This is a genomic window from Mycobacterium sp. E3298, assembly GCF_001666895.1.
Classification (GTDB): Bacteria; Actinomycetota; Actinomycetes; order Mycobacteriales; family Mycobacteriaceae; genus Mycobacterium.
This window is the reverse complement of the sequence record NZ_LZJB01000616.1, coordinates 1-50,002: the sequence shown is the minus strand read 5'-3', so window position 1 is coordinate 50,002 and position 50,002 is coordinate 1. Positions and strand designations below refer to the sequence as shown.

Here is a 50,002-nt window from a genome sequence, read left to right as displayed (position 1 = left end):
CGCCGCCGCGGTGCTGGCCGTGCTGCGCCGGCTGGAGGGCCGATTCACGCTGGTGTTCAGCGACGCCCCCAAGCCCGCGCCCCGGCGGCGTCATCGCGAGCCGATCGCCAGTGGCGACCCGATGGTCGACACGGCCGCGAAGTTACTGAGCTTCCCGCTGCGCCACATGTATGCGGCGCTGTGGCGGGTGGGCGTCATCGAGGTCATGGCCTGACCGGGATGCGCTAACGTCGACGCGTGGCCCGCACCCGCAAGCTGTTCGCAGCGCTCAACCGCCGTGGTCCGCATCGGGTTTTGCGGGGTGACCTGGCGTTCGCCGGGCTCCCCGGGGTGGTCTACACCCCGGAGGCGGGGCTGGGTCTGCCCGGCGTCGCGTTCGGGCACGACTGGCTGACCAAGGCCGGCCGCTATGCGGGTCTGCTCGAACACCTGGCGTCCTGGGGCATCGTGGCCGGCGCTCCCGACACCGAGCGCGGCCTGGCCCCTTCCGTCCTGAACTTCGCCTTCGACCTCGGCACCGCGCTGGACATCGTCTCTGGGGTGCGGCTCGGGCCGGGCAAGATCAGCGTGAATCCGGCCAAGCTCGGCGTGGTCGGACACGGTTTCGGCGGCTCGGCGGCGGTGTTCGCCGCGGCCGGGATGCCGAACAAGCCGGCCGCCGCGGCGGCGTTGTTTCCCGCGGTCACCAGCCCCCCGGCCGAGGCACCGGCGGCGACGCTCAAGCTGCCGGGGTTGATCCTGACCGCGCCGGGCGATCCGAAGTCGCTGACGTCGAACGCGCTGTCGCTGTCCCGGGCGTGGGACGCGGCCACGCTGCGGGTCGTCAGCAAGGCCCAGCCCGGCGGCCTGGTGGAGGGCCGACGGCTGACGAAGGTGTTCGGCCTGGCCAGCCCGCACCGGCGCACGCAGCGGACGGTGCGCGCGCTGCTCACCGGCTACCTGCTCTACACGCTGGGCGGCGACAAGACCTACCGCGATTTCGCCGATCCCGACGTGGCGCTGCCCAAGACCGAACCGCTGGATCCCGAGGCCGCCCCCGTCGCGCTCGAGGAGAAGATCGTCGCGCTGTTGAAGTGACGCGGCAACGGGGTAATTGCTCACTGTGTCGACCGTGCGCGCCCTATACGAACGCTGGATCACCGAGCTCTGGGCGGGCCGGCCCGTCGACGAGACCCGAAACACGATGGCCGACTTGACCTTTGCCATCGAACTGGGACCCTTCGCCGCGGGCGACCTGGTGGCGGGCCGCTGGGTCGGCACGGGCCGCGGGCCCGACGGACCGGTGTCCTTCACCGGCAACGACATCCTGCGGCTGTCGGCAGACGGTCGACGGTTCGCGGAGTACTGGACGGGCACCTCGGCCGGCTGAACTCCGAGCGGCCGCGGCGCCGGGGTGCCGTCGTGGTATCTGTCGTTGATGCGAATCGGGATCGCCCTGGATTATTCGGGCGGCTTTCACCAGGCCGTGGACCGCGTGGTGGAGCTCGAGAAGGCCGGCATCGACATCGCCGTGGTGGCCGAGGCGTACGCCTTCGACGCCGTCAGCCAGCTCGGGTACCTGGCGGCCAAGACGAACACCGTCGAGTTGGCCTCGGGGGTGTTCCCCATCTACATCCGCACCCCCTCGCTGCTGGCGATGACGGCCGCGGGGCTGGATTTCGTGTCCGACGGGCGCTTCCGGCTGGGGATCGGCACGTCGGGGCCGCAGGTGATCGAGGGCTTTCACGGCGTCGAGTTCGACGCGCCGCTGGGCCGCACCCGCGAGATTGTGGAGATCTGCCGCAAGGTGTGGCGGCGGGAACGCCTGCAGCACAACGGCAAGCACTACCAGATCCCGCTGCCGCCCGACCGCGGGACGGGGCTGGGCAAATCGCTGCAGCTCATCAATCATCCCGTGCGCGAACGCATTCCGATCACGATCGCCGCGCTGGGCCCGAAGAACGTCGAGCTGACCGCCGAGATCGCCGAAGGCTGGCAGCCGGTCTTTTACCTGCCGGACAAGGCCGCGTCGGTGTGGGGGGACGCGCTGGCAGCCGGGGCCGCCAAGCGCGATCCCGCGCTGGGGCCGCTGGACGTCATGGTGCACGCGTCGGTGGCGATCGGCGAGGACGTGGACGAGCGGCTGGCGTGGGTCAAGCCGCAGCTGGGCCTCTACCTCGGCGGGATGGGCGCCAAGGGCCGCAATTTCTATCACGCCCTGGCGACGCGCTACGGGTTCGGCGAGGTCGCCGACCGCATCCAGGAGCTGTACCTGTCCGGTCGCAAAAAGGAGGCCATCGACGCGGTGCCGGACGAGCTGGTGCGCGGCATGTCGCTGGTCGGCCCGCGCGGTTACGTCGCCGAGCGCCTGGCCGCCTTCGCCGAGGCCGGTGTGACGACGCTGCTGCTCAGCCCGCTGGCCACCGACCGCGCCGAATCCGTGCGCTTCGTCGAGGACGTGCTGCAAATCCGCCCGGCCTGAGCCATCACTGCCCCGCCTGCGGCAGCTGGTCCGCGGCGACCTCGCAGGGCGTCTTCCCATCGGTCGCCGGCGGCACGGGCCCGCCCGCCGCGGGAGGGGCAACCGGTGGCGGTGGGTTGGCCGGCGCTTCGACGGGTGGCGCCGGCCCATCCGCCGGCTGCGGCGCCGCCCGCGGCTGAGCCGCCGCGTCGGGCTCGGATCCTCCGGTGTCCGCGGCGTTTTCGCTGTCCTCGGTCCTGATGGGCTCGTCGTCCGCGTCGTCGGGCTTGAAGGGGTCCTCGTCGAGGGCGTCGCCCTCGTCGAAGGGATCGCCAGCGCCCGCCTCGTCGCCGGCCGAGCCGATCAGCCCACCGACCGCGTCGACGATCCTGCCGGCCAACCCCAGCAGACCCGCACCACCACCACCGCCGAGCCCACCGCCCAGATCGCCCGCCGGCATGACGCCCGCGTCGCCGAGCGCGGATCCCCAATCAGGTTGCGGCGCGGCGGGAACCGGAGCCGGCGAGAGCGTGGCCGCCGTCGGCGCCGGATCCGGCGGCGGGCTCGGGATCGCGGCCGCGGGCACCACCGCGACGGGCGCGACGGCGGGCGGCGCCGCCCGCACCGGCTGGTAGCCGGGTCCCAGATCCCCGGGGGTCTCGAAGCGCACCATCGGCGCGGCGGCCATCCGTTCGGTGACCATGTCGTAGGCGGTGTCGATACCGTCGCGCGTCGACCGCATCGTCGTCAGCCAGTCGTCGCGAATCTCGTTGTCCACGTAGGGCATCACCTGCCCGCGCACCATCTCCTCGGCGGCGTGCCGGTCCCCCGCCCCGGCCGTGACCGTGGCGGCGGCGGCCAGCCACGCCGGCCGCTGCGACCGGGTGCCGTCGTCGACCGAGATGGCCGTCGCGACCTTCGAATCGACCAGGTACCACAGGTTGTCGCGCAGCGACTCGCACCGCTGGGCGGCCGCGCGCAGTTCGGTGGCGACCGCCCCGGCGGCGTCGCAGTGGCGTTCGACAAACCGCACCGCGGCGTCGCCGGCGGGCCCGACCCACGCCGCGGCCAACTCGGCCATCTGGGCGCGCTGCACCCGCAACGCCTCGGCGACCGTGTCGCCCGCCGCCCGCAGCTCCGCGCAGTCGCGGTCGAGGGCGCGCAGATCGAGGCCGTCTTCGGTGGCATACCAGTCGCGGATCTGCGCGGGATGCGCCGTCAGGTCGGGATGTTGGTAGCCAAGGGCATGGCAGGCCCGCACGTACAGCTCGGTGTGCTCGACAGCGGGCAGACCCTCGGCGAGGCGCCCGGCGACATCCAACCGCTCGGCCACGCTCAGGCGATCCGTTCCGCGGCGTACGCCTCGGCGTCGGCGTAGCGGTCGGCGCTGACGCGCAGGGCGCTGGCGATCTCACCGGACGCGCGCGACCACTGTGCCACTTCGGCGGTCAGCCGCTCCAACTCGACGCGCAGCGCGTCGCCGCGCGCGGCGTGCGCCCGGCCGGCGGCGGCCCCGCCGAAAGCCAGCCTGCCCAGCTGATCGCTGAGGGCGCGGTCGAGAAGGTCGGCGGCGGCGCGGAACTGGTCTGCCACGCGGTGCGTCGCCGCGACGTCGACCTCGGTGCGGGCCACGGTGACGGGTCGTGTTCCCCTGTCGAATCTCATGCCTAATCTGACGCCCGGGCACGCGCCCCGGTTCCGGGGAGATTCAGTGCGCGGAGCTGACCGCCTCGGCGACCCGGTTCGCCACGCGCTGGGCGACGTCGGCCTCGGGCGCTTCCACCATGACGCGGATGACGGGCTCGGTTCCGGAGGGGCGCAACAGGATCCGGCCGGTGTCGCCGAGTTCGGCCTCGGCGTCGCCGACGGCGGTGCGCACGGCGGGCGCGGCGGCGGCGGTGTCCTTGTCGGCCACCCGGACGTTGATCAGCACCTGCGGCAGCGTCTGCATCGGCGCGGCGAGCTCGGTCAGCGACGAGCCGGTCTGCACCATGCGCGTCATCAGCCGCAGCCCGGTGACGATGCCGTCCCCGGTGGAGCCCAGGGCGGGCATCACGATGTGCCCGGACTGCTCGCCGCCGAGGCTGTAGTCGCCGGCCCGCAGCTCCTCGAGGACGTAGCGGTCGCCGACCCCGGTGGTGCGCACGGTGATCCCGGCGGCGCGCATGGCCAGGTGCAGGCCGAGGTTGCTCATCACGGTGGCCACCAGCGTGTCGGAGGCCAGCTCGCCGGCCTCGCGCATGGCGAGCGCGAGCACGACCATGATCGCGTCGCCGTCGACGAGCTCGCCGTTGGCGTCGATGGCCAGGCAGCGGTCGGCGTCCCCGTCGTGGGCCAGCCCCAGGTCCGCGCGGTGGTCGATGACCGCGGCGCGCAGCGATTCCAGGTGGGTGGAGCCGCAGTTGTCGTTGATGTTCAGGCCGTTGGGGTCGGCGTTGATCGCGATGACCCGGGCCCCGGCCGCGCGGTAGGCGCGCGGCGCCACCGACGAGGCCGCGCCGTGCGCGCAGTCGACCACCACGGTCAGGCCGTCGAGCCGCAGCGTGCTGGCCTTGCTCAGGTGGCGCAGGTAGCGGTCGTCGGCGTCCTCGGCGTCGATGACGCGGCCGATCCCGGCGCCGACGGGGCGCATCCCGATTTCCGCGGTGACCAGCGCCTCGATCCGATCTTCGGTTTCGTCGTCGAGCTTGCGGCCGCCGGGGCCGAAGATCTTGATGCCGTTGTCGGGCATCGGGTTGTGCGACGCCGAGATCATCACGCCGAAGTCGGCGTCGTACGCGCCGGTCAGGTAGGCCACCGCGGGCGTGGGCAGGACCCCGACCCGCAGCGCGTCGACGCCCTGGCTGGTCAGCCCGGCGATCACCGCGGCTTCCAGCATCTCGCCGCTGGCCCGGGGGTCGCGCCCGATCACGGCGACGCGCCGCCCGGGTCCGCCCGCGCTGGCCAGGTGCCGCGCGGCCGCGGCGCCCAGCTCCAGCGCCAGCTCCGCGGTCAACTCGCGATTGGCGACCCCGCGGACACCGTCGGTGCCGAATAGTCGACCCATGCGGAAAAACCTCTCACAGTTGGCGGTCGTTCACCTAACGTGCCCGTTCTTTTCTGACCGAAACGGGGCGCGTTTGGGCGCAGACACGCCGATACAAGCGCGGAACGCCCCGGTTTGAGGCCCCGTTGCGGCCAGAAAGTGATGGTCGATCAGCGCTTGCTGTACTGAGGCGCCTTGCGGGCCTTCTTCAGCCCGTACTTCTTGCGCTCGGTGGCGCGCGGGTCACGGGTGAGGAAGCCGGCCTTCTTCAGGGCGGGCCGGTCCTCGGGTTGCGCCAGGATCAGCGCCCGGGCGATGCCCAGCCGAAGCGCCCCGGCCTGGCCTGACGGGCCGCCGCCGTGCAGCAGGGCGAAGATGTCGAAGTTCTCCACCCGGTCGACCGTGACCAGCGGGGCCTTGATCAGCTGCTGGTGCACCTTGTTGGGGAAGTAATCCTCCAGGCTGCGGCCGTTCAGGTCGAACTTGCCGGTGCCGGGCACCAGGCGCACCCGCACCACGGCCTCCTTGCGGCGGCCGACGGTCTGGATGGGCCGGTCGAAGACGAAGGACTCGGCGGCCGCGGGGGCGGGCGCCTCGGCCGGGACGTCCGGGGTTTCCGGGGTGGCCGTGGTGTCGTCCAGGGCCTCGGTCGTTTCGGTCACTGGGCCACCTGCTTGATCTCGTACGGAACCGGCTTCTGAGCGGCGTGCGGGTGCTCCGGACCGGCGTAGACGTGGAGTTTGCGCTGGATCTGACGGCTGAGCTTGTTCTTGGGCAGCATGCCGACGATCGCCTTCTCGACGACGCGGTCGGGGTGCTTTTCCATCAGCTCGCCGGTGGTGCGCGAGTGCAGGCCGCCGGGATACCCCGAGTGGCGGTAAGCCAGCTTGCTCTGCAGTTTGTCGCCGGAGAGGGCGACCTTGTCGGCGTTGATGACGATGACGAAGTCACCGCCGTCGACGTTGGGGGCGAACGTCGGCTTGTGCTTGCCGCGCAGCAGGGTGGCTGCCGCGACGGCAAGGCGGCCAAGCACCACGTCCGTGGCGTCGATGACGTACCACGACCGCGTGGTGTCACCCGCCTTTGGCGCGTAGGTGGGCACAGCGCTTACCTTTTCTTTCTCGAGGTGGATCCCGGGTCGAGCCGGGTGCCGGTCAGGCGTTTGCGGTGAGGTGTTTCTCGGCGACCGACGTTGACCCGAGACCCCGGCGTACCGCACGCCAACCGAGCAGCTTACCGATGAGCGTCCCCGCAGGTCAAAACGACTGCGTGGTCCCAGCGGCTCTCCTCCGCCGGGACCACACAGACGACTGTGGGCGCGGCTAGCGTCCCCAGGCGCTCGCCGCCCGCCGGTCGGCGTTCGCCACCTCGTCCGCGCCGTCGCGCACCGCGTTGCCGAGATCGACCAGAATCTCGTTGAGTGCGCTCGCCGCCTGGTGCCACTTCTGCTGCTCAACCTGGTAGGCGGCGGCGGCCTCGCGCGTCCAGAGCTGCTGCAGCGGGGCGATCTGCGCCCGGAGTTCATCCAGCGCGGCGTTCAGGCGGGCCGATGTGGTGTGGATTTCCTGCCGCACCGAATACTCGATCTCGCCGAAGTTGTAGGACAACGCTGATTCCACTGATCATCCGCCTATCACAGGTTTCCGCCGGCGGCGGCGATGTCGGCCGCGTGGTCACGAGCGGCCTCCTGCAGGGTGGCCGCGTTCTGCCGAATGGTCTCGCCGATCGCGTGCAGGACGTGATAGAGCCGCAACGACTCGGCATTCCAGCGATCCACCACATCCCTGAACCGCGCGGCCGCCGCCCCGCCCCACACCGACGCGGGCACCGCACCCATGCGGCCGATGAACGCCTGCAGCATGGCCCGGATCTCCTCATTGCGGGCGTCCGTGCTGCCCGCGACCGACCGCATCAAGTCGAAGTCGGTGCTCAGTGTGTTGGGTGCACTCATACCAAGTTCGACCCGGACAACGCTCATTTGGTTCCACCGAATTTTCGGGGTTCATCCGACCGCGTGGGCCGACCGCACGGCCTGCTCGCAGGCGCCGCGTACGGCCTCTTCGCCGCCGGGCCGGCTCTGGCATCCGAGGCTGATCCGCACCGGGCCGTCCAGCAGCACCGTCCACCGCACGTGATGGGCGGCGCGCACTTCGCGATAGGTCACCGCTGGCCTGCCTGCGCTGATGCCGGAGGGGTTGAAGTCGACGAACACCCCCGCGGGCTCGGCGTCGATCGCCTGCTGCAACCGCTCGGCGGTGCCACTCAGCGTCTCGCCCACCACCGGTGACTGCGTGACGTGCAACGCCACTTCGGGGTCGGACGGGGAGGTGACCTGGATTCGCGCCGACCCGGGCCCGGCGACCACCCGTTGGGTGGGCCAATCCGCCGGCACCGCCACCGCCACCCGGCCTTCCACCAGAAACGTGGTCGGCACGGCCTGGACCGTCGGCGCGGTCACCGTACGAGGCCGGTCGGCGCTGATCCCGGCCGGGGCCGCGGCGGCCAGCACGATGCCGGCCGCGCCGATGCCGGCGAGCGTCCGCGCACGGGGTCGGCCACGATCGTCGCCCGGCTTGGCTGGCCGATCGAGATCGGACACCGCCAGCCGGGCGAGCCGGGCCAGCCGGGCGGCACCGATTCGCACCACCGTCCGCCCGTTGCCGCCCGCCACGGCGGCGATCGCCGCAGCCAGCGTCGACGACCCGGCGATGGTGCTCGGCTCGTCGATCAGCAGGACGCCCGCGGGGCGGCCCGCTACCGCGGCGATCACCTCGTCGGCGACGGCGCACGGTTGCGCCCCGCGCCGGATGGCGACGGCGGCGTCACCCACCACCACCATCCGCTCGGCGATCTCCACCACGGTCGCCGCGTCCGCATCGGGGCCGCCGGCCCGCTTCAGCAACCACGACCGGGGCCGCGCCAGCACGTCGTCGGACACGCTGGCGGCCGCGCGGCTCACGACCCCGACGCGCGAGGACGACCACCAGGACGGGTGTAGCACGACCATGCCCTTGCCGCCCGTACAGGCGACGGAGCGCAGCGCGTCCGCCCACAGCGACGCAACGGCTATCGGTCGCCCGCCCACCAACGCGACCCGATCGTCGATCGCACTCAGCGCGGCCGCGATGATCTCGGAGGTCTGCTCGTCGGCGACGGCGCTTGTCCGGCAACATAATCGGCGGATCGCGCCGGGACCCACTTCGATGATGGCGCGGTGTGTGTTCACGGAGCGCTCCAGGCCACCTGGACGAGTTGTTCGTCGCCCGGGCGGGTGAGCAGGACGCCGCGGCCGGGCGGCAACGGCGCGGGCCGACCCGAGCCGAAGGGCGCACCGTCGGCGGCGAATCCGTTCATCATCAGGGTCATGCAGCCGAGGTCACGCACGCCCGCCAGCAGGGGCTCGAAAAATGCGCGCTCGGCGCCGCCGCTTCGGCGCGCGATGGCCATGTGCAAGCCCAGATCCGTTGCAAAGGGCAGGTATTCGGTGAGCGGAGCCAGCGGGTTGGCGGACGGGGCGGCGACCAGGTCGTAATCGTCGACGACGACGTAGATCTCAGGCCCGCACCACCAGGACCCCGCTCGCAGCTGCGCCTGGCTCGCGTCGGCCGGGGGCATTCGCCGCTCCAGCAGGTCGAGCAGATCCGGCAGCGTGCCGGCCAGCGAGCCCGGCGACACGGCATACCCGCCGAGGTGCTCCGACTCGACCACGCCGAGCAGGGAGCGCCGAAAGTCGACGATGACGAGGCGCGCTTGCGCCGGCGTCTTCGTTCGGACGATCTCGCGGCATAGCGTTCGCAGGGTCGACGTCTTGCCGCATCCCTTGTCGCCGAGCACGAGAAGATGGGCCCACCGGTCGAACTCGCACGGCACGGGGTGCAGTCGGCGCTCCTCGAGGCCGAGCAGGATACGTTGGCCGAGGCCGGGACCCGCCGCCTCCACGACCGTGTGACGCTCGATCAGCGCGGGCAGCAACGGTATCGGCGGCGCGACCGATTCAGCGCTGCCGATCTCGGCCGTCGGCAGGGCGATCATCATGTGCGAGCCGTCGCCGGAAAGACCGCGACCCGGTTTGCCACGCGGAACGTGTTGGGCCGCTTTCCGGTCCAGCTCGGAATCGGCGGGATCACCCAGCCTCAGCTCGATGCGTGTGCCGATCTGGTCGCGTAGCGCCGGCCTGATCTCGGCCCACCGCGATGCGGACAACACCACGTGTACGCCGAAGGAAAGCCCCTGGGAGGCAACTGCGGTCACCGAAGGCTCCAGCGCACCGAATTCCTGGCACAGGCTCGCCCAGCCGTCGACGACGAGGAAGACATCCCCGAACGGATCGGCGTCCGGCGCCGCGCCCTGCGCGCGCACCCGGCGGTACTCGGTGATCGATCCGACACCACGGTCGCCGAAAAAGGTCTCGCGTGAACGAATGACCGACTCGCATTCGGCGACGATCCGGGCGACGAGGCGCGGTTCGGCCCTCCCGGCGACCGCACCGACATGGGGAATTGTCCGTGTCGACGTCAGCGCCCCGCCGCCGAAGTCGAGGCAGTAGATCTGCACCTGCCGCGGGGAGTGGGTGGCCGCAAGCGCGGTGATCACCGTGCGGATCGCCGTCGACTTGCCCGACTGTGGCGCCCCGACGACCGCGACATTGCCTGCGGCGCCGCGCAAGTCGGCCAGCAACGGCGTCCGCCGCTGTTCGAAGGGCCGGTCGACGACGCCGAGCGGAATCGTCAGGACGCCTCGTTCGGGCGCACCGGCATCGAGCAGGGTTTGCAGAGCGGGCGCCGGGCCCAGCGGTGGCAGCCAGACCTGGTGCGCGGCCGGGCCATGCCCGCACAGCCGGTCCAGGACGGCGTGCAGCGTCGTCCGCGGCGACGACGCACCGGCGTCGACCCTTCGGGTGATGGCGCCGACGCTTCGGGTTCCGAACGTGCGCACGGACGGATTCGCCACGGATGCCGTGGTCGGCACGCCGGACGCCGCCGAGCCCGAAACGTAAGCGGCGCAGAAGCGGATGAGCTCTCCCCCGCTCGTACGCAGGTAGCCCAAGCCGGGTTTGTTGGGCAATTCGTACGCGTCCGAGGTCCCCAGCACGGCACGTGATTCGGCGGCCGACAGGGTCTTCAAGCAGATCCGATAGGACAGGTGGGCGTCGAGCCCGCGCAGTCGGCCCTCGTCGAGCCGTTGGCTCGCCAGTAGCAGGTGCATGCCCAACGATCGGCCGAGCCGCCCGATCGCCACGAACATGTCGGTGAAATCCGGATGCTGAGTGAGCAACTCGGAGAACTCGTCGACGATGATGAACAGGCTGGGCAGGGCGGCCGACCTGGCGCCCGCCCGGCGGGCTTGCTCGTACGCCGCTGCGCTGATATGGCCGGACGCCCGCAGCAGCCGTTGCCGGCGATTCATCTCACCGGCCAGGGCGTCGCGCATCCTGGCGACCAACGGCGCCTCGTCGGCGAGGTTCGTGATGACCGCGGCCACGTGTGGGGCCCGCGCATAGTCGAGAAATGTTGCGCCGCCTTTGAAGTCGATGAGCAGCAGATTGAGCACTTCGGGAGAGTTGCGCACCATCATGCCCAGTGCGATCGTGCGCAACAGCTCCGACTTGCCGGAGCCGGTGGCCCCGACGCACAGCCCGTGTGGGCCCACGCCGGCGTCCGCGGCCTCCTTGATGTCCAGCTCCACCCGTGCGCCGCCGGCTCGGCTTCCGATCGGGGTGCGGAGCCGATCGCGGTGATCTCGGGCGTGCCACACCGTGATCGGGTCGAAACCGTCCATATCGTCGATTCCCGCCAGGACCGGCCACCCCGCCCCGTCGCCGCCGCGGCGGCCCGTGCCCACCCGGTGTATCGCCAGCCGGCGGGCGCATACCAGCGCCTCCAGGGGGCCCAACCGGTCGGGGCGCGCCGGGCTCTGGGTTTCGCCGGCACCGGTGATCGTCACCGGCGCGTCATCGCGGCCCCGGCCGAGTTGAAGGACGGTCGCGCCCGCGAGCCCTTCGACGTCGCGGTCCAAGTCAGCGACCACCACCGTGTGCGCCGGACGCACGCAGGTCAGCGCGGCCCGCGCCTCGTCCATGTCGCGGTACACCATCCGCGCCGGCCCCGCCCCGTCGGCCGCCGTCGGATGCTGGTTGTGCGGAAGCCATTTCAGCCATTCCCATTGCCAACGGTCTCGGTCGCCGATCACGCCGACGATCAGCAACTGATCCGGAGGGTGCAAGACGGCGAGTTGGCAGATGATCGCGCGCAACGTTCCGCGGGCGCCGGTCGGGTCGCCGTCGATGGTGACGCACGGACTTTCGCGCAGGGGGACGGCGATCGGCCCGACGATCGTCGCATGCGTACGCAGGAAGCGATCCAATGCGGTGGCGGTGACGGGGTCGGTGACGTCCGCGGGCTGGGGCGCGACCAACCTAGTGGCGAGCGGCCGGGGCCCGGCACCGACGCGGACAAGGCAGAAGTCGGGGTCGGTCGCCCGCCGCTCCCACATCCGCCGACCCCCGATCAGTGTCCACAACGTGTCCGGGTCGGGGTGGTCCCACGTCAGTGAGTAACCCTGTGCGGCAGCCGTTTCGAGGACGGTATTGCGCAGCCGGCTGAGGTATGCGAGGTAGCCGAGACGATCGGCGTCGACCCCGCCGCCCCGGCGGCGGCCGCGTCCGGAAAGTGCTGTCACCAGCGTCGAGGCCAGCAGCATGACGGGGAAGGTCACGAACATGGGTGTGCGGGCGCCGCCCGACCCCGACGCGAACGCCGTAGCCATGACGCCCATTCCGGCGACCGCCAACACGGCGGGCAGCAACCGGGACAGCAGGCCAGGCGCCGCCGGTGACGGCGGTTCAGGCGGTGCATCGACGACGAGGTCGGCGGTCGGACCCCCCGGCGGCCGCCGGCGCCCTTCGGGCACGAAGTCCTGGGCCATCTCGTCCCTCCCGTTCGACGACCGTAGGCAGCACCCCATTCGACGACAAGTCACCTGTGGACAGCGGCACACCCGGCTGCCGGATGGTCGCTATGTTCTCAGCATTACGACTGAAGGGGTCACGTTTGCCTGCAACCGATTTGGGGCTGTGCCGGGTGTCAATCCATGCCGGCTCCGCCGTCGCGGACCTGGCCCTCCCGGCCGAGGTCCCCGTCGGCGTCCTGACGCCGTCGATCGTCGACATCCTGGAGGCCCGGGACGGCGACGACGGTCTGACCGCGAAGCGCTACCACCTTTCACCCCCCGGCTCGTCCGCTCTGGACCCGTCGAAAACGCTGGCGCAGAACGGCATCGGAGACGGCGCGGTTCTGTTGCTGAGCCAGGGTTCTCCACCACCGCCGCCCTTCCTGCACCACGATCCGGCGGAGGCCGTGTCCGAGGCGCTGGCGGGTTCCGGCGCTTCGACGAATACCGGGCACCGGTTCGCGGTACGGCTCGCCGGCGCGGTGGCGGCGAACGCCCTGACCGTCGTCGGCATGTTCGCCCTGACCCGAAACACGCTCAGCGGCGGCGCCGACCGTGATCGCCATGCGACGGTGGGCGTGTTGGTGATCTTGGCCGCGATCGCCCTCGTGTCGGCCGCCTTGACGCACCGGTTCCGCCGCGATGCGGTCGCCGGGCTGGCGCTCAACGCGATGGCAACGACATTCGCGGCGGTTGGCGGCTTTTTGGCGGTGCCCGGCGGGCCGGGGGTATGCAACGTGTTGCTGGCCGCGACGGCGGCGGCGGCCACCTGCGTGCTGGCGATCCGGGCCTCGCGTTGCGCCGTCGTCGTGCTGACCGCCGTGTCGTGCGCCGCGACGATCGTCGCGATCGCCGCTTTGGTGGGGGCGATCACCGGCGCACCGCCGTACGCGGTCGGCGCGGCATCGGCGCTGACATCGCTTGGCCTGCTTGGAGTAGCGGCGCGGCTGTCGATCGTGCTGGCGGGGCTATCGCCCCGGGTGCGGCCGATGGCTGGATCCGACGAGACCGAAACAATCGGGACGCACCTGGTGGCGCGCGCACTCCGCGCCGACGCCTGGGCGTCGAGCCTGCTTGCCGCGTTCGCGTCGTCGGCGGCCGTCGGCGCCGTCGTCACAGTCCTGGCCGGCGCACCGCGCTTGTCTTGCATCGCGTTTGGCAGCATCACCGGCGCGTTGCTACTGCTGCGTGCGCGTACTAGTGATAACGCCAGAATGCTGACGCTGGTGATCGCCGGAATCGCCGTCGTAGGAACGACGTTCGGTGTAGCCGTCTCGAGTGCGCCGGGGCGCGGGCCTGGGGTGGCCGCGGCGACGGCAACGCTGGCAGCCGGGGCCGTCTATTTCGGCTTCGTCGCGCCCGCTATCTCGACTCCACGCGTGTTGCGCCGAGCCGCCGACGCCCTGGAGTGGCTCGCGCTGGTTGCCACCGCCCCGCTGACCTGCTGGATCTGCGGACTGTACGGGGCCGTCCGGGGATTGCATTTCCGGTGAGGGCGTCTCCCATCGCGTGCCTCCCGTTGGTCTGGGCGCTGGTGTCGCCGCTTGCAGCACCGACCGCGCAGGCGGTTTCGCCGCCGCAGATCGACGACAAATGGTTACCGAAGCCGGCGCGACCCGCGGCCGCGTTTCCGACGGTGCAACGCGAGGTGTGCGCGGCCGTGACGACGGGACCGGCACCCAACCGGCCGCCCGACATCCTCGACCTGTCGCGGGTCTGGCCGCTGACCCGCGGCGCCGGGCAACGGGTCGCGGTCATCGACACCGGCGTTTCGCCGCAGCGAGCGCTGCCGAACGTGGTGCCGGGCGGTGACTACGTCTCCAACGGCGACGGCACCCAGGATTGCGACGCGCACGGCACCCTGGTCGCCGGAATCGTTGCAGCGGAACGGGATTCGAGCGTGTCCGGATTCAGCGGCGTTGCGCCCGAAGCCACCCTGATCAGCATTCGCCAGTCCAGCGCGAAGTTCTCCCCCGCCAGCGATCGGTCCCGCACCGGCGTCGGCGACGTCGAGACCATGGCCAAGGCCGTCCGCACCGCCGCGGATCTGGGTGCCTCGGTGATCAACATCTCCTCGGTCGCCTGCGTTCCGGCTGCCGCGACGCTCGATGACCGCGCGCTCGGCGCCGCGCTGGCCTACGCAGTGGACATCAAGAACGTGGTCGTCGTCGCCGCGGCCGGCAACACGGGCAGCGCCGCGCAGTGCCCTCCGCAGCGCTTGGACGCCACTTGGGAAACCGTCACGGTCGCGGTCAGTCCGGCGTGGTACGACGACTACGTGCTCACCGTCGGTTCGGTGAACGACGAGGGGGCGCCGTCGGCATTCACCCTCGCCGGGCCCTGGGTCGACGTCGCCGCCCCCGGCGAGGCGGTCACGCCGCTGGGCTCGGCGCCGGTGTCCGGCACCAGTTATTCCGCGCCGGTCGTCAGTGGGCTGGCCGCCCTGATCCGGGCCCGGTTTCCGGTGCTGACCGCCCGGCAGGTGATGCAGCGCATCGAGTCGACGGCGCATCACCCGCCGGCCGGGTGGGATCCGCTCGTCGGTCACGGCACGATCGACGCCCTGGCGGCGGTGAGCACCGATGTCGTTGCGCCGGAGTCCACGCCGACGCCGGACCCGGCGCCTATGGCCGCGCCCCCGGCGGCCGCGCCGCCGAACGCGCGCGCCCGGCACACCGCACTGCGCGGCGTCGTCGCCTGCCTCGCGGGATTGGGCATCGCGCTGGCCGTCGGTGTGGCGAGGGGCCGACTAAGGGGCCGGGACGAAGTCGCGGGCGGTTGACGCCTGTTGTCTGCTGAGCTCGGGGCCGGCGGGAAGGGTCTGCAGGATCGGCCACGGCGCCGGGATCGCCGCCGGCAGCCCAAGGTCCCGCGCGGCGTCGTCGTCGTGGATCGGGAACCGCGCTCCGGTGTCGGTGACCAGGTACCGCGTGCCGACTCGCACGTAGGCGCTCCGGCCTGGCGGCACGTACACGGCGTCCAGCGCGGGGCCGGGCCCGTCGGCCCGTGACAAGGTCACCGGCGCCTGACCGGGCGGCAACGGCAGTCGGTTGCCGGTGAGAAGCGCGGCACCGGCCTGGCCGGATGGCGCCGCCTGCCATGAGACGCACAACGTGCCGTTGCCGTCCGGCAGTGTCGGCGCCCGGTCGGGGAAGCTACCCACCGGCAGCGCGTCGACGATCGGAGCGGCGCGGATCGCGTCGGGTGCGACCGTCACGGCGTTGCTGGTGCGCTGCGGGTTGCTGAAGCGCAGGAGATCGGCAGCCAGTTGTCCGATGCGCTGAATCCCGGCGGCGAGCACTGCGTAATACTCGTCACCGCCGGCCCGCGTGATGCGCACCACGGTGCCGATCGTGAACCCCGGCAATCCCGCCGCCTTCTCGCCCGCGCCCCGGATCCGGGGCGCGCTGATCGGTGGCGCCTCGGGGATGGCGCCCAGCAACGCCGGCGAAACGGGTCGCGGCGCGCGGCGCTCAAGCCGGAAAGCGCGCGTCACCGCGGAGTCGGCGAGGTCCAGCACGGCCCGCTGCCCGTTATAGAGCAGGTAGGCGGGCGAACCCGGGCCGGACGCGACCAGGACGGCCTCGCCGGCGCTCAAGCGGCGGGCCGCCGCGTCGTCCGTGCGGCCCACGAGGACGGTCGTGGTGCCGGCGTGGTCCGTATCGCAGATCGCCCAGGCCGACTCGTCCGCCTTCAACGGCTCCCCGATCAGCTGCGGCGCGCCCGGGATACCCAGCGGCGGTCCGCGTTTGGCGCGGGCCAGGTCCGCTTCCGGCACAGGCTGGGGTTTGGCCGCCGTCGCCGCGATCAACCGCGCCGACGCTAGGTTCAGCACCGGATGCCAGGTGTCGCCCACCCGCACGTAGAGAGCCCCGGACTCTTGTCCCATCACCAGTTGCGCGCCGTCCAGCGCCACCCGGGGCCGCAGCAAAGCAAGGGCCGCGGCCGCCGCGACGGCGATCGCGGCCAGGATGCACCCGATCGTCAGCGCCGGCGTTCGCGCCCGCGTGCGATCGCTGAGGGTGTGGACATCCCCGCCCAGCAACGCGCATTCGAGGCGACGCAGCAGGAATAGGTAGCCGCTGACCTGCAGCCCGGTGGTCGGCTGACGCGGCACTGGTCCCCCTACCCTGCGCAGTTGTTGCACACACGCTAAAGCGGGCATAGGTCGGGCCGCTTAATTGATCCACAGGCCAGCGAACTTTCGAACCGTGCTTAGGGTAGGTAAAGTTACGGCGTGTTTTCTCACCGGATAGGTCGCTGCGTGGGTCTGGGGGCCTCCGCGCTGGTCACCGCGTCTGGCCTGCTGCTGTCCCCCGCCGCGGCGCCGACAGCCTCCGCTTTCGACTGCCCGGACGTCGAGGTCATCTTCGCCCGCGGCACCAACGAGCCCCCGGGCCTGGGCCGGGTCGGCGACGCCCTGGTGGACTCGCTGCGCCAGCAGACCGGGCTGAACATCCTGCCGTACGGGGTGAACTACGCGGCCAGCAAGCTGCAGCTGCACGGCGGTGACGGCGCCAACGACACCATCGACCGCGTCAAGAAGAGCGTGGAGACCTGCCCCAACACCAAGATCGTGCTGGGCGGCTACTCCCAAGGCGCGTCGGTGATGGACATCGTGGCCGGCGTCCCGATCGGCGGCATCAGCTGGGGCAACAAGCTGCCCGAGCAGTACGCCAACAACATCGCGGCCGTCGTCACGTTCGGTGACGTGGCCGACCGCGCCGGCGGCACGCTGCCGACTCAGAGCGCGCTGCTGGGGTCGAAGGCCGCCGACTACTGCAACCCCAACGACCCGATCTGCCACGCCGGTCCCGGTAACGAGTGGAGCGGGCACACAGAGGGCTACGTCCCCGTGTACACCACCCAGGCCGCGGCGTTCGTCGCCCAGAAGCTGGCCGGCTCGAGCCCGTCCAGCCCCGCGTTCGGTCCGCCGTTGGGCCCCGTTCCCGGTGGAACGCCGTCGCCGGTCAACGGGCAGACCCCGCCCGGCTCGCCGCCCTCGATCCACGGCGACACCGGTCCCGCGCCCACGCCGGCGACGCCGACCACGGTGACTCCGCAAGCACCTCTCGTCTGAATCGTTACCGGCCCGCGACCAACGCGCCCCTAACATCGTGGGGTGCGGCTCATTCCACTGACACTGGGCGCCGGGCTGCTCGCGGGCGCCGCGATAGTGGTTGCTCCCCAACTGCTTCCGCAGGCCTTCGCCTCGTGCCCCGGCGTTGAGGTGGTGTTTGCCCGCGGCACCGACGAGCCGCCCGGCGTCGGCAAGGTCGGCGCCGCCTTCGTCAACGCGCTGCGCCAGCAGACTTCCAAAAGCGTTGGCTCCTATGGGGTGAACTACCCGGCCAACAAGGACTTCCTCGCCGCGGCCGACGGCGCCAACGACGCCAGCAATCACATCCAGCAGATGGCCGGTAACTGCCCCAACACCAAGCTGGTGCTCGGCGGATACTCGCAAGGCGCGGCCGTCATCGACATCGTCACGGCCGCACCGCTACCCGGCCTCGGCTTCCGTCAGCCGCTGCCGGCCGCGGCCGCCGACCATGTGGCCGCCGTCGCCCTGTTCGGCAACCCGTCCGCCCGGGCGGGTCAGCTGATGAGCGCCCTCACCCCGGAATTCGACGGCAAGACCATCGACCTGTGCAACCCGGGCGACCCGATCTGCTCGCCCGGAACCCGCTGGGCGTCCCATCTGAGCTATGTGCCCGGATTGACCAACCAGGCCGCGAATTTCGTCGCGAAGAAGGTTTAGCGCGTGCGCAGGTCCCGGGTGATCAGGTTGCGCGCTTCGAGCTGATCGTCGGGCGGATAGTCGACGCTCACCAGCGTCAGACCGTGCGGCGGCGCGGCCGCGAAGTCACTGGATCGGCTTGTGGCGCTGAGCAATTCGCGGCACCAGGACACCGGCCGCCGGTGCTCGCCCACGGCCAGCAGCGCCCCGACCAGCGAGCGCACCATCGACCAGCAGAACGCGTCGGCGGTCACCTGCGCGGTGATCAGGTCGCCGTCGCGTGACCACTGAAGGCGCTGCAGGTCGCGAATGGTGGTGGCGTTGGGCCGGTGCCGGCAGAACCCGGCGAAGTCGTGCAGGCCCACCAGCTCTCGGGAGGCGGCGGCCATCGCGTCGACGTCCAGCGGCCGCGGCCAGGCGGTGACGTAGCGGGCCAGCTGCGGCTGCACCCCGTAGGGCGCGGTCGACAGCTGATACGCATAATGGCGCCGCAGCGCCGAGAACCGGGCGTCGAAACCCGCGGGGGCGCGCCTGATGTCGAGCACCCGCACGTCCGTGGGCAAGAACCGGCCGAGCCGGCGCACCAGCGGCCGGAACTCCGGCTCGCCGACGTGCGGCGAGCGCGGGTAGGCGTTGGGCAGCGCGTCCAGCGGCACGTCGAGGTGGGCCACCTGCCCGGTGGCGTGCACGCCGGTGTCGGTGCGGCCGGCGGCGCGCAGCCGTACCGGGGTGCGGAACAGGGTGGTCAGCGCCTCGTCGAGCACTCCCGCCACGGTGCGCTGGCCGGCCTGAGCCGCCCAGCCCGCGAATTCCGTTCCGTCATAGGCGATGTCGAACCGCAGACGGACCTGAGAATCCGAGTCGTTAACTCTCGTCAGCCTCGTCGGCCTCTTCGGCCTTCTCGGCCTCGGCCCGCGCCTCGATGGCCTCGTCGTGCTTTTCCTCGGCCTTGGCCTGGGCCTCCGTGGATTCCCCGGTTTCCGAAGACTCCGAAGCTCCCGAAGTCTCGGCCGGCTCGGTCACCTCTTCGGCCGTCGGCCCGACGGCCTCCTCAGGCTCGACCGCCGCCTGAGGCGCCGCCGCTGCCGCCACGGGCGCATCAGCCTTCTTGGGCGTCTTCGCACGGCGCGCCCGCTCGGCCTCCGACGTCACCGTCTTCTCCAGCACCAGCTGGATCACCGCCATCGGGGCGTTGTCGCCCTTGCGCGGCTCGACCTTGATGATGCGGGTGTAGCCGCCGTTGCGGTCGGCGAAGAACGGCCCGATCTCGTCGAACAGCTTGTGCACCACGTCCTTATCGCGGATCTTCTTCATCACCTCGCGACGGTTGTGCAGCGTGCCCTTCTTCGCGTGCGTGATCAGCTTCTCCGCGTACGGACGCAGCGCGCGCGCCTTCGGCTCGGTCGTCTTGATCTGGTTGTGCTCGAACAGCGACGTGGCCAGGTTGGCCAGCAGCGCCTTCTGGTGCGAAGACGACCCGCCGAGGCGAGGACCCTTGGTGGGCTTGGGCATTGCACTATCTCCTAAGTGGGGCCGGCCCCCGTATCAGGTAGGGCCGGGACGGACTTCTCTAGTTGTGTCCGGTTCCTCGGCGGCCGCTGCACGGCCGCATCGTCACCGGACGGCCATTACAGCTGTTCGGTTTCCGCGTAGTCCTGGTCGTCGTAGGCGCCCTCGGTGGACCAGGTGCCCGTGGCCACGTCGTAGCCGGCGACCTGCGACGGGTCGAAGCTCGGCGGGCTGTCCTTGAGCGACAGGCCCAGCTGGTGCAGCTTGACCTTCACCTCGTCGATGGACTTCTGGCCGAAGTTCCGGATGTCGAGCAGGTCGGACTCGGTGCGGCTGACCAGCTCGCCGACGGTGTGCACGCCCTCGCGCTTGAGGCAGTTGTAGGACCGCACGGTGAGGTCCAGGTCGTCGATCGGCAGCGCGAACGACGCGATGTGGTCGGCCTCGGCGGGCGACGGCCCGATCTCGATGCCCTCGGCCTCGACGTTGAGTTCGCGTGCCAGGCCGAACAATTCGACCAGGGTCTTACCGGCCGACGCCAGCGCGTCGCGCGGTGTGATCGAGCTCTTGGTCTCGACGTCCAGGATCAGCTTGTCGAAGTCGGTGCGCTGCTCGACACGGGTCGCGTCGACCTTGTAGGTCACCTTGAGCACCGGCGAGTAGATGGAATCGACCGGGATGCGGCCGATTTCGGCCCCGGAGGCCCGGTTCTGCACCGCCGGGACGTAGCCACGGCCACGCTCGACGACGAGCTCGACCTCGAGCTTGCCCTTGTCGTTCAGGGTCGCGATGTGCATGTCGGGGTTGTGCACCGTGACGCCGGCGGGCGGCACGATGTCGCCCGCGGTGACCGCGCCCGGGCCCTGCTTGCGCAGGTACATGGTGACCGGCTCGTCCTCCTCCGAGGACACCACCAGGCCCTTGAGGTTCAGGATGATCGCGGTGACGTCTTCCTTCACCCCGGCGACGGTGGTGAACTCGTGCAGCACGCCGTCGATGCGGATGCTGGTGACGGCCGCGCCGGGAATCGAGGACAGCAGCGTGCGCCGCAGCGAATTGCCCAGGGTGTAACCGAATCCGGGCTCCAGGGGCTCGATCACGAACTGCGAGCGGCTGTCGGTGAGGACTTCTTCCGACAGGGTGGGTCGCTGAGAGATCAGCATGGTGTTTCTTCTTCTCCTTCTCGGCACCCGCTATTTGATGCCGTTAGGTTTCCGCACCGGTCGGTGCGGAAGCTCTTACTTCGAGTAGAACTCGACGATCAGCTGCTCGGCGAGCGGCACGTCGATCTGAGCCCGCTCGGGCAGCTGGTGAATCAGGATGCGCTGGCGCTCGCCGACCACCTGCAGCCAGCTCGGGATCGGGCGGTCGCCCGCCGTCTCCCGCGCGATCTGGAACGGCACCGTGTTCAGCGAGCCGTCCCGCACGTCGATGATGTCGTACTGCGACACCCGGTAGCTGGGCACGTTGACGTGCACGCCGTTGACGCTGAAGTGGCCGTGGCTGACCAGCTGGCGGGCCATCCGGCGCGTGCGGGCCAGCCCCGCGCGGTACACGACGTTGTCCAGCCGGCTTTCCAGGATCTTGAGCAGCTCCTCACCCGTCTTGCCGGGCTGCCGGGTGGCCTCTTCGTAGTAGCGGCGGAACTGCTTCTCCATCACGCCGTAGGTGAAGCGGGCCTTCTGCTTCTCCTGCAGCTGCTGCAGGTATTCGCTCTCCTTGATCCGCGCGCGGCCGTGCTGGCCGGGCGGGTAGGGGCGCTTCTCGAACGCCTGGTCGCCACCGACGAGGTCGGTGCGCAGCCGGCGCGACTTGCGGGTGATGGGTCCGGTGTAACGAGCCATGATTGTGTCCTAGACCCTTCTGCGCTTCGGCGGACGGCAGCCGTTGTGGGGCTGGGGGGTGACGTCGGAGATCGCGCCGACCTCGAGGCCCGCGGCCTGCAGCGAACGGATCGCCGTCTCCCGGCCCGAGCCCGGGCCCTTCACGAACACGTCGACCTTGCGCACACCGTGCTCCTGCGCCTTGCGCGCCGCGTTCTCGGCGGCCAGCTGAGCGGCGAACGGGGTCGATTTCCGCGAGCCCTTGAAGCCGACGTGGCCCGACGACGCCCAGGCGATGACGTTGCCCTGGGGGTCGGTGATGCTCACGATCGTGTTGTTGAACGTGCTCTTGATGTGCGCGGCACCGTGCGGGATGTTCTTCTTTTCCCGCTTGCGGGTCTTCTGCCCCTTCTTGGGGGCAGACGCTGCCTTCTTGGCTGGTGGCATGGGCGATTACCTGGCCTTCTTCTTGCCGGCGATGGTGCGCTTCGGGCCCTTGCGGGTGCGCGCATTGGTCTTGGTCCGCTGGCCGCGCACCGGCAGGCCGCGGCGGTGCCGCAGGCCCTGGTAGCAGCCGATCTCGATCTTGCGGCGAATGTCGGCCTGCACCTCGCGGCGCAGGTCACCCTCAACCTTGAGGTTCGCTTCGATGTAGTCACGCAAGTGGGTCAGCTGGTCGTCGGTCAGGTCCCTGGTGCGCAGGTCCTTGTCGATCCCCGTAGCTGCCAGGATCTCGTTCGACCGGGTACGGCCGACGCCGAAAATGTAGGTCAGCGCGATCTCCATCCGCTTGTCGCGCGGCAGATCGACGCCTACTAATCGAGCCATAGGTGGCGTTTCCTCTTTTTCTAAGCGGAGGTCTGATCCCAGTCCGTTCCCGTCTTGAGACGGGGCCCGGCCTCCGTCCGGGCGTGGATGAGCGACGTATTCGCTCAGTGGTGCTGGGAGGTCTGCATTCAGTTGTGTTGGGCAGAGCCGGCCTTGATGGCTGCGACCCGCATCGCCCGGCTACGCCGCGCTTGCGATCGCCGCCGGATCAGCCCTGGCGCTGCTTGTGGCGCGGATCGGAGCAGATCACCATGACCCGCCCATGCCGACGGATCACCCTGCACTTGTCACAGATTGGCTTGACGCTCGGGTTCACCTTCACGGCTGTTCGATCCTGTTCTTTCTCGTTGTCTTATTCGGGCTTACTTGTACCGGTACACGATGCGGCCCCGGGACAGGTCGTAGGGAGACAGCTCCACCACCACCCGGTCCTCGGGCAGGATGCGGATGTAGTGCTGCCGCATCTTGCCGCTGATGTGGGCGAGCACTTTGTGACCGTTCTCCAGCTCAATGCGGAACATCGCATTGGGCAGGGGCTCGACCACGCGGCCCTCGACCTCTATGGCACCGTCCTTCTTGGCCATAACTTTTCAGCAATCCTCGTCTTTGGTTTCGTATCCTGTGTGCGCCCTTACCGGCGCAGCATTCGCCCGACTAGAAACGTGAGCCGGTTACAGGAAATTCCTCAGACAGGGCACGCAAAAAGTCGGCGCGGATGACGCACCGTTGTCCCACGATACCCGGTCAGGCCCCTTCACCCAAAATCGCCGGCAGCGAAATCCGCCCGGCCTCCTCGACCTGCCGCGAGGGCCCTGACGAGGGCATACTTAACTCCGATGACGAGCCCCGCGAGTCCCGCCGAACCCTCCGCCCAGCCTCGCAAGCCGGTGTTGCTGACCGTCGATGACGATCCCTCCGTCTCGCGCGCGGTCGCCCGTGACCTTCGCCGCCAATACGGCGACCGGCACCGGGTCGTGCGCGCCGAGTCCGGTCCCGACGCCTTGGAGACGCTCAAGGAGCTCAAGCTGCGCGGCGAGACCGTGGCGGTGCTCATCGCCGACTACCGGATGCCGCAGATGAGCGGCATCGAGTTCCTCGAGCAGGCGATGGACCTGTACCCCGCCGCGCGCCGCGTGCTGCTGACCGCGTACGCCGACACCCACGCCGCCATCGACGCGATCAACGTCGTCGACCTCGACCACTACCTGCTCAAGCCGTGGGACCCGCCGCAGGAGAAGTTCTACCCGGTGATCGACGGCCTGCTGGATGCCTGGCGGTCGGCCCCCGAACACCCGATCCCGCACACCAAGGTGATCGGGCACCGCTGGTCGGAGCGGTCCTGGCAGGTGCGCGACTTCCTGGCCCGCAACGGGCTGCACTACTCGTGGTTCATGGCCGACGATCCCGACGGCGAGCGGCTGCTCAAGGCCGCCGGCGAGGACGGCCTGCGGCTGCCCGTCGTCGTCACCGAACGCGGCGACACCCTGGTCGAACCCACCGACGCCCAGCTGGCCGACACCCTGGGCCTGACCACCACGCCGTCGCAGGAGTTCTACGACCTGATCGTCATCGGCGGCGGGCCCGCGGGCCTGGCCGCCGCCGTCTACGGCGCCTCGGAGGGGTTGCGCACGGTGCTGATCGAGCGCACCGCGACGGGCGGGCAGGCGGGCCAGAGTTCACGCATCGAGAACTACCTCGGCTTCCCCGACGGCGTGTCGGGCGGCCAGTTGGCGGAGCGCGCCCGTCGGCAGGCCGAGAAGTTCGGGGCCGAGCTGATCACCGCGCGCTCTGCCACGGCGCTGGAGGTCAACGGTCCCAAGCGCACCGTGCGGTTCGCCGACGGCGGCTCGATCGACGCGCACGCGGTCATCCTGGCCACCGGCGTCACCTACCGCGAGCACCAGGCCGAGGGCTGCGGCGAGCTGACCGGCAAGGGCGTCTACTACGGGGCGGCCGTCTCGATCGCCTCGGAGTGCGCGGGCGAGGAGGTCTACGTCGTCGGTGGGGCCAACTCCGCCGGCCAGGCCGCGATGTACCTGTCCCGCGAGGCGAAGTCGGTGACCATCGTGGTGCGCGGCCCGTCGCTGGACGCGTCGATGTCCTACTACCTCATTCAGCAGATCCAGCGGCGGCCCAACATCACCGTCCGCACCTGCACCGAGGTGCGGCGCGCCGTCGGCGAGGACCACCTGGAGCGGCTGACCCTGGTCGACAACCAGACCGGGGAGACCGAGGACGTCACCTGCGCCCGGATGTTCATCTTCATCGGCGCCGCGCCGCGCACCGAATGGCTGGACGGGGTGCTCGCCCGCGACGACCACGGCTTCGTCCTCACCGGCCCGGACCTGCGCAACGTGTGCGGGTGGACGCTCGACCGCCCGCCGCATCACCTGGAGACCAGCGTGCCGGGCGTATTCGCCACCGGCGACGTGCGGGCCGAGTCCGCCAAGCGCGTCGCGGCCGCGGTCGGCGAGGGATCGATGGCCGTCATGCTGGTGCACCGCTACCTGGCCGAGTCATGACGGCCAAGACACCCTGCCAGCCCGACGAGCTGCGCAGCCTGTTCCTGTTCGAGGCGCTCACCGACGAACAGCTCGCGGTGCTGTGCGCAGCTGGGCACATCGAGAACTACGAACCGGGCCCCATCTGCGTCGAAGGCGAGCCGGCGACCTGCTTCTACGTCCTCATCCAGGGCGAGTTGACGATGTCCAAGCTCTCGGGCGGCCAGGACATCGAAACCAACCGCACCTCGCAGCGCGGCGTCTACTGCGGCGCCTGGCGGGCGTTCACCGGCGGCAAGCAGAAGAGCTACGACGCCTCGGTGCACGTGACCAAGCCGTCGCGGTTCTTCGTGATGGACGCACCCGTGTTCGCCCAGTTCATGAAGGACCAGTTCCCGATGGCCGTCCACCTGCTCGACGGCATCGCCGTCGGCACCGACCGGACCCGGCGGATCATCGACAACCGGGAGAAGCTGCTCGCGCTGGGCCGGCTGTCGGCCGGGCTGACCCACCAGCTGAACAACCCCGCGGCGGCCATCGCCCGCGCGGCCGCCGATCTGCGCGGCCGGGTCGCCGGCATGCGGGGCAAGCTGGCCATGCTCGCCGACGGCACCGTCAGCCCCGAGGCACTCAGCGCCCTGGTCCACCTCCAGCAAGGGGTGGCCGAGCAGGTCGCCAAGTCGGCGACGGAACACCTGAGCGCGATGGAAACCGCCGACCGCGAGGACGCCGTCGGCGACTGGCTGGAAGAGCACGGCGTCGAGGGCGGCTGGGACATCGCGCCGACGTTCGTCGAGGGCGGCATCGACACCGACTGGCTGGAGCGGATTTCCACGGTCAGCGAAGAACTCGCGTCGACATCGCTGGAGGAGGCGATCCGGTGGATCAACTACACCATCGAGAGCGAGCTGCTGATGAACCAGATTTTGGAAGCGAGCAAGCGGATTTCGGCGTTGGTCGCCGACGCCAAGCAGTATTCGCAGCTGGACCGCGCCCCGTTCCAGGTGGCCAACATCCACGAATTGCTGCGCTCCACACTGGTGATGTTCGCCGACCGGTTGACCAAGGACGGAAGCAGGGGCACCAAAGCGATCACCCTGGTGAAGGATTTCGACCAGTCGCTTCCCGAAATTCCCTGCTACCCAGGCGATCTCAACCAGGTGTGGACCAACATCATCGACAACGCCATCGCCGCGATGCGCGACACGGGCGGCACGCTGACCGTCCGCACCTGCCGGGAGGGCGAGAACATGGTTCGCGTCGAGATCTGCGACACCGGGCCCGGGGTGCCCGAGGAAGCCCGCGAGCACATCTTCGAGCCGTTCTTCACCACCAAGCCGTTCGGCGAGGGCACCGGCCTCGGGCTGGACCTGGCGTTCAACATCGTCGTCAAGAAGCATCGCGGGGACCTGCGCGTCGAATCGGTGCCCGGCGACACCCGGTTCATCGTGCTGCTACCGCTGGAAGTCCCGCCGGTCGCGGACCCGGAGCCGGTCGAATCGGTGGAATAGGGCCGCCGCCGCGCCGGTTGGGAACAACCATGACCGATGCAGCGAGCAAGCCCAACCTCGGCCGGTTCGGATCGTTCGGACGCGGCGTCACGCCTGAACAAGCCAAAGACATCGAAGCCCTGGGCTACGGGGCCGTCTGGGTGGGCGGCTCTCCCCCCGCCGAGCTGGCCTGGGTGGAGCCCATCCTCGAAGCGACGACCACCCTGCAGGTGGCCACCGGCATCGTCAACATCTGGACGGCCGCGGCGAAGCCGGTGGCCGAGTCGTTCCACCGCATCGACAAGGCCTACCCCGGCCGCTTCCTGTTGGGCATCGGCGTCGGCCATCCCGAGGCGCACGCGGAGTACCGCAAGCCCTACGACGCGCTGGCCGAGTACCTGCAACAACTCGACGACTACGGCGTGCCCGCCCACCGCCGCGTGGTGGCCGCGCTCGGACCCCGGGTACTCAAGCTGTCCGCGGAGCGCGCCGCCGGGGCGCACCCGTACCTCACCACCCCCGAACACACCGCGCAGGCGCGCGAGCTGATCGGCCCGTCGGCGTTCCTGGCGCCCGAACACAAAGCCGTGCTGACCACCGACGTCGAGAAGGCCCGCGCGGTGGGCCGCAGGGCGCTCGACATCTATTTCCAACTGGCCAACTACCGCAACAACTGGAAACGGCTCGGTTTCACCGACGAGGAAGTCACCAAGCCGGGCAGCGACCGCCTGATCGACTCGTTGGTCGCCTACGGCACGCCGGAGGCGATCGCGGCCCGATTGAAAGAGCACCTCGACGCGGGGGCCGACCACGTGCCGGTGCAGGTCCTGACCAAGGATGAAAACCTGGTGCCGGCGTTGGCCGAATTGGCGGGGCCGCTCGGACTGAGCTGACAGACGCGGGAGGGGACGTAGATGACCGAGGCAGTAGCACTCAAACCCGACCTGGGCCGGTTCGGCGTCTGGCTGCCCAACCGATCCATCACCGGGGAACTTGCGGCGCGGATCGAGTCACTCGGCTACGGCGCCGCCTGGATCGGTGGTTCGCCGGACGCCGAGCTGTCGTGGGTGGAACCGGCCCTGGCGCAGACCTCCTCGCTGCAGCTGGCCACCGGGATCATCAACATCTGGACGGCGCAGGCCGCGGCCGTCGCCCGGTCCTTCCAGCGCATCGAAACGGCTTATCCCGGAAGGTTTTTGCTCGGGGTCGGCGTCGGGCATCCCGAGCACACCCAGGAGTACGTCAAGCCGTACGACGCGCTGGCCTCCTACCTCGACGAGCTCGACGCCACGATGGTGCCCACCAGCCGCCGCGTGCTCGCCGCGCTGGGGCCGCGCGTGCTGCGGCTGGCGGCCCAGCGCAGCGCCGGCGCGCACCCGTATCTGACCACGCCGGAACACACGGCCAAGGCCCGCGAACTGGTCGGCAAGTCCGTGTTCCTCGCGCCCGAACACAAGGTGGTGCTGACCACCCCGGACCAAGAAGGGGCGGAGGCAGCCCGCGCCATCGGGCGCAGGTATGCCGACTTCTACCTGGACCTGAGTAACTACGTGAACAACTGGCTGCGGCTCGGGTTCACCGAAGCCGACGTCCGCAAGCCGGGCAGCGACCGGCTGATCGACGCGGTGGTCGCGTATGGCACGCCGGAGGCCATCGCGCAGCGACTCCGCGAACACTGCGACGCCGGAGCCGACCACGTGGCCATCCAGGTGCTGGACAGCCAGGACGACGACGCGCTCGTTTCGGCGCTCAGCGAACTGGCCGGGCCGCTGGGGCTGACTGCCGCAAGCTGACCCGTCCGCTCGGTTAGGGTTTGACCATGCGGTTACTGGTCACCGGCGGCGCGGGGTTCATCGGCGCGAACTTCGTGCACAGCACCGTCCGCGAACACCCCGAGGACTCGGTGACGGTGCTCGACGCCCTGACCTACGCCGGGCGGCGGGAGTCGCTGGCCGACGTCGAGGACGCCATTCGGCTGGTCGTCGGGGACATCTGCGACACCGAGCTGGTCTCCGGGCTGGTCGCCGAGTCCGACGCGGTCGTGCACTTCGCCGCGGAAAGCCACGTGGACAACGCGCTGGACGACCCGGGCCCGTTCCTGCACACGAACGTGGTCGGCACGTTCACCATCCTGGAAGCCGTCCGGCGCCACGGCGTGCGGTTGCACCACATTTCGACCGACGAGGTCTACGGCGACCTCGAGCTCGACGACCCCAACCGGTTCACCGAATCGACGCCCTACAACCCGTCGAGCCCGTACTCGGCTACCAAGGCCGGAGCCGACATGCTGGTCCGGGCGTGGGTTCGCTCCTACGGCGTGCGCGCGACGATCTCGAACTGCTCCAACAACTACGGCCCGTATCAGCATGTCGAGAAGTTCATCCCGCGCCAGATCACCAACGTGCTCACCGGCCGGCGGCCCAAGCTGTACGGCAGCGGCGCCAACGTCCGCGACTGGATCCACGTCGACGACCACAACAGCGCCGTGCGGCGCATCCTGGAAAAGGGCGAAATCGGCCGCACCTACCTGATCAGCTCGGAGGGCGAACGCGACAACCTCAGCGTGCTGCGCACGCTGCTGAAGATGATGGGCCGCGAACCCGACGACTTCGACCACGTGACCGACCGCGTCGGCCACGACTTGCGCTACGCCATCGACCCGTCGATGCTCTACGACGAATTGTGCTGGGCGCCAAAGCATACCGACTTCGAGGAGGGCTTGAGCGCCACCATCGACTGGTATCGTGCGAACGAATCGTGGTGGCGCCCTCTGAAGGACGCCGCGGAAGCCCGTTATGAAGGACGTGGTCAATAAGATGAAGGTTCGCGAACTCGACATCCCCGGCACCTGGGAGATCACCCCCGCCCTTCATGGCGACTCCCGGGGCCTGCTCTTCGAGTGGCTCACCGACCACGACTTCACCGGCTTCGCCGGTCACCGCCTGGACGTCCGGCAGGCCAACTGTTCGGTGTCGTCCGCCGGCGTGCTACGTGGCCTGCACTTCGCCCAGGTTCCCCCGAGCCAGGCCAAATACGTGACCTGCGTGTCCGGCTCGGTGTTCGATGTGGTGGTCGACATCCGGGTGGGCTCACCCACATTCGGCCAGTGGGATTCGGTTCTGCTCGACGACCTGAATCACAAGACGATTTACATTTCGGAGGGCTTGGCGCACGGCTTCCTTGCGCTCCAAGACAATTCGACGGTGATGTACCTGTGCTCGGCCGAATACAACCCGCAGCGCGAACACACCATCTGCCCCACGGATCCGGCGTTGGCGATCGACTGGCCGCTGGTCAACGGCGCCGCCCCCAACCTGTCCGACCGCGACGCGGCTGCCCCGAGCTTCGAAGAGGTCCGCGCCTCGGGCCTGCTGCCCTCCTGGGAGGAGACGCAGCGGTTCATCAACGCCAAGCGCGACGGGTAACGGGGGCGGTCGCGGGGCGACCCGGCCACCAAGACCGGGGATGAATTTTGTGGCGCGCGTGCGGATCGCGTTTGCACACCTGACGCCGAGCGCCGTTATGGCTTACCGGATATGGGGCAGTGGCGGTTTTGCCACCGAGAAATCCCTCAGGTAGCGTGAATTCGCCCGCTTTGGCGATCTGTGACGATATGACGACACCGCAGCGCCCTATGCGGACAACTGGGGAGGCGGATGAAACTCGGGCAGGTATTCGATCCGCGCAATAACGCACTCAATGCGTGGCGCTTGGCGCTGGCCGCCGAAGTGATCTTCTGGCACACGTTGTCCGTAAGGAATCACCTCCCGTCGTCCCGGGCGGTGTTGCAACTGCTCCTTTGCATAGGGGTGGATGGGTTCTTCGGCATTTCCGGATTCCTGATCACCGCGAGTTGGCTGAGCAACCCGAAGCTACGCGAATATCTCGCCGCTCGGGCTCTTCGCATCCTGCCCGGCTTTTACGTTTGCCTGCTGGTGACCGCCTTCGTGATTGCTCCTATCAGCGTGGCGATTCAAGGCGGGTCGCCCGCCAAACTCATATCGTCGGGCGCGCCGCTGGAATACGTTCTGAAGAACAGCGCCGTGGCGCTGGTCAAATTCGATGTCGGTGGCACACCGCGCGACATTCCCAACGCGGGGATGTGGAACGGTTCGCTGTGGTCCCTCATTTGGGAAATCATGTGCTACCTAGTCGTCGCGGGTATCGGGGTAGTCGGCCTTGCGAAGTACCGGTGGGTATCCCTGGCAATCCTCTTGCCGGCGACGGTCGGGGCCGCAATGCTGCCGCCGTTGAGATTTCCCGACGTACTTCATCAACATGAGGGCGGCGGCGACGTCCGCACCGCCCTGCTCTTCTTGATTTGCCGGTCCGCAATCATGTTCGCGGCCGGGGCGTTCCTTTACCAGTGGCGCGACGTGATTCCCGCGCGATGGTGGCTCGTCGGGGTGAGCGTCGCCATCGTCATAGCGGCCGGTTCGCTACCCGACTACCGGGTCGTCGCCGCCGTCCCGCTGGCCTATGCCGTCATCGTCTCCGGCTCCCTGATCCACAACGAGCGCTTGAGGCTGCGTACGGATCTGTCTTACGGGACTTATATCTACGCCTACCCGGTTCAGCAGTTGCTCACCGTCATGGGACTTCTCCGTTTGGCCCCGCTCCTCTTCACCCTCGTCGTGGCAGCGGCGACGTTGCCCCTGGCCGTGGCGAGCTGGTTTCTCATCGAAAGGCCCGCCAGGTCTCTCAAATACCGTCTGAAGCGGAAGTCGGTGACCCCGGTCCCCGACGGAGCGGGCGACGACCGGCGCACCCGAGAGGCACCGGATACCGCCTAGCCGTGGGTGCGAGCAGTCCGGGAGATACGGGCTTCACAGAAGTTCATAGAGTGTCTTATGATTCCGCGGGCAGCTCGGGGGCTACGACAGGAAGACGCGTGACACTCGGGCAGCAATTCGATCCGCGCAACAATGCACTCAACGCGTGGCGGCTGGTGCTGGCGATTTCGGTGATACTAGGCCACTCCTTCACCCTGACCGGACATCATCTGCCGGCCGGGATGGTTGGACATCTCTTGGGCGCCGGAGGGGTCGACGGCTTCTTCGCGGTCTCGGGATTCCTGATCACCGCGAGCTGGCTTCGGCACCCCCACATCCGGGACTATCTCGTGGCCCGCGCCCTGCGCATCCTCCCCGGGTTCTACGTCTGCCTGGTCGTCACCGCATTCGTCGTCGCCCCGATCGGCGTTCACATCCAGGGCGGCTCGGCGATGAAATTGCTACTGTCCTCGGCGCCCTTCGACTACGTCCTGATGAACAGCGCGGTGGCCACCCTCAAGGTCGATGTCGGCGGAACGCCGACCGGGATCCCGTATCCGGGCACGTGGAACAGTTCGCTGTGGACACTCATGTTCGAGCTTGCCTGCTATCTGGCCGTGGCGGCCATCGGCGTCGCCGGCCTCGCCAGCCGCCGGTGGGTCTCCCCCGCGATCTTGGTAGTGGCGGTGGCGGCCGAGGTGTTATCGCCGCCCATGGCAATCGGCCAGCCGATGGCTTCCCAGTTCGCCGCCGCGAGCGCGCGCTTCGCCGTCATGTTCGCGGCCGGAGCCTTGCTCTACCAATGGCGGGACAAGATCCCCGCCCGGTGGTCGCTTGTGTGGGTGTGCGTGGTCGTCGTCGCCCTGGGCGGCACGCTACTTCCGCATCATCGGCTGCTTGGTGGCATCCCCCTTGCCTACGCGATCATCGCGTCCGGCGCGCTACTGCAGAGCAAACGACTGAGGCTCCGTACGGATCTCTCCTACGGCGTGTACATCTACGGCTTCCCGGTTCAGCAGTTGCTGATGATCTCGTGGGTTGGCGTCCCGACTCCGATTGTGCACGCGGGCGTCGCGACGATAGCCACACTGCCGCTAGCCGCTCTGAGCTGGTTTCTGGTCGAGAAGCCCGCGATGTCGCTGAAGGCCCAACTGTTGACCAAGTGGAAGGCGGAAGAGGAAGCCGCCGACATGGTGGATCTCATCCTTGAGGAACCGACTGACGAGGTTGCCGATCCCGCCTAGTCGCCAGTTCCCCCGCCCACAGCAGCACCGTCAACGCCTCCGCGGTCACCGTAATCGCGGCATACGGCGCGGGTTCCCAACCTCGCTCGACAAACCCCTGCAGCCCAACGGTCCTCGACAGCGCGAACGCGACCAGCGAGCCGCCCGCCACGGCGGCCGCGGCCCACCGCAGCCATTCGGGACCGCCAAGGAGGATCAGCAGGGCGAGGGCGAACGAGGCGCTGGCCTGAACCAGAAACGCGGCGCCGATGTCCGGGATGTGGCGATAGCCATGGACATACAGGTAGGCGTGGCCGGCGGCGCTGACGGCCAGTGACACGGCCAGGCCGAGGCGAATCAGCAGAGTCATTGCAGGGCCTGCTCTTTCAACGCCAGGACGGTCTCACCCTTGGTGTAGCTCACCTCGCGGATGCCGAGCGCGTCGCGGAGCTTGCCCGCGGGCAGGGTGACCGGCTTGGGCGCGGGCCCGTCGCCGGGCTTCGGCAGCGGATACGCGGTCGTGGTCCCGCTGTAGAACGTCACCTTGCCCTCCGTCTTGGAAAAGAGTTGGTGCACATGCCCGTTCAGGCAGGTGACCGACGAGAACCGGCGCAGGTAGGACAGCGCCTGGGTCGCGTCGTCGGTGCCCCAGCCCCAGTTCGGGTACATCGCGAACAACGGGATGTGGCTGAACACGATGACGGGGGTGTCGCTCGACAGCCGCGCGACGTCCTTCTCGACGAACTCCAGCTGGTCGGTCCCCAGGTGCCCGAGTTTGTGCAGGTTCAACGTGTTGACCAGTGCGATCACGTGGACGCCCGCGGTGTCGAAGCTGTACCAGCCGTCACCGGCGGATCCGGCGCCGAAGGCGCTGCGGTACTTCTGGCCCGCGTCGTCGACGGAGTCGTGCTCCCCCGGAACGGTGAACACGTGCGGCGTCTTCAAGGCGGTCATCATCTGCTTAACCTGGTCGAACTGCTCGGGGCTGGACAGGTGCGTGAGGTCACCGGTATGCACCACGAAATCCGGTGTGTAGCCGAGGTTGTTGACCTGGTCGATGGCGTGGCCGAATGTGCCGGCGACGTCCGGGTTGGGTGCCCCGGTGAAGCCGATGTGGCTGTCGCTGATCTGCGCGAACCGCAGGGCGGGCCGGGCGTGGGTGTGCTCGGTGGCGGCCGCGCCGGCGACGTGCGAAATGACCTCGCCGCCAACCACGGAGAACCCGACCGCCGCGCCGAACCAAGCCGTGTGTCGCATCAGCTGGCGGCGACTCATGTTCGGGTTCACCGGGTCACCACCACGGTCCCGTGCATCATCGGGTGGATCGAGCACACGTAGTCGAAAGTGCCCGGGTCGGTGAAGGTGTGGGTGAATGTGGCACCGGTCCCCATCCCGGGCGAGTGGAACGACCCGTCGCTCGCGGCCACGGTGTGGGGCTCTTCGTCGCGGTTGGTCCACGTGACCGTGGTGCCCGCGGTGACGGTCAGCGTCGCGGGCGCGAATGCGAAACCGTCGATGTTGACCTGGTTGCCGGTCGCCGGCGCCGCCGGTGCGGTGACGGACGTGGAACCCATGGACACGCCGGGACTGGAGCCGGCGGCCGGCCGCGAAGCCGAGCAACCCGCCAGCACCGCGGCGACGGCCAGCGCGGCCGCCGAAAGTTTTGTAAGCGTCATGCCCATAGATAGGGCGACGCGTTACACCACTCAGGCGGGCTGGTCGGGACGCGGGGGCGCGAACACCTCGATGACGCCGTCGGCCTCGCGAACCAACAACGGCGGCAACGGCTTCGGGGCGATCGGCAACTGATGGGTGAGCACCTGCCCGGTCGGCGAGAAGGACGTCGAGTGACAGGGGCAGCGCAGCGTGTCGTCGGGGGCGTCGAACCACAACCGGCACCCCTGATGGGTGCACACGCCGGAGACGGCCTGGGGTTTGCCGTCGACACGGCGCACGAATCCGCTGACCGAACCCAGGTCGAACGGGTGCATGACCCCGTCGGTCACCTGCGAGCTGGCCGCCACGCGCTGCCACGTCCCGGCGTTGGGCGTGAGCGGCGCGTTGTCGGCGGCCGGGACACCACCGGTTTCACCGGTGACCAGCGCGCGGTCGATGGACACCGCGGTGACCGCGGCGGCCGCCGCGGCGGACGTCCCGACGATGACCTGGCGGCGGGTGCTGCTGTGTTTGGGCGCCGCTTCTCCGCGGCCGTCGGACATCTGTTCGGCGATGCGGCGATGCAGATCGTCGAGGAACTCCGGGCGCGGCGCGTCGCCCCTGCGCCCGGCCGCGCGCAGTTCGATCGCCGTGCGCAGCTGCGCCGCCTCGAAGTCGTCGGGGGCGAACGGCCTGGGCCGGCGGCCCCGCAACAGGTCGTCGACGTATCGGCGTAACCCGCGGGCGTTCATGGTGCGCCCCCCTCGCTCACCTGTGCCGCCAGCCGCAGCGCGCGATGCTGTAGCACCTTGGCGTTGGCGACGCTGACCCCCAGCTCCGCGGCGGAGTCCTTGATCGAATGACCCTGCAGGAAGCGCAGTTCCAGGATGTGCCGGTAACGGTCCGGAAGGTTGTCCAGGACCCGGGCGACACGCTGCGGCGCCGTGCTGATCGCCTCCTCGCTTTCCGGTGGCTGTTCGATGTCGTCGATCGAGGTTATCTCCCGGCCCAGCGTCTCCCGCCAGTGCGCGGCCAGCACCGTTCGCGCGGTGACCCGCAGGTACGCGCGCACCTCGCCGACGCTCGCGGTCAGCCGGAGCGGCCGCAGCGCCGCCAGGAAGACCTCGGCGGTGAGGTCCTCGGCGTCGGCCCGGTTGCCGACACGCGCGAACAGCGTGCGATACACCCAGGACGCGTTGTCCTGGTACACCGCTTCCCAATCGGGATAGCCATCGTCAATGCCGCTGTCGGGCACCGCCCGCAGCGGCCGTTTGACGGGTTCGTTTCCTGCCGCCACGTGCCTCCTCCACCCGATGAATATCGAGCCGGGTTACACCGGGTATCACGGTGCCGCGAGCGAGGTTTGTTCACTGAGCAGTTCGTCGAGTTTGGCGGCGGTGGCCGAGAATACCGACTTGGCGATGCTGAGTATGCGTTCACGGACGCGGGGCTTCGCCGACGCCGGCGGCAACAGGTGGCCGATCAGGTGACCGAACAGGTCCAGGCGCGCCGCGGACATCCAGGCGGTCAGGTCCGGGTCGTCGAGCCAGCGCAACTGATTGGCGTAGTCGGCCCGCGCCAGCCGCAGCCAGTCCGTGTCGGTGTCGGGATGCGGCAACGGCACGCACAGCTCGTTCTTGACCGGGTCGTCGTGATACGCGGCTTCGACGTGGGCGATCAGCGCGGCGCTGAAGATCTGCTGGCAGCCGCGAACGGCTTGCAGCGTGATGTGTCCGGCACCGAAAATGGGTGTCGCCGGCCGCTTTTCGGCGCCGTCGGCGGTGCAGTCGATGTACAGGTCGTCACCGCCGCGCATCACCGTGCCGCCGTCGAGGACGATTCGGTCCGCGTCCACGCGCCGCACGTGGCCCATTCGGACCACGTCGCCGATGCGGCGGAGCTGATCGAGTTCCAGCCGGGTGACGGTCGCGCAGCGGTACATGGTGGGCCGGACCGCCGGGTCGACGCGCAGCAGCAGGCCGGCGTCCTCCTGCCTCGCGAACAGGTCCTCGACCGACGTGGCGTCCCGGATGGCCCGCAGCTGCGCGGTGAAGCTGTTCTTGATGACGTCGGCGAACAACGACCCGGGCTGCATCGTCGCCCGATCCAGCAGCCACGAGTCGCGGGGCACGATCCAGGTCAGCCGCTCCGGCGCGATGCCCTGGCCGAGCAGCCACAGGCACGTGTCGATGCCGGTCTTGCCGGCGCCGACGATCACGTACCGCTGGTGCGCGCCGAGCCGTGGCAGGTCGCCGGGGGGCACGCAGGCGACGCCGGGTGCGACCGCGTAGGGGGGCGGGCGCATGGCCGGCACCGTGACGCGCATGTAGGTGGCGTCGACGACGCGGCGCGCCACGGTGACGGTGTAGTCGTCGCCCGCGAGCGTGGTGAAGCGGCCTTTTGCGCCTTCCTGGCCGCGGTACTCGCTCATCGGGAAGTAGGTGACCCGCCCGGTCGCCAACAGCTGCCGGCGCATCACGTGGTCGTAGTAGGCGCACACCTCCCCGGCGGTGGCCAACTCGTAAAGCCCCTGATTCCAACCGATTCGGTCAATCGAGTCGCTGCCCAGCGGCAGCGAGTTGACGCCGTAGAACGCCGAGGGCTGATGCAGGCGGACGAACGGGTAGGCCATGGTCCAGTGCCCGCCCGGCTGGTGGTTGCGATCGACCAGCACCACGCGGGCGTCCGTCTCGGATACCAGCGTGTCGACGAACGCCATGCCCATGGCGCCCGCGCCGACCACCAGGTAGTCGGCCTCGATGGTGTGCATACGCCTGAAGGCTAGCGCGCTCAGCCGATGTCGGCCGCCGCGGCGCGGAGGTCATCGAGGGCCTTGAGGGCCAATTCGGCGAGGTCCTGGTCGTCGTCCCCGGCAAGCCATTCGGCGTAGGCCTCCTTGAACGCGAGCACGCCCAGCTCGGCGGCCAGGGCCGCGACCCTCTTCGGCACGCCCCGCGCGCGCAACGCGTCGGCCGTGGCCGCGGCGAGGCCGACCTGTTTGAGCGCGTCGCGCTCCTGCAGCTCGGTGCTGCTGGCGATGACGGCCTGCAGCCGGGGACCCAGCTCGCGATTGAACGGCGCCAACGGCCCGGCCGCCCGCTGTAGCCCGGCGGCGACCGCGGCGAGCGGGCTTGCATTCGGGGGCGCCGAGGCGATGCCCTCGGTCAGCAGTCGCGCGAGGGTCTCCTGGCCGGCCGCCAGCACCTCGCGCTTGTCGGGGAAGTACCGGAAGAAGGTGCTTTTCGTCAGGCCGGCCCGATCGGCGATCTCGGCGACGGTGGTCCGGTCGTAACCCTGATCGGAGAACAGCTGCAGGGCGGCGGCGACCAGCCGCGCGCGCGCATCCGGTTCCCAACGGGGCATCCGGTCATCGTAGCGATGCGACATTTGTCCCATCACTCTGCTAGCGTGATGAGACATAAGTCCCATCACTCGAGGAGATGCTCATGCGCGTGTTCGTCACCGGCGCCACCGGCGGGATCGGTTCGGCAGTCGTGCCCGAGCTCATCGGCGCGGGCCACCAGGTCTTGGCGTTGGCGCGCTCCGACGCGTCGGCCCGGGCCGCCCGAGCCCTGGGAGCCGACGTGCTGCCCGGCGATCTTGATGACCCGGACAGCCTGCGCACGGGCGCCAAGGAGTCCGACGGGGTCGTTCACCTCGCCTTCCTGCACTTCGACGATTTCGAGAAGGCGGTCGCCCAGGAAGCCGGCGCGGTCGAGGCGTTCGGCGCCGCGCTCGACGGGACCGGCAAGCCGTTCGTGATGGCGTCGGGCACGCCCCCCGTCCCGGGTCGCGCCTCCACCGAGCGGGATGCGCCACCGACGGAGGGCCCGATCGGCGGGCGTGCCCAAAACGCGCACGCCGCCCTGGAACTGGCCGCCCGAGGCGTCCGTTCGGCGGTGGTCCGCCTCCCCCGCTCCGTCCATCGGGCCGGCGGCCCCTGCGGTTTCGCCTCCCTGCTCGTCGAGGCCGCCCGACGAACCGGGGTGTCCGGATACGTCGGCGACGGCACCCAGCGCTGGCCCGCCGTGCACGTCCTCGACGCCGCCCGCCTGTTCCGCGTGGTCCTTGAGGAGGCCACTCCGGGGACGGTGGCGCACGCCGTCGCCGACGAGGGCGACCCGATGCGCGCGCTCGCCGAGGCGATCGGCGGCCAGCTCGGTCTCCCCGCGGCGTCGGTCCCCGCCGAGCATTTCGGACCCCTGGGCGCCGTCTACGCCCTGGACCAGCCGGCCTCGAGCGAGCTGACCCGCGAGCGATTCGGCTGGCAGCCCACCCATCCGAGCCTGCTGGCCGACCTGGAGGCCGGAAACTACCCCAGCTGAAATACCGCGTCCTTGCGACGCCCGGCGGCGGTTACTAGGATATCCAAGTATCCGCCTCTCACGCGCGTACGAACCCGAGGACACCATGAGCACACAGATCCCCCACTTCATCGACGGGCAGCGCACCGCCGGCCAGTCCAGCCGCACCGCCGACGTCTTCAACCCCAGCACCGGCGAGGTGCAGGCGCAGGTCGCGATGGCCGGCAAGGCCGACGTCGACGCCGCGGTGGCCTCGGCCGTCGAAGCGCAAAAGGATTGGGCCGCATGGAATCCGCAGCGTCGTGCCCGGGTGATGATGCGTTTCATCGACCTGGTCAACGACCACATGGACGAGCTCGCCGAGCTGCTGTCCCTCGAGCACGGCAAGACGCTGGCCGACGCGCGCGGTGACATCCAGCGCGGCATCGAGGTCATCGAGTTCGCCGTCGGCATCCCCCATTTGCTCAAGGGGGAGTACAGCGAGGGCGCCGGCCCCGGCATCGATGTCTACTCGCTGCGCCAGCCCCTGGGCGTGGTCGCGGGCATCACCCCGTTCAACTTCCCGGCCATGATCCCGCTGTGGAAGGCCGGACCCGCTTTGGCGTGCGGGAACGCGTTCGTCCTCAAGCCCAGCGAGCGCGACCCCTCGGTCCCGGTGCGGTTGGCGGAGCTGTTCGGAGAGGCGGGCCTGCCGCCCGGCGTCTTCCAGGTGGTGCACGGCGACAAGGAGGCCGTCGACGCCATCCTGCACCACCCCGACATCCAGGCCGTGGGCTTCGTCGGCAGCTCGGACATCGCGCAGTACATCTACGCGACGGCCGCGGCCACCGGCAAGCGTTCGCAGTGCTTCGGCGGCGCCAAGAACCACATGATCGTGATGCCCGACGCGGATCTCGACCAGGCCGTCGACGCGCTGATCGGAGCCGGCTACGGCAGCGCCGGCGAACGCTGCATGGCGATCAGCGTCGCGGTGCCGGTCGGCGAGCAGACCGCGAACCGCCTGCGCGCCAGGCTGATCGACCGGATCAACAACCTGCGGGTGGGCCACAGCCTGGATCCCAAGGCCGACTACGGTCCGCTGGTCACCGAGGCCGCGCTGGCGCGCGTGCGCGACTACATCGAGCAGGGCGTGGCCGCCGGAGCGGAGATAGTGATCGACGGGCGCGAACGCGCCAGCGACGACCTGACCTTCGACGACGCCAGCCTCGAGGGCGGATTCTTCATCGGCCCAACGCTGTTCGATCACGTCACCCCCGACATGTCGATCTACACCGACGAAATCTTCGGGCCGGTGCTGTGCATCGTGCGCGCCCACGACTACGAAGAGGCGCTGCGGTTGCCGTCGGAGCACGAGTACGGCAACGGCGTCGCGGTCTTCACCCGCGACGGCGACGCCGCGCGTGACTTCGTGTCCCGGGTCCAGGTGGGCATGGTCGGTGTCAACGTGCCGATCCCGGTTCCGGTGGCCTACCACACGTTTGGCGGTTGGAAGCGTTCCGGCTTCGGCGACCTGAACCAGCACGGCCCGGCGTCGATCCAGTTCTACACCAAGGTCAAGACCGTCACGTCGCGGTGGCCGTCCGGCATCAAGGACGGCGCCGAATTCGTGATTCCCACGATGGATTAGGGCACTATGTTCACCCTGAACGACGACGAACGGGTCATCACCGAAACGGCGGCCGCGTTCGCCGCCAAACGAATCGCCCCGCACACGCTGGAATGGGACGCGGCCAAGCACTTTCCGACCGACGTGCTGCGCGAGTCCGCCGAGCTCGGCATGGCGGCGATCTACTGCCGCGAAGACGCCGGCGGCAGCGGGCTGCGCCGGCTAGACGGGGTCCGCATTTTCGAGCAGCTGGCCATCGCGTGCCCGACGATCGCGGCGTTCCTGTCGATTCACAACATGTGCGCGTGGATGATCGACAAGTTCGGCACCGCCGAACAGCGCAAGGCGTGGGTGCCGCGGCTGGCCGCGATGGACGTCATCGCCAGCTACTGCCTCACCGAGCCGGGCGCGGGTTCGGACGCCAGCGCGTTGAGTACGCGCGCCGTCCGCGAGGGCGGCGACTACGTGCTCGACGGCGTCAAGCAGTTCATCTCCGGCGCGGGGGCTTCGGACGTCTACGTCGTGATGGCCAGGACCGGCGGTGAGGGTCCGCGCGGAATCTCGGCCTTCGTCGTCGAAAAGGGCGCGCGGGGGCTGAGTTTCGGTGCGCTGGAAGAGAAGATGGGCTGGCACGCGCAACCCACCGCGCAGGTGATCCTGGAGGGTGTGCGAGTGCCCGCCGAGGCCATGCTGGGTGGCGCGGACGGCGAGGGCGCCGGCTTCGGCATCGCGATGAACGGCCTCAACGGCGGCCGGCTCAACATCGCGGCGTGCTCGCTGGGCGGCGCCCAGTCCGCCTTCGACAAGACGGGCGCCTATGTCCGGGAACGGGCGGCGTTCGGCAAAGCCCTGCTCGACGAGCCCACGATCCGGTTCACCCTGGCCGACATGGCCACCGGGCTGGAAACGTCGCGAATGATGTTGTGGCGGGCCGCGGATGCGTTGGACAACGACGACCCAGACAAGGTCGAGCTGTGCGCGATGGCCAAGCGCTACGTCACCGACACCTGCTTCGAGGTCGCCGACAAGGCCCTGCAGCTGCACGGCGGCTACGGCTACCTGCGCGAGTACGGCCTGGAGAAGATCGTCCGCGACCTACGCGTGCACCGCATCCTGGAGGGCACCAACGAGATCATGCGGGTGGTCGTCGGGAGGGCCGAGGCGGCGCGAGTGCGGGCGAGCGCGTAGAAAGGCGACCATGACGAGCATCGCTTTCCTCGGCCTGGGCAACATGGGCGGACCGATGTCGGCGAACCTGGTGGCGTCGGGGCACACGGTGCGCGGCTTCGATCCGGTGCCCGCGGCCGTCGCCGCTGCGGCCGGCAACGGTGTCACGACGTTCGACAGCGCGGCCGACGCCGTGGCCGGGGCCGACGTGGTGATCACCATGCTGCCCAACGGCGACCTGGTGAAGCGCTGCTACACCGATGTCCTGCCGGCCGCCAAACCGGGCGCGTTGTTCATCGACAGCTCGACCATTTCGGTCAACGACGCCCGCGAGGTACATGCGCTCGCCGAGTCGCATGGCGTGTCGCAGCTCGACGCGCCGGTCTCCGGGGGCGTGAAGGGCGCCGTCGCGGGGACGCTGGCGTTCATGGTGGGCGGCGACGACGACGCCCTGGAGCGGGCCCGGCCGGTGCTGGAGCCCATGGCGGGCAAGGTCATTCACTGCGGCGCGGCGGGCGCCGGCCAGGCCGCCAAGGTGTGCAACAACATGGTCCTGGCGGTGCAGCAGATCGCCATCGGCGAGGCGTTCGTCCTGGCCGAGAAACTCGGGCTGTCGGCGCAGTCCCTCTTCGACGTCATCACCGGCGCGACCGGCAACTGCTGGGCCGTGCACACCAATTGCCCGGTGCCGGGCCCGGTGCCCACATCTCCGGCCAACAACGACTTCAAGCCGGGGTTCGCGACCGCCCTGATGAACAAGGACCTGGGCCTGGCCATGGACGCGGTGGCCTCGACCGGGTCGGCGGCGCCGCTGGGCAGGCACGCCGCCGAGATCTACGCCAAATTCGCGGCCGACCACGCCGACAAGGACTTCAGCGCGGTCATCGAGATGCTCCGCTGACGGCTAAGAGCCGTCGTCTGACCGGTGCTCGGCCAGGGCGCCCCGGACGAAGGTGGCAAGGGCGCGCGCGGTCAGGTTGGCTTTCAGCGACCCGTTGGCCGCGCGTTGCAGTGCCAATCCGTGCGAGAGCGCGATTTGGGCGACACCGAATTCATACGGGCTGAGGGTCGATTCGATGCCGAGGCGGTCGAAGTGGAGGCTGATGAGCTCTCCAAGCCGGCGCCGATAGGACTCGTATATGGCACCGAACTCGTCGGCCTTGGCTCCACCGCGCATCGTATAGAGCTGGAATTCGGTGCTGAGTAGGCACCAGCTGCTGTCCTCGCCGAGAACCCGGTAGCGGCGTTCGATCGCCGGCGCCAGGTCGGAGGCGGACTTGATGCGATCAAGGGCGCGCCCCAGAGTGTCGATCTCCGCGTCGAGGTGGCGGCGGATCAGTTCGAGGAACAGGTGGTCCTTGGACTCGAAGTTGGAATAGAAAGCGCCGCGCGAGAATCCGGCCTCTTCGGCGATGACGTCGATCGGCGCCGCTTCGAAACCGACGCGGCAGAACACCCGGCCGGCGGATTCGATGAGCCGTTGCCTGGTTTGTTCGCGTTGCTCGGTCCGGGTCAAGCGAGCCACTCGCTACCTCCTGATCGCGTGTAGGCGCACCATCTGCAGTTGACACCGAGGTGACAGAGATGCATTCTCATACGCAAGTGTATCTTAATTTGCAGATGTATTCGCGCTTTCGGGCCCACCAGAGAGGGTGCACGCGTGATCGACCAGGATGAGGTCCCCCGGGCCGCGGAGTGGATCGAGCAAAACGAGACCCTGACCAGCCGGCGGGGTCACCGCATCGCCTTCCGGCGCCGCGGTGCGGGTCCGACCGTCCTGCTGCTGCACGGCTTTCCGACCTGGTCCTACGACTTCGCAGCCGTGGCCACCGAGCTCGCGCGGGACCACGAGGTCATCACACTGGACTTCCTCGGCTACGGTGCCTCGGACAAGCCCAACCCCTACGAGTATTCGGTGGCGGAATCGGCTGACATCGTCGCGGACCTCACCGCCCACCTCGGCGTGGCTTCGGTGAAGTTGGTGATTCACGATTACGGCGGAATCGTGGGGCAGGAACTCATCGACCGCGCCAATCGGGGCCGGCTCGGTTTCACCATCGACAGTGTCATCGTCTTGAACTCCGGGATCGTCTACAACGCGTATCGACCGACGCGGCTGCAAAGACTGCTGATCCTGCCGGTCGTAGGCCGAGTGCTGGCCGCCCGCGTCGACCCCGGGCGGGTCCGGTCCGGACTCGACGCCGTGCGCGGATCACGGCTCACCGACACCGAATTCGACGACTTGTGGCTGGGCATGTCGCGTGCAGGCGGTCACAAGCTCGCGCACCTTCTGATCAAGTACAACGCCGAACGGGCGGTCCATCACGATCGGTGGGAGGCCGCATTGGCGAATTGGCCGGGTCCGCTGCATCTGGTGTGGGGGCTTGAGGATCCGGTATCGGGTCGACATGTCCTCGACGCGGCGGCGAAAGTACTGCCCCGCGCCAGGGTGACCAAGCTTGCCGGTGTGGGTCACTACCCGCAGTCCGAAGCCGCACAACGCGTCGCCACGGCCATCCGGGCGGCCTGATCGCGCGACGTGTTCAGAAATCGCCGGCGTCGCGACGCAGCGACTCGATCGACGAAACCAGCGCCCGCGCTTCGCTTTCGGACATCCCGATATCGGCGAACACCTGCTCGTTGAGCGTGACGGTGGCGTCCTCGACCGTCGAGCGGCCCAGCTCGGTGATCTGCACCAGGGTGGTGCGCCCGTCGGTCGGATGCGGCACCCGCTGCACGAGCCCGTCGGCCTCCAGCCGGCGGATCGCGTGGGTCACGCTGGTGACGTGGACCTGCAGGCGGTCGGATGCCTTGGTGATCGGCAGCGCGCCGGTGCGGCTGAACGCCAACAGCCGCAGCAACTCATAGCGGGAGAAGCTCAGGTCGTAGGGACGCAACGCCGTCTCGACGCGGGCCAGCAGGATCTGGTGCGCCCGCATCACCGACGTCACCGCCACCATCCCCTGCGCGACGTCGGCCCACCCGGAGCGCTCCCAGTTGTCGCGCGCCGCGGCGATCGGGTCACGCTTCGGCGGTCGTGAGGCAGCCACGCCCCTTCATACCGCACTTGGCGCGCGAGCGCGGCCTTTCCCCAGCGCGGACAGCACCGCCAGCGTCGACGCGCGGTTGCCCACGGTGATCCGCGCGCCGCCGTCGGGGTAGCAGCGCACCCGCGGGCCGCCGCCGGCGAAGACCTCCTGCCACGGCCCACCCCTCGGGGGCAGGTACATGAAGTTCGCGTGCGCGTCGGTGGTGTAGACGCCCAGCGCGCTCAGCCGCATCCGGAGATAACAGCGCTCGGAGTTGATCATCCGGACCCGTTGCAGCAGTTGGCCTTCCGCGCCGTACGAGGCGGCGACCGCGACCAGACTGGTGATCGGGGCGCCGAACGGCGGTTGCTGGGACCACAGTCTGGCGGCCAGCTCCCGCGATGCCACCGCATATCCGACCCGCAGCCCCGCCAGGCCGTACGCCTTGGAGAAGGTCCGCACCACCACCACATTGGGAAAGCGGGCGAGCAACGCCGACACGGCGATGCGATGCTCGGGCGCGGTGAACTCGATGTACGCCTCGTCGAGCAGGACGGCGGTGTCGCGCGGCACGCGCCGCAGGAACGCCGAAACGGCAGCCGCGGACTCCAGCGTTCCGGTGGGGTTGTGCGGGCGGCACAGCGCCACCACCCGGGCGTCGGCGGCGGCGCGGGCCAGGCCATCGAGGTCGTTGTGACCGTGCTCGTCCAGGGGGACCGTCCGCGGCCGCAGCCGCGCCATCCGCGCCAGGATCGGGTAACCGTCGAAGGTGGGTGCCGACATCGCGATCGTGTCGCCCGGGGCGGTCAGCGCGTGCAGGGCCTGCTGCACGACACCCGTCGCGCCGGCGCCCGGCACCACCTGCTCGGCGGGCACCCCGATGTGGTCGGCGATCACGGCGCGCAGCCGCTCGGGCAGGAATTCCGGGTAGCGGTGCGCCGCCTGCACCGACCGCATCAGCGCCGATCGGACCTCCGGTAGCGGCGGGAACGGATTCTCGTTGAGCGACAACGCAAGCGGATCCACCGCGGCCGGTAACGGACCGCAGCTGTCGTCGGGGGCCGGGCTTGGGGCGGCCTGCATCAGCCCCGGCCCCCCCAGCGCACGGCCGCCGCACCGGCGAAGTCGCCGGCGTGCGCGAAGGCGGCCATCATGACGACGTCCCCGGCCGCGAGCTGCCCCTCGGAGATCGCGCGGTCCAGGTTGACCGGGATGCCGGCACCGAACAGGTTGCCGCACTCGTCAAAGGTGTCTCGATGCCGTTCGGGGGGCAACTCGAGCGCCTCACGCCAATTGCGCAGGAACACGCGGTTCGGCTGGTTGGTGACCAGCAGGTCGATCTCCTTGGCGGGCAGCCCGATTCGGTCGCACACAGCCAGCGCCACCTCGGGAACCTGGCGATTGCCGCGGGCCAGTACCTTGGTGATCTTGCTCTCGGTGAAGCCGATGCTGCCCTCGCCGGGGCCGGCCTGCCACCACTTGCGGGGCGGGTCGTAGGACAGGGTCATCTCACCGGCGTACTCGCCGTAGGTTCGGCACTCGACGTCGAGGATGGGTGATCGATCGCTTACCGTGACCAGGCCCACGGCCGCCCCGTCGCCGGGCACCGCGGACTGTGCCTTGCGGCGAATGGTCGGCTGATCGAAGAACTGCCCCGCCGCGTTCTGCGCGATGGCGATAAGTGCGGTGTGCCCCGCGCCGGAGGTGAGTAGTTTGCGAGCCACGTTGAGCGCCAACACGAACGCCGCACAGCCGCCGTTGTTCAGGTCCAGCACCCAGGACGGCCGCATGCCCAGCCGGTGCGCGATGCCGCCGCCCTGGCCGTAGAAGGCCATGTCCGGTACCTGGGTGTGGGTGATGAGCACGTCGGCGCCTTCGACCACGTCGTGGCCGTGCCGCTCGATCAGGCCCTGCGCGGCGCGCTCGATCATGTCGATCGAACTCTCGTCCGGCGCGACGTGATGCCGCAACTTCGGGGCGCGGAACATGACGTTCTCGCGAAGGGCGTCGGATTCGGCGAATTGTGCGTAGTAGTCGGCGCCGATCGGCTCGCCGGGCAGATAGGTGGACACGTCGATCAGGCTGACGCTCATGGTGTTACCTCATCCATTTCGGCGTCACCGGCAGGCCGTTGCGGTGGCGGTATTCGGCGATGGCCTTGAGATTCTGCAACTCCAGCGCGTGCCCGGCGCCGAACATGTCCCAGAAGTCGCCCACCCACACCGGGCGCTGTGCCGGCGCGGTCTCCGGGTAGGGGTTGCGGTCGTAGAACGGGTGGTGGCAATTGGTCCACAGCACAACCGATCCCGGCTTGTCCAGGACGACCTGCGCATCGATGACGCGCATCAGGTACACCATCCACAGGTGCTTGCCCTGATCCCACGCGCAGTGGTAGTCGACGGTCCGCGCCTGGGCGTTGGCGACGGTGCGCGTGTAGATCTCGGTCTCCGAACCCAGCCGGTCGTAGGCCAGCCACAGGCCGGGCTCGTCGGTGGTCGTGAAGCCGCGCAGGCTGTAGGTCCACTCCTCGAGGCTGCGGGTATCCGACATGTACTCGTAGAGCTCGTCGGGCGGGCACGCCACGTAATCGTTGACCGTGCAGTACTGGCCGAAGACCTGGTCGTGCGGGTACACCGACCGCATCATCTCCATGATGATCGGGGTCGCCTGCTCCCGCGGGCTGGTCTCGATGCGGACCACGCCGTCGATGGGGGTGGGAATATCCTCAAGCGCTGGCAGCGACATCGGCCCGGTTCTCCTTTACGGTCGAAACCTGTTCTGCAACCACCGCGTTGCTGGGCAGCGCGGCGAGAAATGGTGCGAACGGCGGCATTTCGTCGGCGGCGCACTCGACGCTGACCACAGCCGGGCCCGCAACTTCCAGCGCCACCCGAATCGCCGCGGCGAATTGTGCGGGTTCGCTGACATCTACCGATGTCAGCCCGGGAAACATGGCCGCCAGGCCGCTTCCCAGCGCGCTCGGCCGGAAACGGTTGTAGCTGTAGCGGTCGCCGTAGAACAGCTGCTCGCGGGTCACGCACATGGCGTGGGCGTTGTTGTTGAACAGGACGAACGTCACGGGAAGCTGGTATTGCACCGCCGTGTGCACCTCCAGGCCGTGCATGAAGAACGCGCCGTCGCCCGCGATCACCACGGTGCGTCCGCCGGCCCGACCGCCGTTCGCACGGCCGAACGCCATCCCGATCCCGGCCCCGAAGCTGTAACCCATGCCGCCCATGCCCAGCGCGGCCACGAACCTGCCGCCGCGCCGCGCCGGGAGGTAGTGGATGGCGGCGGCACCGGTGTTGCCGGCGTCGACCACGATGTCGACCGCGTCGGGAAGGGTCCGGTCCAGCACCGCCATGGCGTCGCGGTAACGCACGCCCGGGCCGGGGCAGGCCGGCGGCGTCAGCTCGGTGCGCCGCACCACGTCCGGCACGCGCAGGCCGTTCGGGCGGCCGTGACCGCGCAGCGCCTGGGTCAGCAGGCGCAGCGAGCCGCGCAGGTCGTCGGTGTGCACGTGGGTGCAGCGCGGATGGGGCCGCGCCGACCCGATCGACAGGGTTCGCACGCCGGCCAGGGCGTCGTCCAGGCCGCCGCGCGCGGTGACCGTCAGCCGGGTGCCGACGATCAGGCACACGGAACTGGCGGCCACGGCATCGGCCACGCTGGGGTGGCCCATCACGCCGGTCACCCCGAGCGCCGACGACGACCCGAATCCCGGCGTGCCGGCCACGTCCTTGGCGTCGGGGACGGTGGCCACCCGGGCGCGCAGCAGCGCGCGCAGGTGCTCGAGCTCGGCCCGGGCGTCGTCGCGGGCCACCTGCTCGCCGGCGATGATCGTGACCTGACCGGTGGCCCGGCGCAGTTCCGCGGCGATGACCTGCGGGTTGCCGATCGGCGCGCCGAGGTCGGCCGGACGCTCGGCGCCATCCTCGACGGGCACGTGGGCCTGCTGAATGTCCTTGGGCAGCAACAACACCGCGGGGCCGCCGGTGCGCGCGGCGGAGACCGCCCGGGGCAGCGCCGACACGATATCGGCCGGCGCGAGCACCCGCTCGCACGACACCGACACCGCCGAGAACAGCGCCTGGGCATCCAGGGCGCCGTTGCGCCCGCTGGTGTCCTGGAAGCTGCCCCGGCCGTCCATCGTGGTGGGGGCCTGGCCGACCAGGGCCAGCACGGGAACCCGGCTGGCGAACGACTCGCCCAGGCCGGCGACGAGGTTCAGCGCTCCCCCACCGGACGTCGACGCCACCACGCCGAGGCCGGCGCCGCTGCGGCTGTACCCGTCGGCCATGGTGGCCGCCGAGAACTCGTGCTTGGCCAGCACCGCGGTCACCTCGGGCCGGTAGTGCGCGGCGTCGTAGAGGTCCTCGATGTTGGCGCCGTCGACACCGAAGATGTGGTCCACCCCGAGCGCCGCCAGTTGGCCGACGACGTGATCGACCACCCGGTAGTTGCCGAACATGTCTTCAGACACGAACCGGGTTCTTGATCGGTTCACCCCGGCGCGTGAACCGTCTGCGGGCGGCGATCGTGGTGCCTAGATGACCATCGAGCTGCTGGACGTGGTGCGCGAGTACCGGGTCGGCGGTCAAGCGGTGCGGGCGATCGACGGGATCAGCCTGCGCCTCGCGGGGGGCGAGTTCGTGTCGGTGGTCGGGCCCTCCGGCGCCGGTAAGAGCACCTTGTTGCATCTGCTCGGCGCGCTCGACTCCCCGGATTCGGGCTCGATCACGTTCGACGGCGAGGAGATCGGCCGCCTGGGCGACGAACAGCAGTCGCGATTCCGCCACCACCGGATCGGTTTCATCTTTCAGTTCTTCAACCTGTTGCCGACGCTGTCGGCCTGGGAGAACGTCGCGGTGCCCAAGCTGCTCGACGGTGTCCGGCTGGGCAGGGCCAAGCCCCAGGCGATCCGGTTGCTCGACCGCGTCGGGTTGGGCAACCGCATCGAGCACCGGCCGGCGGAACTGTCCGGCGGCCAGATGCAGCGGGTCGCGGTGGCGCGGGCGTTGATGATGGATCCGCCGCTGATCCTCGCCGACGAGCCCACCGGCAACCTCGACTCGACGACGGGCGCCGCAATCCTGGAGCTGCTCGCCGAGGTGGCACACGAGGACGGCCAAGGGCGGCTGGTGGTGATGGTGACCCACAACGCCGACGCCGCGGCGGCGACCGATCGGGTGATCACGCTGCAGGACGGACGGGTCGGGTCCGACGTGCCGGCGGTCCCCGCGTGATGATCACGGCGGCCGCGAGCCGACTGCGGGTATTCAGCCTGCGTGAACTCGCCGTGCATCGCCGCCGCACGTTCGCGTCGGTCGCCGTAATGGCCGTGTCCGCAACCTATCTGGTCGCGATCTTCGGCATCTTCGGATCGATCACCGGATCGGTCAACCGGCTGGCCGACGGGATCGCCGGTGTGGCCGCACTCGAGGTCTCGGGCAGCACCGACGCCGGGTTTCCCGACACGATACTGGCCGACGTGGCCGCGGTGCCCGGAGTCGCCACGGCGGCGCCGATGATCCGGACCTCCGCGACCACGCCGACCGGTCCGGTGCTGCTGCTCGGCGCGGATGCGAGCACCGCCGCGCTGGGCGGTGCCCTGAAGGACGCGGTCGCACGGCCGGTGCAGGCGCTGTCCTCGGCGCCCGACGGGGTCCAGGTCGGGCCACGGGTCGGCTACACGAAAGGCCAGACGCTGCAACTGGGTTCGGGCTCGGTCAGGGTCAGCGAGGTGCTCGCGGGCAAGCAGTTCGCCGATCTCAACGGCGGGCATTACGTCCTCGCACCGCTCGCCCTGGCGCAGAGCGTCAGCGGCCGCCCCGGTCAGCTCGACTCGATACTGATCGCCACCAGGCCGGGCGCCGATGTGGCCGCCGTGCGCGCCGCGGTCACCGCGGCGGTGAACGGTCGCGCCCTGGTCGCCGCCCCGAGC

54 protein-coding genes are annotated in these 50,002 nt (G+C 69.6%); 23 read left to right on the top strand and 31 right to left on the bottom strand.

Annotated elements, in window-relative coordinates; genetic code table 11:
* The first annotated feature begins 52 nt into the window (after window positions 1–52).
* The 4 genes from A9X05_RS31845 to A9X05_RS28345 are packed head-to-tail and all read left to right on the top strand — an operon-like array spanning window position 53 to window position 2,461.
* A complete protein-coding gene (locus A9X05_RS31845; RefSeq protein ID WP_231978485.1) occupies window positions 53–214 on the top strand; it encodes an Rv1535 family protein in 162 nt (53 codons plus the stop codon).
* Window positions 215–237: 23 nt separating this feature from the next.
* Window positions 238–1,077 (top strand): dienelactone hydrolase family protein, encoded by an 840-nt coding sequence (locus tag A9X05_RS28355; protein ID WP_067785640.1) that lies wholly within the window; start codon window positions 238–240, stop codon window positions 1,075–1,077.
* Window positions 1,078–1,102: 25 nt separating this feature from the next.
* Window positions 1,103–1,369: a polyketide cyclase gene (locus A9X05_RS28350; RefSeq protein WP_067785637.1), complete on the top strand. Its 267-nt coding sequence runs from the start codon at window positions 1,103–1,105 to the stop codon at window positions 1,367–1,369.
* A gap of 48 nt (window positions 1,370–1,417) precedes the next feature.
* Complete coding sequence (locus A9X05_RS28345; protein WP_067754611.1) at window positions 1,418–2,461, top strand: LLM class F420-dependent oxidoreductase; 1,044 nt, start codon at window positions 1,418–1,420, stop codon at window positions 2,459–2,461.
* A gap of 4 nt (window positions 2,462–2,465) precedes the next feature.
* Here A9X05_RS28345 and A9X05_RS28340 read toward each other — a convergent pair whose 3' ends face one another.
* From A9X05_RS28340 to eccCa, 9 genes are all read right to left on the bottom strand, one after another.
* The gene (locus A9X05_RS28340; protein ID WP_067785635.1) at window positions 2,466–3,773 is read right to left on the bottom strand and encodes a hypothetical protein; all 1,308 of its coding nucleotides are present in this window, start codon (window positions 3,771–3,773) and stop codon (window positions 2,466–2,468) included.
* Between the two features lie 2 nt (window positions 3,774–3,775).
* Entirely contained in the window at window positions 3,776–4,105 is a 330-nt protein-coding gene (locus A9X05_RS28335) for a type VII secretion target (RefSeq protein WP_067785632.1), read from the bottom strand.
* Between the two features lie 43 nt (window positions 4,106–4,148).
* Window positions 4,149–5,486 (bottom strand): phosphoglucosamine mutase, encoded by a 1,338-nt coding sequence (glmM, locus tag A9X05_RS28330; RefSeq protein ID WP_067785628.1) that lies wholly within the window; start codon window positions 5,484–5,486, stop codon window positions 4,149–4,151.
* Between the two features lie 149 nt (window positions 5,487–5,635).
* Complete coding sequence (gene rpsI, locus A9X05_RS28325) at window positions 5,636–6,106, bottom strand: 30S ribosomal protein S9 (RefSeq protein WP_082954810.1); 471 nt, start codon at window positions 6,104–6,106, stop codon at window positions 5,636–5,638.
* Window positions 6,107–6,123: 17 nt separating this feature from the next.
* The gene (gene rplM / locus A9X05_RS28320) at window positions 6,124–6,567 is read right to left on the bottom strand and encodes a 50S ribosomal protein L13 (protein ID WP_007172542.1); all 444 of its coding nucleotides are present in this window, start codon (window positions 6,565–6,567) and stop codon (window positions 6,124–6,126) included.
* Window positions 6,568–6,787: 220 nt separating this feature from the next.
* Window positions 6,788–7,084 (bottom strand): WXG100 family type VII secretion target, encoded by a 297-nt coding sequence (locus A9X05_RS28315; protein ID WP_067754454.1) that lies wholly within the window; start codon window positions 7,082–7,084, stop codon window positions 6,788–6,790.
* A gap of 14 nt (window positions 7,085–7,098) precedes the next feature.
* Window positions 7,099–7,416, bottom strand: coding sequence for a WXG100 family type VII secretion target (locus A9X05_RS28310; protein ID WP_067785622.1), 318 nt, complete (start codon window positions 7,414–7,416; stop codon window positions 7,099–7,101).
* Between the two features lie 51 nt (window positions 7,417–7,467).
* The gene (locus tag A9X05_RS28305) at window positions 7,468–8,691 is read right to left on the bottom strand and encodes a type VII secretion-associated protein (RefSeq protein ID WP_067785619.1); all 1,224 of its coding nucleotides are present in this window, start codon (window positions 8,689–8,691) and stop codon (window positions 7,468–7,470) included.
* Entirely contained in the window at window positions 8,688–12,389 is a 3,702-nt protein-coding gene (gene eccCa / locus A9X05_RS28300; RefSeq protein ID WP_067785616.1) for a type VII secretion protein EccCa, read from the bottom strand. Before eccCa ends, A9X05_RS28305 begins: the two co-directional genes overlap by 4 nt.
* A gap of 92 nt (window positions 12,390–12,481) precedes the next feature.
* On the opposite strand from eccCa, the gene eccD reads away from it, so the two are divergent.
* Both eccD and mycP read left to right on the top strand, forming a co-directional pair.
* Complete coding sequence (gene eccD / locus A9X05_RS28295) at window positions 12,482–13,906, top strand: type VII secretion integral membrane protein EccD (protein ID WP_067785649.1); 1,425 nt, start codon at window positions 12,482–12,484, stop codon at window positions 13,904–13,906.
* Window positions 13,907–13,917: 11 nt separating this feature from the next.
* The gene (mycP, locus tag A9X05_RS28290; RefSeq protein WP_156737061.1) at window positions 13,918–15,195 is read left to right on the top strand and encodes a type VII secretion-associated serine protease mycosin; all 1,278 of its coding nucleotides are present in this window, start codon (window positions 13,918–13,920) and stop codon (window positions 15,193–15,195) included.
* Here mycP and eccB read toward each other — a convergent pair.
* Window positions 15,163–16,530, bottom strand: coding sequence for a type VII secretion protein EccB (gene eccB / locus A9X05_RS28285; RefSeq protein ID WP_067785610.1), 1,368 nt, complete (start codon window positions 16,528–16,530; stop codon window positions 15,163–15,165). The two genes, mycP and eccB, sit on opposite strands and share 33 nt — an antisense overlap.
* 120 nt (window positions 16,531–16,650) lie before the next feature.
* Between eccB and A9X05_RS28280 the strand changes: the two genes are divergently transcribed.
* Both A9X05_RS28280 and A9X05_RS28275 read left to right on the top strand, forming a co-directional pair.
* Entirely contained in the window at window positions 16,651–17,493 is an 843-nt protein-coding gene (locus A9X05_RS28280; protein WP_067785607.1) for a cutinase family protein, read from the top strand.
* Window positions 17,494–17,550: 57 nt separating this feature from the next.
* Window positions 17,551–18,171, top strand: a complete 621-nt coding sequence (locus A9X05_RS28275; protein WP_067785646.1) for a cutinase family protein — start codon at window positions 17,551–17,553, stop codon at window positions 18,169–18,171.
* Here A9X05_RS28275 and truA read toward each other — a convergent pair.
* The 8 genes from truA to infA form a co-directional block, all read right to left on the bottom strand.
* On the bottom strand, window positions 18,168–19,028 hold the full coding sequence (gene truA, locus A9X05_RS28270) for a tRNA pseudouridine(38-40) synthase TruA (protein WP_082971083.1): 861 nt from the start codon (window positions 19,026–19,028) through the stop codon (window positions 18,168–18,170). The genes A9X05_RS28275 and truA overlap by 4 nt on opposite strands.
* A complete protein-coding gene (gene rplQ / locus A9X05_RS28265) occupies window positions 19,015–19,662 on the bottom strand; it encodes a 50S ribosomal protein L17 (RefSeq protein ID WP_067785600.1) in 648 nt (215 codons plus the stop codon). The genes truA and rplQ overlap by 14 nt, the downstream gene beginning before the upstream one ends.
* Window positions 19,663–19,778: 116 nt before the next feature.
* A complete protein-coding gene (locus A9X05_RS28260) occupies window positions 19,779–20,822 on the bottom strand; it encodes a DNA-directed RNA polymerase subunit alpha (RefSeq protein WP_067785597.1) in 1,044 nt (347 codons plus the stop codon).
* Window positions 20,823–20,897: 75 nt separating this feature from the next.
* On the bottom strand, window positions 20,898–21,503 hold the full coding sequence (gene rpsD / locus A9X05_RS28255) for a 30S ribosomal protein S4 (RefSeq protein WP_067273257.1): 606 nt from the start codon (window positions 21,501–21,503) through the stop codon (window positions 20,898–20,900).
* Window positions 21,504–21,512: 9 nt separating this feature from the next.
* Complete coding sequence (gene rpsK / locus A9X05_RS28250) at window positions 21,513–21,929, bottom strand: 30S ribosomal protein S11 (protein WP_046182344.1); 417 nt, start codon at window positions 21,927–21,929, stop codon at window positions 21,513–21,515.
* A 6-nt stretch (window positions 21,930–21,935) separates the two neighbouring features.
* A complete protein-coding gene (gene rpsM / locus A9X05_RS28245; protein WP_007167900.1) occupies window positions 21,936–22,310 on the bottom strand; it encodes a 30S ribosomal protein S13 in 375 nt (124 codons plus the stop codon).
* Window positions 22,311–22,518: 208 nt separating this feature from the next.
* Window positions 22,519–22,632 carry a 50S ribosomal protein L36 gene (rpmJ, locus tag A9X05_RS30245; protein ID WP_003879483.1) on the bottom strand — a complete coding sequence of 38 codons (114 nt, stop codon included), beginning with the start codon at window positions 22,630–22,632 and terminating at the stop codon, window positions 22,519–22,521.
* A gap of 40 nt (window positions 22,633–22,672) precedes the next feature.
* A complete protein-coding gene (infA, locus tag A9X05_RS28240) occupies window positions 22,673–22,894 on the bottom strand; it encodes a translation initiation factor IF-1 (RefSeq protein ID WP_003418601.1) in 222 nt (73 codons plus the stop codon).
* Between the two features lie 252 nt (window positions 22,895–23,146).
* Between infA and A9X05_RS28235 the strand changes: the two genes are divergently transcribed.
* The 8 genes from A9X05_RS28235 to A9X05_RS28200 all read left to right on the top strand — a co-directional run bounded on the left by A9X05_RS28235 (window position 23,147) and on the right by A9X05_RS28200 (window position 32,317).
* Complete coding sequence (locus tag A9X05_RS28235; RefSeq protein ID WP_067754425.1) at window positions 23,147–24,832, top strand: FAD-dependent oxidoreductase; 1,686 nt, start codon at window positions 23,147–23,149, stop codon at window positions 24,830–24,832.
* Window positions 24,829–26,322, top strand: coding sequence for an ATP-binding protein (locus tag A9X05_RS28230; protein ID WP_067785593.1), 1,494 nt, complete (start codon window positions 24,829–24,831; stop codon window positions 26,320–26,322). Before A9X05_RS28235 ends, A9X05_RS28230 begins: the two co-directional genes overlap by 4 nt.
* 29 nt (window positions 26,323–26,351) lie before the next feature.
* A complete protein-coding gene (locus tag A9X05_RS28225; protein WP_067785589.1) occupies window positions 26,352–27,194 on the top strand; it encodes an LLM class F420-dependent oxidoreductase in 843 nt (280 codons plus the stop codon).
* 21 nt (window positions 27,195–27,215) lie between these two features.
* Window positions 27,216–28,094 carry an LLM class F420-dependent oxidoreductase gene (locus A9X05_RS28220; RefSeq protein ID WP_067785586.1) on the top strand — a complete coding sequence of 293 codons (879 nt, stop codon included), beginning with the start codon at window positions 27,216–27,218 and terminating at the stop codon, window positions 28,092–28,094.
* Window positions 28,095–28,120: 26 nt separating this feature from the next.
* Window positions 28,121–29,116, top strand: a complete 996-nt coding sequence (gene rfbB, locus A9X05_RS28215) for a dTDP-glucose 4,6-dehydratase (RefSeq protein WP_067754409.1) — start codon at window positions 28,121–28,123, stop codon at window positions 29,114–29,116.
* A 1-nt stretch (window position 29,117) separates the two neighbouring features.
* The gene (gene rfbC / locus A9X05_RS28210; protein WP_067754406.1) at window positions 29,118–29,726 is read left to right on the top strand and encodes a dTDP-4-dehydrorhamnose 3,5-epimerase; all 609 of its coding nucleotides are present in this window, start codon (window positions 29,118–29,120) and stop codon (window positions 29,724–29,726) included.
* Window positions 29,727–29,957: 231 nt separating this feature from the next.
* Complete coding sequence (locus A9X05_RS28205) at window positions 29,958–31,094, top strand: acyltransferase (RefSeq protein ID WP_067785583.1); 1,137 nt, start codon at window positions 29,958–29,960, stop codon at window positions 31,092–31,094.
* Between the two features lie 98 nt (window positions 31,095–31,192).
* Complete coding sequence (locus A9X05_RS28200) at window positions 31,193–32,317, top strand: acyltransferase (protein WP_067754400.1); 1,125 nt, start codon at window positions 31,193–31,195, stop codon at window positions 32,315–32,317.
* Here the strand turns inward: A9X05_RS28200 and A9X05_RS28195 are convergent.
* Genes A9X05_RS28195 through A9X05_RS28165 form a run of 7 tightly spaced genes read right to left on the bottom strand, consistent with a single transcriptional unit; the run spans window position 32,274 to window position 37,315 of the window.
* Entirely contained in the window at window positions 32,274–32,666 is a 393-nt protein-coding gene (locus tag A9X05_RS28195) for a hypothetical protein (protein ID WP_067754397.1), read from the bottom strand. The genes A9X05_RS28200 and A9X05_RS28195 overlap by 44 nt on opposite strands.
* Window positions 32,663–33,571, bottom strand: a complete 909-nt coding sequence (locus A9X05_RS28190) for a metallophosphoesterase (protein ID WP_067754595.1) — start codon at window positions 33,569–33,571, stop codon at window positions 32,663–32,665. The genes A9X05_RS28195 and A9X05_RS28190 overlap by 4 nt, the downstream gene beginning before the upstream one ends.
* Before the next feature lie 8 nt (window positions 33,572–33,579).
* Window positions 33,580–33,978, bottom strand: a complete 399-nt coding sequence (locus tag A9X05_RS28185) for a cupredoxin family copper-binding protein (protein ID WP_067754394.1) — start codon at window positions 33,976–33,978, stop codon at window positions 33,580–33,582.
* A gap of 24 nt (window positions 33,979–34,002) precedes the next feature.
* On the bottom strand, window positions 34,003–34,704 hold the full coding sequence (locus A9X05_RS28180; RefSeq protein WP_067754391.1) for a Rieske (2Fe-2S) protein: 702 nt from the start codon (window positions 34,702–34,704) through the stop codon (window positions 34,003–34,005).
* Window positions 34,701–35,249 carry an RNA polymerase sigma factor gene (locus A9X05_RS28175; RefSeq protein WP_067754388.1) on the bottom strand — a complete coding sequence of 183 codons (549 nt, stop codon included), beginning with the start codon at window positions 35,247–35,249 and terminating at the stop codon, window positions 34,701–34,703. The genes A9X05_RS28180 and A9X05_RS28175 overlap by 4 nt, the downstream gene beginning before the upstream one ends.
* A 45-nt stretch (window positions 35,250–35,294) precedes the next feature.
* Window positions 35,295–36,722: an NAD(P)-binding protein gene (locus A9X05_RS28170; RefSeq protein WP_067754386.1), complete on the bottom strand. Its 1,428-nt coding sequence runs from the start codon at window positions 36,720–36,722 to the stop codon at window positions 35,295–35,297.
* A gap of 20 nt (window positions 36,723–36,742) precedes the next feature.
* On the bottom strand, window positions 36,743–37,315 hold the full coding sequence (locus A9X05_RS28165) for a TetR/AcrR family transcriptional regulator (protein ID WP_067754589.1): 573 nt from the start codon (window positions 37,313–37,315) through the stop codon (window positions 36,743–36,745).
* 83 nt (window positions 37,316–37,398) lie between these two features.
* Between A9X05_RS28165 and A9X05_RS28160 the strand changes: the two genes are divergently transcribed.
* The 4 genes from A9X05_RS28160 to mmsB all read left to right on the top strand — a co-directional run bounded on the left by A9X05_RS28160 (window position 37,399) and on the right by mmsB (window position 41,930).
* On the top strand, window positions 37,399–38,277 hold the full coding sequence (locus A9X05_RS28160) for an SDR family oxidoreductase (protein WP_067754592.1): 879 nt from the start codon (window positions 37,399–37,401) through the stop codon (window positions 38,275–38,277).
* 85 nt (window positions 38,278–38,362) lie between these two features.
* Window positions 38,363–39,883 carry a CoA-acylating methylmalonate-semialdehyde dehydrogenase gene (locus A9X05_RS28155; protein WP_067754384.1) on the top strand — a complete coding sequence of 507 codons (1,521 nt, stop codon included), beginning with the start codon at window positions 38,363–38,365 and terminating at the stop codon, window positions 39,881–39,883.
* Window positions 39,884–39,889: 6 nt separating this feature from the next.
* On the top strand, window positions 39,890–41,050 hold the full coding sequence (locus A9X05_RS28150; RefSeq protein ID WP_067754382.1) for an acyl-CoA dehydrogenase family protein: 1,161 nt from the start codon (window positions 39,890–39,892) through the stop codon (window positions 41,048–41,050).
* Window positions 41,051–41,060: 10 nt separating this feature from the next.
* Entirely contained in the window at window positions 41,061–41,930 is an 870-nt protein-coding gene (gene mmsB / locus A9X05_RS28145; protein ID WP_067754380.1) for a 3-hydroxyisobutyrate dehydrogenase, read from the top strand.
* 3 nt (window positions 41,931–41,933) lie between these two features.
* On the opposite strand, the gene A9X05_RS28140 is transcribed toward mmsB, so the two are convergent.
* Entirely contained in the window at window positions 41,934–42,554 is a 621-nt protein-coding gene (locus A9X05_RS28140; protein ID WP_082950150.1) for a TetR/AcrR family transcriptional regulator, read from the bottom strand.
* A gap of 135 nt (window positions 42,555–42,689) precedes the next feature.
* On the opposite strand from A9X05_RS28140, the gene A9X05_RS28135 reads away from it, so the two are divergent.
* Complete coding sequence (locus A9X05_RS28135; protein WP_197499229.1) at window positions 42,690–43,559, top strand: alpha/beta fold hydrolase; 870 nt, start codon at window positions 42,690–42,692, stop codon at window positions 43,557–43,559.
* 13 nt (window positions 43,560–43,572) lie between these two features.
* Here A9X05_RS28135 and A9X05_RS28130 read toward each other — a convergent pair whose 3' ends face one another.
* From A9X05_RS28130 to A9X05_RS28110, 5 genes are read right to left on the bottom strand one after another with little or no spacing between them, the layout of a single operon-like run.
* Window positions 43,573–44,079, bottom strand: a complete 507-nt coding sequence (locus A9X05_RS28130) for a MarR family transcriptional regulator (RefSeq protein ID WP_067754374.1) — start codon at window positions 44,077–44,079, stop codon at window positions 43,573–43,575.
* A 6-nt stretch (window positions 44,080–44,085) separates the two neighbouring features.
* Window positions 44,086–45,141, bottom strand: a complete 1,056-nt coding sequence (locus A9X05_RS28125; protein WP_067754371.1) for a histidinol-phosphate transaminase — start codon at window positions 45,139–45,141, stop codon at window positions 44,086–44,088.
* Entirely contained in the window at window positions 45,141–46,151 is a 1,011-nt protein-coding gene (locus A9X05_RS28120) for a 3-oxoacyl-ACP synthase III family protein (RefSeq protein ID WP_067785580.1), read from the bottom strand. The genes A9X05_RS28125 and A9X05_RS28120 overlap by 1 nt, the downstream gene beginning before the upstream one ends.
* A 4-nt stretch (window positions 46,152–46,155) precedes the next feature.
* Window positions 46,156–46,803 carry a hypothetical protein gene (locus A9X05_RS28115; RefSeq protein WP_067754365.1) on the bottom strand — a complete coding sequence of 216 codons (648 nt, stop codon included), beginning with the start codon at window positions 46,801–46,803 and terminating at the stop codon, window positions 46,156–46,158.
* Complete coding sequence (locus A9X05_RS28110) at window positions 46,784–48,529, bottom strand: thiamine pyrophosphate-binding protein (RefSeq protein WP_067785577.1); 1,746 nt, start codon at window positions 48,527–48,529, stop codon at window positions 46,784–46,786. The genes A9X05_RS28115 and A9X05_RS28110 overlap by 20 nt, the downstream gene beginning before the upstream one ends.
* Before the next feature lie 79 nt (window positions 48,530–48,608).
* On the opposite strand from A9X05_RS28110, the gene A9X05_RS28105 reads away from it, so the two are divergent.
* Window positions 48,609–49,304 carry an ABC transporter ATP-binding protein gene (locus tag A9X05_RS28105; RefSeq protein WP_067785574.1) on the top strand — a complete coding sequence of 232 codons (696 nt, stop codon included), beginning with the start codon at window positions 48,609–48,611 and terminating at the stop codon, window positions 49,302–49,304.
* Window positions 49,304–50,002, top strand: a 699-nt coding sequence (locus tag A9X05_RS28100; protein WP_197499230.1) for an ABC transporter permease, incomplete at its 3' end; no start/stop codon positions are given. The genes A9X05_RS28105 and A9X05_RS28100, both read left to right, overlap by 1 nt.

Excerpts from the sequence above, each read along its gene's own strand:
- A9X05_RS28190 (WP_067754595.1), bottom strand. The coding sequence starts at position 33,571 with ATGAGTCGCCGCCAGCTGATGCGACACACGGCTTGGTTCGGCGCGGCG.
- rpsD (WP_067273257.1), bottom strand. The coding sequence starts at position 21,503 with ATGGCTCGTTACACCGGACCCATCACCCGCAAGTCGCGCCGGCTGCGC.
- A9X05_RS28155 (WP_067754384.1), top strand. The coding sequence starts at position 38,363 with ATGAGCACACAGATCCCCCACTTCATCGACGGGCAGCGCACCGCCGGC.
- A9X05_RS28165 (WP_067754589.1), bottom strand. The coding sequence starts at position 37,315 with ATGCCCCGTTGGGAACCGGATGCGCGCGCGCGGCTGGTCGCCGCCGCC.
- rfbC (WP_067754406.1), top strand. The coding sequence starts at position 29,118 with ATGAAGGTTCGCGAACTCGACATCCCCGGCACCTGGGAGATCACCCCC.
- A9X05_RS28335 (WP_067785632.1), bottom strand. The coding sequence starts at position 4,105 with ATGAGATTCGACAGGGGAACACGACCCGTCACCGTGGCCCGCACCGAG.
- rpsK (WP_046182344.1), bottom strand. The coding sequence starts at position 21,929 with ATGCCACCAGCCAAGAAGGCAGCGTCTGCCCCCAAGAAGGGGCAGAAG.
- A9X05_RS28310 (WP_067785622.1), bottom strand. The coding sequence starts at position 7,416 with ATGAGTGCACCCAACACACTGAGCACCGACTTCGACTTGATGCGGTCG.
- A9X05_RS28205 (WP_067785583.1), top strand. The coding sequence starts at position 29,958 with ATGAAACTCGGGCAGGTATTCGATCCGCGCAATAACGCACTCAATGCG.
- A9X05_RS28235 (WP_067754425.1), top strand. The coding sequence starts at position 23,147 with ATGACGAGCCCCGCGAGTCCCGCCGAACCCTCCGCCCAGCCTCGCAAG.
- infA (WP_003418601.1), bottom strand. The coding sequence starts at position 22,894 with ATGGCCAAGAAGGACGGTGCCATAGAGGTCGAGGGCCGCGTGGTCGAG.
- mmsB (WP_067754380.1), top strand. The coding sequence starts at position 41,061 with ATGACGAGCATCGCTTTCCTCGGCCTGGGCAACATGGGCGGACCGATG.
- A9X05_RS28195 (WP_067754397.1), bottom strand. The coding sequence starts at position 32,666 with ATGACTCTGCTGATTCGCCTCGGCCTGGCCGTGTCACTGGCCGTCAGC.
- A9X05_RS28170 (WP_067754386.1), bottom strand. The coding sequence starts at position 36,722 with ATGCACACCATCGAGGCCGACTACCTGGTGGTCGGCGCGGGCGCCATG.
- glmM (WP_067785628.1), bottom strand. The coding sequence starts at position 5,486 with ATGGGTCGACTATTCGGCACCGACGGTGTCCGCGGGGTCGCCAATCGC.
- A9X05_RS28120 (WP_067785580.1), bottom strand. The coding sequence starts at position 46,151 with ATGAGCGTCAGCCTGATCGACGTGTCCACCTATCTGCCCGGCGAGCCG.
- A9X05_RS28345 (WP_067754611.1), top strand. The coding sequence starts at position 1,418 with ATGCGAATCGGGATCGCCCTGGATTATTCGGGCGGCTTTCACCAGGCC.
- A9X05_RS28110 (WP_067785577.1), bottom strand. The coding sequence starts at position 48,529 with ATGTTCGGCAACTACCGGGTGGTCGATCACGTCGTCGGCCAACTGGCG.
- A9X05_RS28115 (WP_067754365.1), bottom strand. The coding sequence starts at position 46,803 with ATGTCGCTGCCAGCGCTTGAGGATATTCCCACCCCCATCGACGGCGTG.
- A9X05_RS28220 (WP_067785586.1), top strand. The coding sequence starts at position 27,216 with ATGACCGAGGCAGTAGCACTCAAACCCGACCTGGGCCGGTTCGGCGTC.
- A9X05_RS28125 (WP_067754371.1), bottom strand. The coding sequence starts at position 45,141 with ATGCAGGCCGCCCCAAGCCCGGCCCCCGACGACAGCTGCGGTCCGTTA.
- eccD (WP_067785649.1), top strand. The coding sequence starts at position 12,482 with ATGTTCTCAGCATTACGACTGAAGGGGTCACGTTTGCCTGCAACCGAT.
- rfbB (WP_067754409.1), top strand. The coding sequence starts at position 28,121 with ATGCGGTTACTGGTCACCGGCGGCGCGGGGTTCATCGGCGCGAACTTC.
- A9X05_RS28150 (WP_067754382.1), top strand. The coding sequence starts at position 39,890 with ATGTTCACCCTGAACGACGACGAACGGGTCATCACCGAAACGGCGGCC.
- A9X05_RS28160 (WP_067754592.1), top strand. The coding sequence starts at position 37,399 with ATGCGCGTGTTCGTCACCGGCGCCACCGGCGGGATCGGTTCGGCAGTC.
- A9X05_RS28105 (WP_067785574.1), top strand. The coding sequence starts at position 48,609 with ATGACCATCGAGCTGCTGGACGTGGTGCGCGAGTACCGGGTCGGCGGT.
- A9X05_RS28260 (WP_067785597.1), bottom strand. The coding sequence starts at position 20,822 with ATGCTGATCTCTCAGCGACCCACCCTGTCGGAAGAAGTCCTCACCGAC.
- A9X05_RS28230 (WP_067785593.1), top strand. The coding sequence starts at position 24,829 with ATGACGGCCAAGACACCCTGCCAGCCCGACGAGCTGCGCAGCCTGTTC.
- A9X05_RS28185 (WP_067754394.1), bottom strand. The coding sequence starts at position 33,978 with ATGGGCATGACGCTTACAAAACTTTCGGCGGCCGCGCTGGCCGTCGCC.
- rpsM (WP_007167900.1), bottom strand. The coding sequence starts at position 22,310 with ATGGCTCGATTAGTAGGCGTCGATCTGCCGCGCGACAAGCGGATGGAG.
- rplQ (WP_067785600.1), bottom strand. The coding sequence starts at position 19,662 with ATGCCCAAGCCCACCAAGGGTCCTCGCCTCGGCGGGTCGTCTTCGCAC.
- A9X05_RS28180 (WP_067754391.1), bottom strand. The coding sequence starts at position 34,704 with ATGAACGCCCGCGGGTTACGCCGATACGTCGACGACCTGTTGCGGGGC.
- A9X05_RS28225 (WP_067785589.1), top strand. The coding sequence starts at position 26,352 with ATGACCGATGCAGCGAGCAAGCCCAACCTCGGCCGGTTCGGATCGTTC.
- eccCa (WP_067785616.1), bottom strand. The coding sequence starts at position 12,389 with ATGGCCCAGGACTTCGTGCCCGAAGGGCGCCGGCGGCCGCCGGGGGGT.